At 36.7% G+C, this 57671-nt stretch carries 46 protein-coding genes and 1 riboswitch (1 of these 47 running past the window's edge); of the genes, 30 read left to right on the top strand and 16 right to left on the bottom strand.

The features are described 5' to 3' along the window. Positions 1-1254: the final stretch of a DEAD/DEAH box helicase gene (locus BLE01S_RS18290; RefSeq protein WP_066145841.1), read on the top strand. 1959 nt of this gene lie to the left of the window's left edge; only the last 1254 of its 3213 coding nucleotides appear in the window; its start codon lies beyond the left edge, outside the window; the stop codon is at positions 1252-1254. Positions 1255-1372: 118 nt separating this feature from the next. Then, positions 1373-1558: a hypothetical protein gene (locus BLE01S_RS18285; protein WP_066145797.1), complete on the top strand. Its 186-nt coding sequence runs from the start codon at positions 1373-1375 to the stop codon at positions 1556-1558. Positions 1559-1636: 78 nt separating this feature from the next. Here BLE01S_RS18285 and BLE01S_RS21005 read toward each other — a convergent pair whose 3' ends face one another. Beyond that, positions 1637-1804: a hypothetical protein gene (locus BLE01S_RS21005; protein WP_169800044.1), complete on the bottom strand. Its 168-nt coding sequence runs from the start codon at positions 1802-1804 to the stop codon at positions 1637-1639. A 480-nt stretch (positions 1805-2284) separates the two neighbouring features. Between BLE01S_RS21005 and hprK the strand changes: the two genes are divergently transcribed. Then, positions 2285-3208, top strand: a complete 924-nt coding sequence (gene hprK / locus BLE01S_RS18280; protein WP_066145794.1) for an HPr(Ser) kinase/phosphatase — start codon at positions 2285-2287, stop codon at positions 3206-3208. Between the two features lie 92 nt (positions 3209-3300). On the opposite strand, the gene BLE01S_RS18275 is transcribed toward hprK, so the two are convergent. Next, the gene (locus BLE01S_RS18275; protein WP_066145791.1) at positions 3301-3867 is read right to left on the bottom strand and encodes a YusW family protein; all 567 of its coding nucleotides are present in this window, start codon (positions 3865-3867) and stop codon (positions 3301-3303) included. A gap of 195 nt (positions 3868-4062) precedes the next feature. Between BLE01S_RS18275 and BLE01S_RS18270 the strand changes: the two genes are divergently transcribed. Continuing rightward, positions 4063-4806, top strand: a complete 744-nt coding sequence (locus BLE01S_RS18270) for a pirin family protein (protein ID WP_066145788.1) — start codon at positions 4063-4065, stop codon at positions 4804-4806. A 74-nt stretch (positions 4807-4880) separates the two neighbouring features. Then, entirely contained in the window at positions 4881-5249 is a 369-nt protein-coding gene (locus BLE01S_RS18265; RefSeq protein WP_066145785.1) for a DUF488 domain-containing protein, read from the top strand. A gap of 191 nt (positions 5250-5440) precedes the next feature. Here the strand turns inward: BLE01S_RS18265 and BLE01S_RS18260 are convergent, their stop codons facing one another. Beyond that, a complete protein-coding gene (locus tag BLE01S_RS18260) occupies positions 5441-6832 on the bottom strand; it encodes a purine-cytosine permease family protein (RefSeq protein WP_066145782.1) in 1392 nt (463 codons plus the stop codon). Between the two features lie 865 nt (positions 6833-7697). Here BLE01S_RS18260 and BLE01S_RS18255 point away from each other — a divergent pair. Continuing rightward, the gene (locus BLE01S_RS18255) at positions 7698-8930 is read left to right on the top strand and encodes a Zn-dependent hydrolase (protein WP_066145780.1); all 1233 of its coding nucleotides are present in this window, start codon (positions 7698-7700) and stop codon (positions 8928-8930) included. Positions 8931-9051: 121 nt separating this feature from the next. Further along, on the top strand, positions 9052-10050 hold the full coding sequence (locus tag BLE01S_RS18250; RefSeq protein ID WP_066145777.1) for a hypothetical protein: 999 nt from the start codon (positions 9052-9054) through the stop codon (positions 10048-10050). Positions 10051-10119: 69 nt separating this feature from the next. Here the strand turns inward: BLE01S_RS18250 and BLE01S_RS18245 are convergent, their stop codons facing one another. The 5 genes from BLE01S_RS18245 to BLE01S_RS18225 form a co-directional block, all read right to left on the bottom strand. After that, positions 10120-11046 (bottom strand): aldo/keto reductase, encoded by a 927-nt coding sequence (locus tag BLE01S_RS18245; RefSeq protein WP_066145774.1) that lies wholly within the window; start codon positions 11044-11046, stop codon positions 10120-10122. Positions 11047-11360: 314 nt separating this feature from the next. Continuing rightward, positions 11361-13013, bottom strand: coding sequence for a b(o/a)3-type cytochrome-c oxidase subunit 1 (locus tag BLE01S_RS18240; protein WP_066145771.1), 1653 nt, complete (start codon positions 13011-13013; stop codon positions 11361-11363). Continuing rightward, entirely contained in the window at positions 13010-13483 is a 474-nt protein-coding gene (locus BLE01S_RS18235) for a cytochrome c oxidase subunit II (protein WP_066145768.1), read from the bottom strand. The genes BLE01S_RS18240 and BLE01S_RS18235 overlap by 4 nt, the downstream gene beginning before the upstream one ends. A gap of 20 nt (positions 13484-13503) precedes the next feature. Further along, positions 13504-13626: a cytochrome C oxidase subunit II gene (locus BLE01S_RS18230; protein WP_066145765.1), complete on the bottom strand. Its 123-nt coding sequence runs from the start codon at positions 13624-13626 to the stop codon at positions 13504-13506. 211 nt (positions 13627-13837) lie between these two features. Then, complete coding sequence (locus BLE01S_RS18225; RefSeq protein WP_066145762.1) at positions 13838-14533, bottom strand: Crp/Fnr family transcriptional regulator; 696 nt, start codon at positions 14531-14533, stop codon at positions 13838-13840. Positions 14534-14735: 202 nt separating this feature from the next. Between BLE01S_RS18225 and BLE01S_RS18220 the strand changes: the two genes are divergently transcribed. After that, positions 14736-15269, top strand: coding sequence for a nitroreductase family protein (locus BLE01S_RS18220; protein ID WP_066145759.1), 534 nt, complete (start codon positions 14736-14738; stop codon positions 15267-15269). A 140-nt stretch (positions 15270-15409) separates the two neighbouring features. Here BLE01S_RS18220 and BLE01S_RS18215 read toward each other — a convergent pair whose 3' ends face one another. The 4 genes from BLE01S_RS18215 to BLE01S_RS18200 are packed head-to-tail and all read right to left on the bottom strand — an operon-like array spanning position 15410 to position 19202. Continuing rightward, positions 15410-16417 (bottom strand): FecCD family ABC transporter permease, encoded by a 1008-nt coding sequence (locus tag BLE01S_RS18215; RefSeq protein ID WP_066145756.1) that lies wholly within the window; start codon positions 16415-16417, stop codon positions 15410-15412. Then, on the bottom strand, positions 16414-17424 hold the full coding sequence (locus tag BLE01S_RS18210) for a FecCD family ABC transporter permease (protein ID WP_066145751.1): 1011 nt from the start codon (positions 17422-17424) through the stop codon (positions 16414-16416). Before BLE01S_RS18210 ends, BLE01S_RS18215 begins: the two co-directional genes overlap by 4 nt. 58 nt (positions 17425-17482) lie before the next feature. After that, on the bottom strand, positions 17483-18406 hold the full coding sequence (locus tag BLE01S_RS18205) for an iron-hydroxamate ABC transporter substrate-binding protein (protein ID WP_066145748.1): 924 nt from the start codon (positions 18404-18406) through the stop codon (positions 17483-17485). Beyond that, the gene (locus BLE01S_RS18200) at positions 18357-19202 is read right to left on the bottom strand and encodes an ABC transporter ATP-binding protein (protein ID WP_066145745.1); all 846 of its coding nucleotides are present in this window, start codon (positions 19200-19202) and stop codon (positions 18357-18359) included. Before BLE01S_RS18200 ends, BLE01S_RS18205 begins: the two co-directional genes overlap by 50 nt. 157 nt (positions 19203-19359) lie before the next feature. On the opposite strand from BLE01S_RS18200, the gene BLE01S_RS18195 reads away from it, so the two are divergent. The 3 genes from BLE01S_RS18195 (at position 19360) to BLE01S_RS18185 (ending at position 24656) form a co-directional block, all read left to right on the top strand. Beyond that, a complete protein-coding gene (locus tag BLE01S_RS18195; protein WP_066145742.1) occupies positions 19360-20409 on the top strand; it encodes an NAD(P)/FAD-dependent oxidoreductase in 1050 nt (349 codons plus the stop codon). A 445-nt stretch (positions 20410-20854) separates the two neighbouring features. Continuing rightward, positions 20855-22171, top strand: a complete 1317-nt coding sequence (locus BLE01S_RS18190) for a Gfo/Idh/MocA family oxidoreductase (protein WP_066145739.1) — start codon at positions 20855-20857, stop codon at positions 22169-22171. Positions 22172-22223: 52 nt separating this feature from the next. Beyond that, the gene (locus tag BLE01S_RS18185; protein WP_066145737.1) at positions 22224-24656 is read left to right on the top strand and encodes a glycosylhydrolase-like jelly roll fold domain-containing protein; all 2433 of its coding nucleotides are present in this window, start codon (positions 22224-22226) and stop codon (positions 24654-24656) included. Positions 24657-24714: 58 nt separating this feature from the next. Here BLE01S_RS18185 and BLE01S_RS18180 read toward each other — a convergent pair whose 3' ends face one another. Next, positions 24715-25824, bottom strand: coding sequence for a 5-methyltetrahydropteroyltriglutamate--homocysteine S-methyltransferase (locus BLE01S_RS18180; RefSeq protein WP_066145734.1), 1110 nt, complete (start codon positions 25822-25824; stop codon positions 24715-24717). Positions 25825-25918: 94 nt separating this feature from the next. Beyond that, a riboswitch (SAM riboswitch) is annotated at positions 25919-26019 on the bottom strand. Between the two features lie 105 nt (positions 26020-26124). On the opposite strand from BLE01S_RS18180, the gene BLE01S_RS18175 reads away from it, so the two are divergent. Continuing rightward, on the top strand, positions 26125-26322 hold the full coding sequence (locus BLE01S_RS18175; RefSeq protein WP_066145730.1) for a hypothetical protein: 198 nt from the start codon (positions 26125-26127) through the stop codon (positions 26320-26322). Positions 26323-26435: 113 nt separating this feature from the next. On the opposite strand, the gene BLE01S_RS18170 is transcribed toward BLE01S_RS18175, so the two are convergent. After that, complete coding sequence (locus tag BLE01S_RS18170) at positions 26436-26891, bottom strand: S-ribosylhomocysteine lyase (protein WP_066145727.1); 456 nt, start codon at positions 26889-26891, stop codon at positions 26436-26438. A 150-nt stretch (positions 26892-27041) separates the two neighbouring features. Between BLE01S_RS18170 and BLE01S_RS18165 the strand changes: the two genes are divergently transcribed. The 12 genes from BLE01S_RS18165 to BLE01S_RS18110 all read left to right on the top strand — a co-directional run bounded on the left by BLE01S_RS18165 (position 27042) and on the right by BLE01S_RS18110 (position 42483). After that, positions 27042-27611: a DoxX family membrane protein gene (locus BLE01S_RS18165; protein ID WP_111703578.1), complete on the top strand. Its 570-nt coding sequence runs from the start codon at positions 27042-27044 to the stop codon at positions 27609-27611. 95 nt (positions 27612-27706) lie between these two features. Beyond that, positions 27707-29002, top strand: a complete 1296-nt coding sequence (locus tag BLE01S_RS18160) for a Na+/H+ antiporter NhaC family protein (RefSeq protein ID WP_066145721.1) — start codon at positions 27707-27709, stop codon at positions 29000-29002. 776 nt (positions 29003-29778) lie between these two features. Next, complete coding sequence (locus BLE01S_RS18155; RefSeq protein ID WP_066145718.1) at positions 29779-30171, top strand: hypothetical protein; 393 nt, start codon at positions 29779-29781, stop codon at positions 30169-30171. Between the two features lie 426 nt (positions 30172-30597). Continuing rightward, positions 30598-32328: an ABC transporter ATP-binding protein gene (locus BLE01S_RS18150; protein ID WP_066145715.1), complete on the top strand. Its 1731-nt coding sequence runs from the start codon at positions 30598-30600 to the stop codon at positions 32326-32328. Then, positions 32321-34159 carry an ABC transporter ATP-binding protein gene (locus BLE01S_RS18145; RefSeq protein ID WP_066145712.1) on the top strand — a complete coding sequence of 613 codons (1839 nt, stop codon included), beginning with the start codon at positions 32321-32323 and terminating at the stop codon, positions 34157-34159. The genes BLE01S_RS18150 and BLE01S_RS18145 overlap by 8 nt, the downstream gene beginning before the upstream one ends. A 159-nt stretch (positions 34160-34318) precedes the next feature. Continuing rightward, positions 34319-35326 (top strand): aliphatic sulfonate ABC transporter substrate-binding protein, encoded by a 1008-nt coding sequence (locus BLE01S_RS18140; RefSeq protein ID WP_066145709.1) that lies wholly within the window; start codon positions 34319-34321, stop codon positions 35324-35326. A 9-nt stretch (positions 35327-35335) separates the two neighbouring features. Then, positions 35336-36118, top strand: a complete 783-nt coding sequence (ssuC, locus tag BLE01S_RS18135; RefSeq protein ID WP_066145706.1) for an aliphatic sulfonate ABC transporter permease SsuC — start codon at positions 35336-35338, stop codon at positions 36116-36118. A 21-nt stretch (positions 36119-36139) separates the two neighbouring features. After that, entirely contained in the window at positions 36140-36889 is a 750-nt protein-coding gene (locus BLE01S_RS18130) for an ABC transporter ATP-binding protein (RefSeq protein WP_066145702.1), read from the top strand. 494 nt (positions 36890-37383) lie between these two features. Further along, entirely contained in the window at positions 37384-38184 is an 801-nt protein-coding gene (locus BLE01S_RS18125) for an ABC transporter ATP-binding protein (protein WP_174521748.1), read from the top strand. Beyond that, a complete protein-coding gene (locus tag BLE01S_RS18120; RefSeq protein WP_066145699.1) occupies positions 38177-39805 on the top strand; it encodes a hypothetical protein in 1629 nt (542 codons plus the stop codon). The genes BLE01S_RS18125 and BLE01S_RS18120 overlap by 8 nt, the downstream gene beginning before the upstream one ends. Before the next feature lie 59 nt (positions 39806-39864). Further along, on the top strand, positions 39865-41160 hold the full coding sequence (locus BLE01S_RS18115; protein WP_066145696.1) for an alkaline phosphatase family protein: 1296 nt from the start codon (positions 39865-39867) through the stop codon (positions 41158-41160). A gap of 84 nt (positions 41161-41244) precedes the next feature. Then, positions 41245-42483 (top strand): MFS transporter, encoded by a 1239-nt coding sequence (locus tag BLE01S_RS18110; RefSeq protein ID WP_082788819.1) that lies wholly within the window; start codon positions 41245-41247, stop codon positions 42481-42483. A 55-nt stretch (positions 42484-42538) separates the two neighbouring features. Here the strand turns inward: BLE01S_RS18110 and BLE01S_RS18105 are convergent, their stop codons facing one another. After that, positions 42539-44032 (bottom strand): peptide MFS transporter, encoded by a 1494-nt coding sequence (locus BLE01S_RS18105; RefSeq protein ID WP_066145690.1) that lies wholly within the window; start codon positions 44030-44032, stop codon positions 42539-42541. 479 nt (positions 44033-44511) lie between these two features. Here BLE01S_RS18105 and BLE01S_RS18100 point away from each other — a divergent pair, with 479 nt between their 5' ends. From BLE01S_RS18100 to BLE01S_RS18075, 6 genes are all read left to right on the top strand, one after another. Beyond that, positions 44512-44868, top strand: coding sequence for an NUMOD3 domain-containing DNA-binding protein (locus tag BLE01S_RS18100; protein WP_066145687.1), 357 nt, complete (start codon positions 44512-44514; stop codon positions 44866-44868). A 727-nt stretch (positions 44869-45595) separates the two neighbouring features. Beyond that, positions 45596-46744 carry a histidine kinase gene (locus BLE01S_RS18095; protein WP_066145684.1) on the top strand — a complete coding sequence of 383 codons (1149 nt, stop codon included), beginning with the start codon at positions 45596-45598 and terminating at the stop codon, positions 46742-46744. Continuing rightward, positions 46725-47837: a response regulator gene (locus tag BLE01S_RS18090; protein WP_066145681.1), complete on the top strand. Its 1113-nt coding sequence runs from the start codon at positions 46725-46727 to the stop codon at positions 47835-47837. Before BLE01S_RS18095 ends, BLE01S_RS18090 begins: the two co-directional genes overlap by 20 nt. 430 nt (positions 47838-48267) lie before the next feature. After that, entirely contained in the window at positions 48268-55584 is a 7317-nt protein-coding gene (locus BLE01S_RS20905; protein ID WP_066145678.1) for a Cna B-type domain-containing protein, read from the top strand. 22 nt (positions 55585-55606) lie between these two features. Further along, entirely contained in the window at positions 55607-56203 is a 597-nt protein-coding gene (locus tag BLE01S_RS18080) for a class D sortase (RefSeq protein ID WP_066145675.1), read from the top strand. An 89-nt stretch (positions 56204-56292) separates the two neighbouring features. Next, positions 56293-56487, top strand: coding sequence for an anti-repressor SinI family protein (locus tag BLE01S_RS18075; protein WP_066145672.1), 195 nt, complete (start codon positions 56293-56295; stop codon positions 56485-56487). A 369-nt stretch (positions 56488-56856) separates the two neighbouring features. Here BLE01S_RS18075 and BLE01S_RS18070 read toward each other — a convergent pair whose 3' ends face one another. Then, a complete protein-coding gene (locus tag BLE01S_RS18070) occupies positions 56857-56982 on the bottom strand; it encodes a small acid-soluble spore protein P (RefSeq protein WP_066145669.1) in 126 nt (41 codons plus the stop codon). Between the last annotated feature and the right edge of the window lie 689 nt (positions 56983-57671).

The raw sequence follows: 57671 nt of genomic DNA, 5'->3' as shown, positions 1-57671 counted from the left end.
ATTACATTTATTTTATCCGAGTTACCGAATATACGTAAAAAGAAGCATCCTGTTCTTATCGTATGTCCATCTTCCCTAACATATAATTGGCTGAATGAATTCATGAAATTTACTCCAGACATACAGGCGATTGTAGTTGATGGTAATCAGAAAGAACGATCCATTATGCAGAAAGAAGCGAGAGATATGGACGTTCTCATTACCTCCTACCCGTTGTTACGCAGCGACATCATGTGGTACGAGAAACAGTTTTTTCATACTGTTTATTTTGATGAAGCACAGGCATTTAAGAATCCCGTCACACAAACAGCAAAAGCGGTGCAGAAGATCCAAGCGGATAATCGCTTCGCCCTCACTGGTACACCGATAGAGAATTCCTTGGAAGAGCTATGGTCTATTTATCGGGTTGTCTTTCCCGAATTATTTCAGGGGTTTAAAGAATACAGTAATCTTCCGAGGAAGACAATTGCTCGAAGGATTAACCCATTTTTACTCCGCAGATTGAAAAAGGATGTACTTTCAGAGCTTCCGAAAAAAGTGGAAGCATTGGAATCAACAGAGTTGCTTCCTGATCAGAAGAAGTTATATGCTGCCTATTTGGCTAAACTTAGACATGACACATTGAAACATCTCGATAAGGATACACTCCGGAAAAATCGGATCAAAATTTTGGCTGGTTTGACTCGGCTGCGACAGATTTGTTGTCACCCAGCCTTATTTGTTGATGGGTATAAAGGAAGCTCTGGTAAATTTGAACAGCTTCTACAGATTTTAGAGGAATCGAGGAATTCGGGGAGAAGGGTGTTGATATTCTCTCAGTTTACGAAAATGCTTGGCCTTATAGGAAGAGAGTTAGCGAGTCAAGGGCGACATTTCTTCTATCTTGATGGACAAACTCCATCAGAAGAACGATTGAAAATTTGTAGTCGATTCAATGCAGGGGAACGTGATCTTTTTCTCATTTCATTGAAAGCAGGCGGTACAGGTCTTAATCTAACAGGTGCAGATACAGTTATTTTATATGACATATGGTGGAACCCTGCAGTGGAGGAGCAAGCAGCTGATCGTGCGCATCGCATCGGTCAGACAAACGTTGTACAAGTCATCAAACTTGTTGCCCGCGGTACGATAGAAGAAAAGATCAATGAATTGCAAGAAAAAAAGAGGCATTTAGTGGAGGAAATTATCGATTCTGAAGAAAAAGCATCAACTACTTTTACTGAAGAAGATATTAAGGAAATATTGATGATATAGAAAAGTTAATTGGCTGGATGCTTTGCACTTTTGATTATAGAAGCGGGACGTATATCGTCAATAGTTATCTGTGTTATAGTTATAGGATTAGTTTAGTGATTGAAAGGAGCTGATTTCTTTGAAGTATGTGAAATCGCAAATGAAACAGCTGGTCAAGGATAATAAAGATTTACAAAAGCGTCTGAAGGATATGATGCAAGAACATGACCTTGAGAAAAACTTTGCCTTAAAAGCTTTGTACCATTCAGAAGTTGCTGAAGGTGGGAAATATCAATTAGCTTATCAAGAATTAGAGCGGCTTTAAAATATGACCGCGAAAGTAGTGGCCAATTTTGACAATGAAGCTTTGGGTAGCTCCATTGTCAAATTCGGCATTTATATTCTAGGGCATTTCATCTTTTTTTACTCGATTTTTAAAAGCTTCATGTGTAACAATGTCTTCAATTTGTTCAAACTGTCTACTATGCTCTTTCTCTGCACTGAGACTATCCTTTGGGAAGTTTCCAGGATGTCCTTTTTCTTTATGTTTAAAATTTTTACCACGGCCCATGCTCCATCTCTCCTTTCCGTGTTTATTCTTTAGTTTTCTCGATAGTAAGGAAATTATGACTGTTTTTTGTATGTTCATTTGCTTATTTGAAGGATAAGGCTGGCTACAGGTGTAAATTTTTAAAAGTTGGATTATGAGGTGTAATAACTTAGAATGAGGGAAAAAGGGTGCTATCATAGGTGAAAATGAGCGTAAAATCTTCAAGTTCTTTTTTGTGTTATTATGCTTAAAAATGCAAGGGTTTTCAATTGTTTAAGTCGAATATGACGATATGGTTAATTTTATGATAAATGGCGAACAAAATGATAGACTTATAGGAAGGTGAGATGTATCGGTCTTAAACTAATAATAATATGAGTTCATGGAAATTCAGCTTGGATACATCAATATAGATGTATTTTTAACATTTTATAGGCGACTATTCTTCTTTTTTAAAAGTATAAGCTACATTTAGAAAGTTATTTAAAGGTGGAGAGTGTCATGGATGGGAAATCAATAGCAGTTGAACAATTAGTTCGTAATTTTTCACTGGAAGTTTTAGCAGGGGAAGATCAATTAAATCGGGGCATTACAAGATCACGGACACATCGTCCGGGCTTAGAGTTCATTGGGTATTTTGACTTTTTTCCCATGAAACGTGTTCAAATTCTTGGTCAGAAGGAAATCAATTATTTACATAAGTTAACCCATGAAGAGCGTAAACTACGGATAGGAAATATAGTTAAATATCATCCACCTTGTTTTATCGTTACCACCCAGCAAGAAGGATTAAGATATTTAACTCAATATTGTTCAGAAGAGGGCATTCCATTATTACGTACACATGAAGCAACATCAGAGTTTATTCCAAAACTTGATGCTTATTTAACAAAAGCGCTAGCGGAGGAAACGGCTGTACATGGAGTTTGTCTAAATGTATTCGGAATGGGCATTTTATTAAGGGGACACTCGGGTATTGGTAAAAGTGAGACTGCGCATACACTGATTGGACGAGGGCACCGCTTAGTTGCTGATGATATTGTCGTCTTAAAAAAGCTTGGTCCTCAAACAATTCTTGGTACACATAATGAAAAGAATAAGGAATTTCTTGCATTGCGCAGTATAGGTCTATTGAATGTAGTTCGTGTATATGGAAATATGGCCTTCCAAGATGAAACGAGGATTGCATTGGATATAGAACTGACAAAATGGCAAAAAAATTCCTTGAATAATGAATTAGAACTAGCTTCAAAGTTTACAGAATATATGGGTGTGCAAATTCCTCATATTGAAATTCAGCTTCAACCAGGAAGAGATGTGGTTGGCTTAATTGAAGCGGCAGCAAATAACTGGAATCTTAAACAACAAGGATACAGCGCTGCAGAAGAGTTCATGAAGAGGCTAGCAACTAACTCAGAAGATTGATGTGCCTGTTTTCACATCCAATAGTATGTGAACAATAAAACAGGTCTAAAAAACGGGTAAACCAATGGGTGGCCCGTTTTTTCCCTCAGATGTTATTTTTTATCTTCATATTCAATCTTAGTACTGTCTTTAAATGTTATTTCCAGTTCAAATTTATTATAATTTGGTTCTAAGTTAAAGGATTCTAAGGTTTGGTTGATTGCATCATCCTTGGCTGTATGTTGGTCAATAGTTAATTTTTTTACTTTAGGATAAATTTCATTGAATGCTTCTTCTCCGTTCATATCCATACCATTAAGCTCGTCTTCCAAATCTGCTTTCATACTATTGTTACTTTTATTTATCTCTATCTCAGCCTCGTATTCCTTGTTCTTTCCATAGTCCACCTCTAGTTCAAAATCGGTATAATCTATATCGGCCCATTTTTGCTCCATATAACCAGCTGGCATGGAGGTATTTCCTTCTTCATTTTCAACATTTCCGTTATTCAGAGCAGTTTTATCTTGATCAATAGTGTGATTGTTCTTATCATCCTGGCTGTTTACTACGCCATTATTTTGAGTAAAGTTGCTATCATCTACTTGCTCACTTTGAGTGCCACAGGCAGCTACTGTTAAAGAAAGTATAGATGTTACTGAGAGTACTAACAGTCGCTTCATTATCAAATCCTCCAATCAATATATATGGGTAAAATTCCCTACATCTTTTTAATTAAACATGAAGGGTACAACGAAAAGATCACAAAGATCCCTCCTGCAATGGCAAATTTAATGTTATTTAGCTGTCAAATTGCTACACTGACTATATTGATAACTAATAATTACAGAAAATTGAATTTTAGAAGGAGGATAACTATGCTACGTAAACTTGCGGCAAAACAACATACTCAGCCAATAAGAGGCCCTTTTACTATTACAAGAATAAAGCCTAGTAATATTTTGGATGAAGATATAGGTGACTCCGCACTCGGCCCATTAAGTATTATTGATCATGCCGTAATGAAAAAGGGGTTAACAATTAAAATGCACGAACATGTGAATGATGAAATCTTCAGCTATGTTTGGGCAGGTACCTCTTACCATAAAGATTCAGCGGGATTTGAAGCGCCGATTGCTCCTGGAAAGCTAATGATAATGAATGCGGGCTTTAGCTTTTGGCATGAGGAAAAAGTAAAAGAAGATCATGTTGAAATGCTGCAAATCTTTATCCGCCCTGAGGAAACAGACCTTATTCCCAATATCCAATTTCATCATAAGCCAACGGATAATCGGGATTGGTACCTCATGGTAGGACCAGAATCAAGTGGTGCCCCACTTCATGTCAGACAAAATATTTATATTTTAGACGCACACCCAAATGAAGGAGATCAACTACAGGTACCAGTATATAAAAGATTCACTCCATTTTTATATGTGTTGAATGGCAAACTCCAAGTGAATGACCTAACAATTGGAAGGCAAGAGGCCGTAACTGACTTAGATAGTCCACTTCCACCAATTACTGCGCTCAAAGACTCCACGATTGTGTTATTTTATATTGATAGGTATGCAACTGTATCAATGGAGGGGACTATTAGTGGAATAAAGAAACATAAGTAATACATCAGTATGTTTAAAAAGGCATAGCATAAGGGAAATGATGGGGCATTTTATAAGTCGAAAGGAAGTGTATTATGCCTATAAAATTGAAGCGTGCCTATGAAGCTCCTTCAAGTTCTGATGGTGTCCGGGTACTAGTAGATAGAATTTGGCCAAGAGGTGTTTCAAAGGAGTCATTGAAAATGGACCATTGGATGAAAGAAGTAGCCCCTTCAGAAAAGCTGCGTAAATGGTTCGGCCATGATCCTAAGAAATACGAGCAGTTCAAAGATATGTACAAAGGTGAGTTACAATCAAATGAAGAAATGAAAAAGCAATTGGAACAATTAAAACAAGTTGTGATTAATCATAAAAAGTATGTAACGCTGGTGTACGGGGCAAAAGATGAAAAGCATAACCAAGCTGCAGCGCTCAAGGAGATATTAGACAGACAACGAGTATGAATAAGAACAAAAAAAGACGAGAGGAGAATCTCTCATCTTTTCAACATAATAAAAAACTAATTTGGTTCCATTATCCATTGGAAAACGCGAAAAAGAGTGCATGAAGACCGAGAAAGGTTGATTGAAGTGGATTGATATATTGCAAGCAGACTGAGTGACAAAGATGTAACTATCTGCCGAAATCAACCTGCTTAAGCAATATAATCTTCCTCAGGAACGTCATTAGGCGTATTCTTCATGTAATACTTACCTTTTGTATATATTGCTAAAATGACTGTAAGTAGAGCAGCTAGTACAGCGGCGAAAAATGCAGCTGTGCTCTGTAAGAATGATCCCATATATCCCAAAGCAGCAATTGTACCTAAACCACTTGCAATGATTAAGGATACTACTCCAACAGGATTCCATTTATACAAGTATTCTTGCCTAGCTTCATAATAACGAGGGCCGATCTTCAATGCTTTTTTTACAATTAAAGCATCACTAACTAAAATTGCTGCCCAGGCCAATAAAAATACCCCTTGGAAAGTCATAGCTGTGTCTAAATGATCAACGATGCCACCTAGCATTAAAACCATTGCAGATACGCCCGTTACGACAACCCAGAAACGTCTGCTTGGTTTAAAGTTGAAAACATTTTCAAAGAAGCTTGCAAGGGATAAAGAACCACTGTAAATATTGGTCACATTGATTCTGATTTGAGTTAGCATAGTGAATAATGCTCCTCCAAGACCAAGAAGCAGAACGATGTAAATACCCGGATTAGATTCCCCGAGACGAACACCAAACCATATTCCAAGACCACCCATAACCCCATAGCAGAAAAACTGTGGGATAAATCCAATTGCGATCGATCCTTTTCTGATATCCTTTGGCTTTAGGAATCTGGCATAATCTGAAGCAAGTAGAGCCGTTAAACCCATAATTCCATGGTGCATCCCCATACAAAGTAGTAAAGCTTGGCCACCTACTTGAACGCCTTCTGGCATATAGGTCCAAAAATGCCCTTCATAGATCGAAGGTGTGTAGATAGATACAACAATTGCAATAATTAAAAAAACAGCAAATATTGGTAAAGACCATTTTTGTAATTTATCTAGTTGTTTTATACCAAACCAATTTAAAGGTATAACAAGTGTTCCAAAGAAAATAATTAAAGTCCAAGCAGGTATGCTTGGGAAAAATGTATGAACAGCATAGACTAATATTAAGCCTTCAAAAGCACAATACATGATGAAGTTTGTAGCATAAATGAATGAGGTTAATGAGGCGCCTATATACCCAAATCCTCCGCCTCTGGACATTAGGTTCACGTTCATACCTGATTTTGCTGAAAAATAAGCAATGAACGTCCCTAGTATTCCAGCAACAATGATTGCGTATATGGATGAAATGATAGCATTAATTGCTCCGAATTGAAGTGCCATTACGCTTCCCATTTGAAAATAGAAAATGGCTGTTGCAATCCCAAAGGTAATATTTGTAATACTTAACCAACTCATATTTCTTTTTGAACGAGGTACCCTATCTAATGAATAATCATCTTCTTTAGCATTTTGATCTGTAACTTGGACAGACCCCATAATTATCAACTCCTATATTTTGTGTAAATATTCACAATCTATTTCCGCGTTTTATAAACTAAAGTCATTGTCTCGCTTCGGCCACTTTATATTGTAACAATAGAAATTAGATGCAATCAAATAGCGTAATAAGGCTTCTCTTGGTTTTATACAAAGAAAAACCAGCCTTTTCTGCGGATTTCTGCGTATATCATATAAATAATGGCATATTTCATACTATTTTATTCATTGTGATTCTTTCTTAAGCTTTTTATTCTAAAGGTATTATTCCCTGAGAATGAATAAAAACACAGCAACATGAAAATAAATGGTGAATAAAAAGATTAGCAAAGAACAGCCCAATCCTTTTATAACTATCCGAGTAAGATTTATGAATTTGGGGTACAGGACGAAGGCTAGAGTCGCCACATCGTGTGGCAAGGGTTTCGTGGCCAACATCTTTAAGAAAAACAACACCTAGTTGATTGAAGTGTAAGGTGGCGACTCCGAGGGGGTGAGACCCTGCAAGGAGCAAAGCGACTGAAGCGGCTGTCTGGAGTTGAAATCAACAGTATTCTAATATTCCGCATTAAGAAAATTTTTTCAGTGGTTACACGGAAGGAAAATCGTTGCTTGTACCATAAGAATTCTCAAAAGATCATACATATTATCCAAAAGAATGGCTAAATAATTGTATGCTTTGTCTAATGACAGCTTTATATATTAGTATATAATTATTATGAGGCTGAATATTGGGAATGTTTACAACTAGAGCTCTTGGAAATTAGAATGGATTTATGTTTATACGTATATATTATTAATAGAGAAACATTCATTATTAAAAACCTACCAATTTTAATTAGTTTTTAAAAAGGGAGTGTTATTCATGCAAAAACAAAAGTTAATGATCAATAGGGAAAGATTAAAGGATGAGCTTGAACGCTTCGCAAATTTTGGACGAACAGAAAAAAATGGTGTGACCCGTTTGGCATTATCTGAAGAAGATCGCTTAGTCAGAGATTACTTTTGTTCTTGCTGTGAAGAATTAGGTTTGGAAATCAAGATAGATGATATGGGATGCATATATGCAACACTTAAAGGGACAGAAAATAAAGCACCAATTGTAATAGGTTCCCATCTTGACTCAGTAAAAAGAGGCGGACGTTTTGATGGAGTCTTGGGTGTCATAGCAGGTTTAGAAATAGTGAGAACGTTAGTGGACAATGGGATTAAACCAAACATTCCAATTACGATCGTTAATTTTACAAATGAAGAAGGCGCTAGGTTTGAACCTTCGATGATGGCATCTGGGGTGATATCGGGAAAATTTGATAAGAAGACTATGTTAAATAAAGTAGATCTAGAGGGAAAAACGTTTGAACAAGCATTGAATGCTAGTAGATATGCAGGAGATGAAGCGAATCGTTTAAAAGAAGGTTCAGCCTTACTAGAGCTGCATATAGAACAAGGCCCAATACTTGAAAAGGAATCGCTTTCTATTGGTATCGTTGAATGCGTAGTTGGGATGGCTTGTTATGAGTTTGAAATATTAGGCGAATCTAACCATGCTGGTACGACGCCAATGAATATGAGAAGGGATGCTTTATTTGCTGCTAATCATCTCATCACTGAAATTCGACATAGGTTAGGTGGACTTGATAGTGATTTAGTATACACAATTGGTAGGATAAATGCCTTTCCAAATATTCATACTGTTATTCCTAATAAAGTTATCTTTTCTTTGGAGGCGCGACATAAAAATCCCGAGGTTATTGCCGCAGTAGAAGAAATTATTCAAGGTCTTCCGCAATTTTCATTAAATGAAGACTGCGAAATAAAAACAACAAAACTATGGGACAGGGATACTGTTTGGTTCGACAAAGATATTTGTCATCGATTGGAACAATCAGCGCAGTCTCTAGGATATTCCAATAAAAGAATGGTTAGTGGAGCGGGACATGACGCTCAATTTATGGCAAGTGTGTTACCAACAGCAATGGTCTTTGTTCCAAGCATAAATGGAAAAAGTCATTGTGAAGAAGAAAAAACAACATGGGAAGATTGTGAAAAAGGTGTAAATGTTTTATTGGATACGGTTTTAACCATGCTATCCGAATAATGACTGCTGAATCTAGTCCTTTGCTTATCGCAAAGGGCTTTTATATTTTTCTGGATTATGGTATGACTTATGTATTGATTGTTATATTCGACTCGAAAAGGTAGAAGGAGAGATTAATTGAATGATAAAGCAATATAAAATGATTGTTTTTTTACTAGGATTATCATTAGCTCTTATCGGTTGTTCCAATAATAAGGTATATGAACAAATGATGGCGAAAGGTTTAGAGCGTATCGAAAAAGAAGAATTTGCTAAAGCGGAAAGTTTTTTTGAAATGGCGTTGGAAGAAAAGCCAGAAGATGAACATGCAAAGATATTATCACAACAAACCAAACTAATACAGCAGGCACTAGAGGGGTTTTCCGATGGTAATTTAGATAAAGTAGAAGAAGTTATCGGTAAAATAATGGATGGGGAAGAAGGATCTGAACTATTAGTGAAGAAGGCAAAAGCAATGCAGAAAGAAATCAAAGTATTAAAAACGAGTGAAAAAGAGTATTTGCTCAGCTTTGAAAATGCAAAGAAGCAGTTAAATGAGCAAGCATTTGATGCGTCTATACAGACACTTGAAGCTCTCTTGCAGCAAGACTTAACCCATCCCTTCTATAAGGATGTAAAACAAAAGATAACATCATTTATAGAGGAAGTGAAAATAGCTAAAGATAAGGCGGCTGCTGAAGCAAGGGCAGAAGAAGAAAGACAAGCTGCTTTAGCGAAAAAAGCAGAAGAGGAGAGGATGGCAGCAGAATTAAAAGCTAAAGAAGAAGAAGAGAGAAAAGCCGCAAAACTGAAGGCAGAAGCAGAGAAGAAAGCAAAGGAAGCAGCTTCAAAAGATATTGGTACACTTGGCGGCTATTGGCTAAACGATACAATGGCCTGTCATATTACATCTGAATATGTTGCGTGTGCCCTAGCTTACTCAGATTTTATCACTTTCGATAAAATAAAAAGTATTAAACATGTAAGTGATACAGAGATTGAACTGATTTACGAAGAAGGGTCCGTAAAATATGATATATCTAATAAGGATAAAATAAAATTTGCTGATGGAGAGTTTTATCAGCGGGTATCTAAAGAAGAGGCAAATGCTATTTATGATGGATATTATAAGTTGCCATAAAGTTCTATAATGAATAAACGCCTCTAGATCATTGTTGACCTAGAGGCGTTTATTGCATGTTCTAACATATTAAGGGACTATATTTCCAGCCGCTTTATAAATTTGATACCATTCTTCTCTTGTCAATGCGATTTCAGATCCCTTGCAAGCATCTTTCAGTCGCTGCGCATTGGTTGTCCCAAGTACGACTTGAATATTGGCGGGATGGCGGGTAATCCAGGCAGTAGCGATGGCAGTGTTGGTGACTGCATAATTCTCGGCAATACCATCTATTACTTCATTTAATTCAGGGAAGTTATCGACATCGCCAAGAAATGGGCCTTTAAAGAAACCGTTTTGGTATGGTGACCAAGCTTGAATAGTAATATCGTTCAGCCGGCAATATTCTAAAATGCTACTATCGCGATTAATAGATTGGTCAGTATTCATATTTAAAGCAATACCAGAATCAATCATTGGCGTATGTGCGATGCTAAATTGCAATTGATTAACTACCAATTTGTGAGCATTATATTTTTGAAGTAGCTCAATTTGTGCTGGGTTTTGATTGGATACGCCAAAATATCTTACTTTACCACTATTATGTAATTCATCAAATGCTTCAGCGACCTCTTCTGGCTCCATTAATGGGTCAGGACGATGAAGTAGGAGGATATCTAGATAATCGGTCTTTAAACGCTTCAAGATGCCATCAACAGATGATAAAATATGTTTCTTTGAAAAATCAAAGTAATTCCCTTTACTATTAATTCCGCATTTACTTTGCAATATCATTTTTTCTCTGATACTTGTATTCATTTGGATGGCTTCGGCAAATAACTCTTCACTCTTTCCACCGCCATAAATATCAGCATGATCAAAGAAATTAATGCCTTCCTCCATTGCAGTACGGATTAAATGCTCAATTTCAGATACAGAAAGCTGTGGTAACCGCATATTCCCCATGATAATGTTGGAAACGCTTAAATCAGTATTTTTGATTTGATTATATTTCATGCGAAAAAGCCTCCCTCAATTTTATCTACACTAATACAATAACCTATATTGAATAGAAATGGTGAATGAAATGATTTGAGAATCGATACATTATCGGAACACTCTATACTTTGGCACTATAATTAATAGGAAACTAATTACCAGCAAGCTAGCTGCTTAATAGAAAAATAGGAAGTCGGCCCTCAAATATTTGAAGACCGACTTCCTATTTATTTTCCATCATAATCAAGGGTATTAATTTCAACTGTAATCACAATCATTACCGTAATCACTATTAACATCGCTAATATAGCTAAGAACATATTCATCATCTCCTACCAAGTGATAAATCCCCGAGAGCCGGGAGGCGAATGTTGGATCATATCGCTTAATGGAATTGCATATGCCATGCCTATAAGAGCGACTGCAAGCCCAATCCAAAGCCACCAATTTTCCAAAAACTTCGGTGTGTGTGTTGTATCGCTATCCGCAACTGGAAATTCCTCTGCTTCCGTTGGTACATTTGCTTTAGGAGCAAAAAACATTAGGTTTGCTACGATATAAACTAAGAGCATTGCTGATAGAAATAAAATGGTGCCCCCGACAGCCATTGTGACGTGGTTTGATAAAATTCCATCAAACCATTCGAGTGCGGAAGGATGACTATTATATCCAGCAAAGGCTGTTCTTCTTGGTGCCCCTAGCAGTCCCAGTATATGCTGTGCAGTTGACATCAATAACATGCCAATGGACCAAGTTATAATTTGTATGAACGCAAGTTTTTGCAATGATTTTGTAAATTTCCGGCCTGACAAATAAGGAATGAGCCAAAAGGAAATCCCCATGAAGGTCATTGCAACCGGAGTTCCAACAGTAATGTGAAAATGGCCGACAACCCACATCGTATTATGCACAAGCTCATTTAGCTGAAAGCTTGCATTAATGATCCCACCAGCTCCTCCAGGAATAAAGAACAACATGGCGAGGAAAATAGATGTAAATCTGACATCATTCCACGGTAGTTTTATAAACCAGCCGACCAACCCAATTCCACCTTTTCTTCTTCCGGAAATTTCAAATGTCGCAAACATCGAGAATGCAGTCATAAGTGATGGAACGATAACCATAAATGTTAATACAACTTGGAGAAACTTCCAGAAGCTTGAAATTCCTGGCTCTGTCAATTGATGATGGAAGCCAACTGGAATAGAAAATAGAATGAAAAGCACAAAGGAGAAACGTGCTAAAGCATCGCTAAACACTTTCGTACCAATAATTTTTGGCACGACAACATACCAAGCTATATAAGCAGGTAGTAACCAAAAATAGACGAGAGGATGGCCGAAATACCAGAATAATGATCGACTTAATTCCACATTGATCGTATCAACCCATCCGAATGCCCAAGGGATATAAAGGAAGAGTACGGATACGACCACTCCTAGACAGGCAATGATCCACAGGATGAGTGTAGATATTGTCATGAATGCGAATAGCGGACTAAATTGACCTTTATTTCGCTTTTTCCAAGCGATATAATGACCGATCAAGGCAAAACTGCTTAACCACGTCCCAACGATGACGAGAGCAAGCCCGATATAATACCAGCCACTTGCTTTTAAAGGGGCATAGAATGTATATAGTACGGATGCTTTTCCTGAGATAATCATTATTGTTGCCAATATTGTTCCGATTAGCGTAACAATGAATCCAAGCCAAGCAAATAAATGTACTTTAGTCCCAAAACTACCTAATGTTTTACTCATACCGGCGATTAAAAATGCGAAAATGAAGAATGTCGTATAAATGAGAGCAAGTAGAACACCGTGTGCCGTTAGAATTTGATAATAATCAAGCCATTTAGGTAGTTCAAGAGCATCATTACGGATAAACACTTGAAGTAACCCACAAAACGTTCCTATAATAAAAGCGATATAAGCGACATTAATATTCCATAAAACTAGTTTACGTTCTTGTATTACCTTCATGGTTCATACACCTCAATCTCTGTCTGCATTAAATGATGTCCTGCCCCGCAATACTCATTACAAAGTACTAAATATTTTCCAGGATTATTGAAGGTGTAGCTTTTATGCGTGATCCTCCCGGGAACAGCCATCATGTTTACCTTTGTATCATCTATTGTGAAGCTGTGTACAACATCTGTACTTGTTACTGTAAAAATAATTTCTTTTCCAGCGGGAACTTTTATTTGCGCAGGGTTGTAGCCAAAAGCCATCCCAATAATAACTACTTCATACGTATCCTCATCGATTTTATGGACGCCAGGTTTGTTAAATGGAGCCGTTTCATGCACCTTTTCTGGATCGATGATGTCCATCCCACCTGCGGGTGTATGCCCGTGTGAAAAAGCGGTAACGCCAACAATACTTAAAAATATAACCAATGATAAAATACCAAAAACCAACCAAATTTTTTCGAATTTATGAAAATGCATACTCTCACCCACTTATCCTTTTATCTAGCAACATAAAGGCCATAAACCGCAAACCACATGACAACAATAATGATTCCTACTCCCAAAACACTTATTAACGTCCCTTTCAAATTTGGGTCTGAATCATGTTTCTTTTTATTCATCTCACTACACCCTCCAACATGACTGTCATGAATAAATCGTACTTCTTTATCCATGTTTACTCAGTGATAAAAGTCACACATCTTACTGTGATCATCATGATTTCAAAATTTGGACATAAAAAAATAACCTGCCTTGTGGCGAGGTTACTAAAATAGTTGTCTTAATATAGGGGGGATATCCTTCTTAAGGAAAGCACCTTTTGTAAAACTTTTATTCAATGTTACAAATTTCCACGGGGCAATTCTCACAATGTATTTCATTCCTAAGAAACTGCAGATCGTGGATGACTATTTTCCCCTCTTGCATGGAGACTTTCCCGTCCTTTTTTAACAGTCCTAGCATCCGATTTACTACCTCACGACTCATGCCACAAAAGTTGGCGAGTTCTTGATTTGTAAGAGGCAGATCGATAAGGATTCCATCTTTTATACTCACACCATAGCTATTCGTCATACGAATGAGCGTTGAGTATAAAGCACCTTTTTTTCCATGTAAAATAAGATCACGGAATTTCAATTGTGCCTTTTGATGGTGAATACCCATCATTTTCATAAACTCTATATTAAGATTGGGATTAAGCAACAGATTTTCCTCAAGATCCTCTTTTCTAATTTTTGCACATATACCATCTTCAAGAACCTTTGCATGAACCGTGTATTTGGATGGTGCACAATAAAGTGTCATTTCGCCGATGAAATCTTCTTTCCCACAAATCCGAAATGTGAGCTCACGTCCATCAGGTGTGATTTTTCCAATCCGTACTTTTCCAGAACGTATAAAATAAATGGCATCTGCTTGATCGCCCTCCTGGAATAAGTAGGTGCCTTTTTTCAATCCTCTTTCACTATGGATAATCGATAGAAGATCTTTCAAATCAGGGGAATAATCATCTATTTTCTCATTCATATTTATCCCACCTTATTAGGAGCAGTAGTTAAACTATTTTCTATCATTGACCTGAATAGTCCATCTGATAAAGCTATACGTTCTATTATATATCATTAAAGTTTGTTCTAATGTTTTTTTAATGTTATGGATTAATTTTATTTGGAGGTAATTTAATTCTGGGTATTCAGGTATAATTCATTACAATGAAGGAGGGGTTCATTTGTCTGTTTTAGATATTATTCAATCAAGACGCGAGATTACGAGCTTTCTGGAGAAGAAGATCCCTAAAGAGGTATTGAAACAAATTGCTGAGGCCGCTTATTATGCACCTTCTGGGAATAATCTACTTTCAAGAGAATTTATTATGATAGAGAATCGTGAGATGCTAGATCATTTGGAAAAGACTACTCCGTTTATGAAGTGGATGTCCACGGCGCAAGCTGCAATTGTTGTCACAGGCCGACCGAATACTAGCAAATATTGGCTACAAGACGCATCAATTGCTACTGCTTTCATTTGGTTAGCCGCATCTGATCTGAATATAGGTGTAGGATTCGGGGCAGTGTACCATGCAGAGGATGAAGAAGAATCAAGTGTTCGTGAAACACATGTAAGGAAAGCTTTAAACATTCCAGCAGATCGACGGATTGTAGCCATACTAGGTTTAGGCTTTCCAGCAGAAAATCCCAAGAAGAAAAAAATGTTAAATAGGCAAGATACCGTGTTTTATGAGACATTTTCTGTAGACCACTAATTAGTTATATTTCTAGGAATCCCAGCCTCTCTTATGCCTAGATGGAAGAGGGGACTCACATCTAAGCATAAGAGAGGCTAGGATTCTATGGATTTGGTCATTTAGTAGGACACGGGATGGTATTCTGTCCCATTAAATAATTACTTTTTCAATAATAAATACATGAAATATGGAGCACCGATTAATGCAACCATTATCCCGGCAGGAATGCCATCAGGGTCAATTAGGTTACGCCCAATTGTATCAGCAAATAATAATAACCAACCGCCAATTAGAATAGCTACCGGAATAAATAATTGATTTCTAGGTCCTACCAAAGCTTTGGCAATATGAGGCGCCATTAATCCGATAAAAGCAATTCCTCCTGTAACAGAGACGGCGGAGGCGGCAAGCGCTACAGCTATTAAAAGTAATACGATTCGCTCCTTTTCAATCGATACACCCACTCCAATTGCCACAGGTTCGCTAAGTCCAAGTAGATTTAATCGGTTCGCTTTGTATAAAGTAAATGGGATAAGTATCAGTAACCATGGAAGAATGGCCCAAATAAACGGCCAATCGGACCCCCAAATATTTCCTGCCAACCATTTTGCAATAAAATCAACTTTTGTACGTTCGGCAGATGAAATAAGTATAATCATGGCTCCAGAAAGCGCCATTGAAAAGCCGATCCCAACGAACACTAACCTTACTGGTTGAAGACCTATATTTCTGTTGTAAGAGAATAGATATATAAGACAAGCAGTAATCAAAGCACCAATAAAGGCAACAAGTGGAAGCAAATACACAAATGTGCCAGCTTTGATCGGGAAAAACAAAAAGAAAATAGCAATTGCCACACCCGCTCCAGAGTTAATTCCAATAATTCCGGGATCGGCTAAATCATTTCTTGTTATTCCCTGTAAAATAGCACCAGATAAAGCAAGAGCCATACCGGCTAATAGTGTAACTATCATACGCGGTAATCGCACAGAAAATAAAACAAATTCTTCTTTAAATGTACCTTGACCGAGAAGAGTAGGAATTAACCTGTCATAAGCTAGGGAGGAGTATCCAATCCCCATACCAACAATAATGGTAGCCAAAATTAAAATGGATAAAATACATAAGATCAGTCGCTGCTTCTTTATTAAAGCTGATTGAATCATAAGAATGCTTTGCCTCCCTTCCGAATGATTAAAAGGAAGAAAGGCAATCCCATCATAGCCACAATTGCTGCCACAGGTGTTTCATATGGGGCATTGATTATACGACCTAGCGTATCAGCCAAAAGCATAAATGCTGCTCCTAAAATGGCTGACATTGGAATGATAAAACGATAATCTGTACCAACGATAGCGCGAACAATGTGAGGGACCATTAAACCGATAAATGCCATATTGCCGACAAGTGCTACAGAAGCACCAGCAAGCAGCGTAATAAGGATAAAAAGAATGACTTTTATTCTTGTTGTCTTCTGACCTAATCCAACAGCGACTTCTTCACTTAAACTAAGAATAGTAAGCTGTTTGGAGAGGAAAAGGGAAATAAGTAATCCGATTAAAATAAATGGCATAATGACCTGAAGCTGTTTCCATGAAGTTCCGATCAATCCTCCAGCAGTCCACATAGATACATCTTTAGAGATTTTAAAATATATACCTATACCTTCTGCGATCGCAAAAAGGAATGCCGAAACCGCAGCACCGGCTAATACCATGCGTAATGGCGAAAATCCACCTTTTTTCATAGCTCCCATTCCGAAAACCATCATGGCTCCAATAGCAGCTCCGATAAAACAAGCGATCATCATTCCAAAGTAATTTGTTGTTGGAATAAATGCAATCGTAATGGCAAGGGCTGCATTTGCACCAGCTGTTAATCCAAGCAATCCCGGATCGGCGAGTGGGTTTCTTGTCATTCCTTGCATCATGGCACCGGAAACCGCTAATGCCGCTCCAACTAAACATCCCGCTAATTCACGGGGGAGACGAATTTCACGGATCATAGAAATTTTATCTGCTGATGTATGAGAGGTAAGGGATAACCATACTTCTTTAAATGTTGTATCTGCTGCCCCAAGTGTCATAGCAATAAAAAACATAATAATTAAAGTAAGAATTCCTGCAATAAGTTTGTAAATAAATGGGGTGAAGCGTTGATTAACTTTCGTCATATGTCTCTCATCTTTTCCTTATTAGAATAAAAGAAGGGAGAAGCCCCCTTCTAGTAGCTTAATTCCCAAGAAAGTTGTCAATAAAGAAGTCTAATTGTAGATCTAATGTGATTGGATCATTAAAATAGAATTCTTTCGCATTTACCTCGAAAACTTGTTTGTTTTTAACTGCGGGAATGTTATTATACGTATCTGTTTCTTGAAATGAATTATCTGTATCAGGATTTTTACTAAAGATGACATAATCGCCGGCATATTCAGGTAGCACTTCGACTGATAAGGCATAGTAACCATCTTTTAAAGCCATTTCTTTTACTTTTTCAGGCATCGCTAATTTCATTTCTTGATAAAGGATTTCTGTGCCGCGTCCCCAATTATCGCCGAAAACGTAAAGTTGTTTATCAAAATTTTCGATGACAGAAACAGTTGTATCTGCTCCGATTTTCTCTTTGATATCTTCGCCAGCAACATGAGCCCGTTCTTTGAAGTCATCAATCCAAGCTTGCGCTTCTTTTTCTTTATTTAAAAGTTTTCCTATTTCTAGGTGTTGTGTTAAATAATCAACTTTTCCATATGTATAGGTTACTGTAGGAGCAATTTCCTTTAATTTATCTACATTATTAATAGTCGATAACCCAATAATTAAATCTGGTTCTAATTCAATTATTTTTTCTAAGCTTTCATCGGTTACTTCTTCTATATCCTTTAAATTTTCTTCAAAGCGTGGGTTCATTTTAGACCATTCATCTACACCAACAAGATTAACGTCTAAAGCCATCACATTACCAGCAAAAGTTGATAGGACAACAACACGTTGTGGATTGGCAGGAACCTCAATCGGTCCGTTTTCAGATTCATAAGTGATGGTTTCCGACTTTTTCTCGTTAGTATTCTTGTTGTTTTCTTTTTCTGTTGAAGTGTTATTACAACCACTAACTAATAGCGCTAGCAGCAATAGAAATGGGATTGCTAATTTCTTCATTTTTTTGTTCTCCTTTGATTAAGTTGTAAGTGACGCACATTGGTTTATTGGTTCGAGGATCTCGGCCAATTTCTGCATCAATCTGGAAGACTTCTTTTAGTACGGAGTGAGTCATTATTTCTTCACAGCTTCCTGCCTTCACAATTTCCCCATCTTTTAGAGCAATAATGTAGTCAGCAAAACGGGCAGCTTGATTTAGATCATGGAGAACCATGACTATCGTACGTTCCTGTTCTAAATGTAGATTTTGTAAAAGCTCTAAAACTTCTAGTTGATGAGCCATGTCTAAGTAAGTAGTAGGTTCATCAAGGAAGATAATTTCTGTTTCTTGTGCGAGTGCCATAGCAATCCACACACGTTGACGCTGCCCACCTGATAACGCATCGACGGGACGAAACTTAAAATCTATTGTTCCTGTAACATCGAGAGCCCAGTCTATGACTTCATAATCCTTTTTCGTTAACCGTCCGAATCCATTTTGATAAGGAAAGCGACCATAGGATACTAACTCCCCGACTGTTAACCCACTTGCACTTTCGGGTGTTTGTGGAAGAATGGCCATTTTTTTAGCAAGGATTTTCGTATTCTCCTTTGCTATATTTTCCCCGTCTAGGACGACTGTTCCGGATTGATGTGAAATAATTCGAGTAATTGCTTTCAATAATGTTGATTTTCCGCAACCGTTTGGGCCAATGATAGCAGTGACTTTTTTATCTGGAATTTCTATACTAAGATCTTTTATTATTAAACGCTCACCATAGCTGATGCACAGATCATTTGTATATAGACGAGCCATACTTCCACCTCCATTTATAAAACAATTAGGAAATTGATTGAGAATGATTATCAATTTCGATATAATGATAACTATAATAGCGTATTTATCTGTTGTCAACAGTTTCGATAATGAGAATGAGAAGCAATTTTAATTGATTAACGAGGAGTGTGTGGGAATGGGAGAGCAAGAATTATTTGATGTAACTGTCATTGGAGGAGGGCCAGCAGGGCTTTACTCAAGTTTTTATAGTGGATTAAGAGAAATGAAAACAAAACTGATCGAATACCAACCTAAATTAGGTGGGAAAATACATGTATATCCAGAAAAAATGATTTGGGATGTTGGTGGACAAAAGCCTCTACCAGGAGAGAAACTAATAGAGCAGCTTGTCGAGCAGGGATTAACGTTTGACCCAGAAGTCGTTTTGAATGAGAAAATAGAGTCAATCACACGTAATGAAGAAGGTATTTTTTTATTAAAGGCTAATTCAGGACGGATTCATTTTTCTAAAACAGTTATTGTGGCTGTTGGTGGTGGCATTTTAAATCCTCAAAAGCTAGAAATAGAAGGTGCAGAGAGATATGAAGTGTCTAACTTAAATTATACAGTGACATCTTTAAAGCGCTTTAAAGATAAAACAGTGATTATTTCTGGGGGAGGTAATGCTGCCATAGATTGGGCAAATGAATTAGAGCCAATTGCAAAAAAAGTTTATATAACATATAGAAAAGAAACTTTAGCAGGTCATGAAGCACAAGTAACACAACTAATGAATAGTTCAGCAACATGTCTTTTAAATACGACGATTACAAAATTAATTGCTAGTGTGAATCACGAAGTAATTGAACAAGTCGAACTGACGAATGCTAAAACAAATGCAGTTTCCTATTTACCGGTAGATGAAGTAATTATTAATCATGGTTATGAACGTGATACGACATTGCTTCAAAATAGTGAAGTGGATATTGAGATGGTGGATAATTATTATATTTCAGGAAACGCTTCGAGCGAATCTTCGATAGAGGGGATCTACGCTGCAGGCGATATTCTGAAGCACGAAGGAAAACTACATTTAATAGCTGGTGCTTTTCAAGATGCAGCTAATGCGGTCAACAAAGCAAAACAATATATCCAACCAGATGCATGGCAATATGGAATGGTTTCCTCACATAATGATCTCTTTAAACAGCGTAATAAGGAACTGATAAAACAGCTGGTGGAATAATTAAAGCAGTACGAGTACGGGGGCAGTGGTTGAGTTTACTGGAAAAACCCACTTCCCTTTTGTGCAGATGGTTGCTAATTAGCTCGCAGCGAATATACTTCGCTTTCCGCGGAAAACGTCCGCCTGGAGCGGAAATCAACTATGTCCAGATTACCATATGGTTTTTTCTATTATGAAATTAATTTTATTATTTAAGGGTTAATGACAGCGGTATTCCAGTATTTTGGAATATCGCTGTCTATTTGGTTGAGTAAAAAGCTTAGTTTAGAGAAAGGAGTTTGAGGTTGTATCTATCCACGTACTCGTATTTATGATTTATCAAAAAAGTATTACTTCGGCAAAAAAGTGTTAGAAAGATTTAACTAAGTATTCGATTAATTAAAAATATACAATTGCAGGAAAGGGATAGAAGATGTACGCTTTAGTTATTGAGAGGAGTGATTGTATGAGTCGAGAGAAAAATCAATCGAAGAAGAGGTATGTATTAGTTGGAACAGGTGGGAGAGCGGAATTTTTCTATAAACATCTAGTTACAGATTTTAAAGAGACGAGCGAATTAGTTGGATTTTGTGATATTAATCAGACGCGATTAGCATATGCCAATGAGTTATTACAAAATAGGTATGGGTACAAAGCTGTTCCATTATATCTTTCCAATCAATTTGATGAAATGATTGCGACGGAAAAACCCGATGTAGTAATTGTGACAACAGTTGATAGGACGCATCACCACTATATCATCCGTGCTTTAGAGTTAGGTTGCGATGTAATCACAGAAAAACCAATGACTACTGATGCTGAGAAGTGCCAAGAAATTATTGATGCAGTAAATACGACAGGTAAAAATGTACGCGTTGCTTTTAACTATCGCTATGCTCCGCATAATACAAAGATCCGTGAATTGATTATGAATGATACGATTGGTGAAGTGTATTCGGTACATTTTGAATGGGCGCTTGATACGCAGCATGGTGCAGATTACTTTCGAAGATGGCACCGTGATAAAGCGAATAGTGGAGGACTTCTTGTTCATAAATCGACGCATCACTTTGATTTAGTCAATTTTTGGCTTGGGACTGCTCCTAAGACCGTTTATGCAGCTGGTGGATTGCGCTTTTATGGCAGAGAGAATGCGGAATCTAGAGGAGTAACGGAATTTTACCAAAGAGCACATGGGAGTGAGTTAGCAAAAGCAGATCCATTCGCGATCCAGTTAGAGGAGAATGGTCATTTAAAAGCCTTGTATTTAGATGCGGAAAAAGACGATGGTTACCAGAGAGATCAAAGTGTGTTTGGTGATGGAATCAACATCGAGGATACTCTTGCGGTGACGGTCACTTATCAAAACAAAGCGGTATTAACGTATTCTTTAAACGCATATTTACCATGGGAAGGCTATATTGTTTCCTTTAATGGAAGTAAGGGAAGGATTGAAGTTCGGATTAGGGAGCAATCGTATATTAACTCTGGTGGGGATAAAGCCGACGAGGGAGCGATTCAGGAAAGATCGATTACCGTTTTGCCGATGTTCGGAAGTCCATATGAAGTGGAAGTAACAGAAGGAGAAGGTGGCCATGGTGGAGGAGATCCCTTGTTATTGCGCGATTTATTTGATAAACCACGAGAGGATGAATTTCAACGAGCCGCATCCCATGTAGATGGGGCGATGTCAATTCTAACAGGGATTGCTGGAAATATGTCATTACAGACAGGACAAGCCGTTCAAGTGGATGGGTTAATTGATTTTCAAAGAAGAGATTGATAGAGACGATGAAGCTGAAAATGGTAAATGGATTATGTGAAAGGATGACACGATGGCCAAGTTAACGGATGCGTTTTTAAAACCATCGGATGAATTCACCCCGATTCCTTTTTGGTTTTGGAATGATAGGCTTACTCATGAAGAAATTAAGCGGCAAATTCATGAGTTCTATAAAAAAGGGGTCATGGGATTTGTATTACATCCTAGGTTAGGAATTCCAAAAGATATAGAATACTTATCTGATGCATTTATGGAATTTGTATTAACTGCTGTCAAAGAGGCAGCAAGGCTTGGTATGAGAGTTATCTTATATGATGAAGCGATGTATCCTTCAGGCTCAGCAAAAGGTATGGTTGTGAGTGGGCATCCCGAGTATGCCAGCCGTGGTTTGAAGATGCTTGAGTTTCATTGTCAAGGCTCGACAAACATTACTATTCCATTAGATGAGGGAGAAAAGCTTATATCTGTTCAAGCGGTTGAAAAGAGGTCCAAATATCAAATTAATAACAAAAATATAAAGCGTTTACAACGGAGCGGTGAAGAAATTCAATTTTGTCCGCCGAGCAAGGGTAATTGGTCTATCATCTGCTTGATTGAAACATTTTCGAAAGGGACAATTCGAGGAATTCATGATGGTGAGGATGATGGAGAAGAAAATGCTCCAGCTTCCGCAGATCTACTTAATCCATTAGCGGTCCAGAGGTTTATTGAATTAACACATGAGCGTTATTATTCGATATTGGCTGTTCACTTTGGATCGACCATTCAGGCCTTCTTTACGGATGAACCTGATATTCTTGGACGAGGTGCATCCAAAGGATTAATACCATGGACAAATGACCTTTTAGCTTATTATCTTGAACAAGGAAATCGTGAAATAGATTTACTAGCCTTATGGTTTGATGTGGGTGGTGAAACACCTATTCTGCAAAAAAATTACCAAAAAGTTATAAATAAACGTCTGTCGGAAGCCTATTATAAGCCTTTAAGCAGATGGTGTGAGCAACATCAAATTGCGCTAACCGGGCATCCAGCTGCAAGTGATGACATTGGTTTACTCGATTACTTTCAAATACCGGGACAAGATGTCGTTTGGCGTTGGGTTGCACCAGAGGATGAAAAGGGACTAGTAGGAACTCACTCAACCGCTGGAAAATGCTCGGCAGATGCTGCGAGACATCGAGGCAGACGACGTAATTTAAACGAGATTCTTGGAGTTTGTGGGCAAGGAAATAGCTGGCATTTATCTGGCGGCGATATGAAATGGTACTTCGATTGGCTCTTTGTTCGGGGCGTCAACTTAATTTCGCCTCATGCTTTCTACTACTCTATTGAAGGAAGAACGAGGAGTCATGAGCGCCCACCAGATGTAGGTGTGAATAATATTTGGTGGCCATATTACGAACAGTTTTCTACATATATTAAACGCCTAAGCTGGTTAATGACTGATAGTGTGAATCTAGCACAGATAGCTGTTTTATGTGAGGAAGCCTTTTTACCATGGAAAATCGTCAAACCTTTATACGAAAATCAAATAGAGTTTAATTATTTAGAGGAATCCCTTTTGGATCAATGTGTAATAAATGAAGGAATAATAGGCATAGAGAAACAGGTATATAGAGTTATTTTAGTAGAAGATACTACGAGATTAAGTAGTAAAACAATCATGTTTTTAGAACAATTTATAAAAAATGGTGGTACAGTCTTTGTTCTAGGTGAGTTGGAAAATAAAATTGTGGGAGCTGTATCTACCTCCATTAAAGGTGTATGTGGGGATTTGGAAGATGTCGTCAGAAGAGAGATAAATCTAGTTCCCGCTTGTGATGACATTCGAATCAGTCAAGTTGACAAGGAGGGGCAATTCTATTATTTATTAGTGAATGAGGGAGAAACAAACTATGAAGGGGCATTGCGAATAAATCGTCAAGGATCCGTTCAGAAATGGGATCCTTGGAAGGGAACCATTGAAGATGTCCCAATACAGACCCGCAAATCTAATAGTAGAGTTCCTTTGCAGCTACAGCGACGAGAAAGTATCATATTCTACATTAATCCAAATGAAAAGCCGGTATATCAAGAGACTTTACCAATAAATAATAAGCAAGCTGTCCCGGTCAAAGAAGAATGGAAAATTAGTCTCAACAATTTAATTAGGGAAGAAGTAACTTTAGGTTCATGGACAGAATGGGAAGGCATGGAGCACTTCTCAGGAACATTAGTATATGAACAAACGATTAAATGCCAAACATCCAATATGACTTATGCTACTTTAGATTTAGGTGAAGTCCAAGAAATAGCTCATGTTTGGATAAATGGTCAAGAAATTGGAGTGAAAATGTGGGCACCCTATACATTTGAATTAGGTAACGTCTTAAGAAAAGGTGACAATTCTATTAGAGTAAAAGTAACAAATACAAAGGCAAATGATATGGATAAAGTGAGTTTACCATCAGGATTGATCGGACCTGTAACAATAACATACTAATAGATTTTAAAAAGAGGTCGGGAAGTATTCATTCCCGAGCTCTTTTGATAGTAGTTAATTATCCCCAAATTTCTTTTGCAATATCGACTATAAACTTCAATTTCTCCCATTGTTGCTCTTCTGTTAGCTTGTTGCCATGGTGTGTGGAAGCAAATCCACATTGTGGGCTTAAACATAATTGCTCTAATGGTACAAATTGCGAAGCTTCTTTTATTCGCGCTTTAATCGTTTCTTTATCTTCTAATTTTCCATCTTTAGATGTGACAACACCTAAAACAACTTGTGCTCCACCATTTGGAATATGGTCTAATGGTTTAAAGTCACCTGAGCGCTCATCATCATATTCCAGGAAAAAGCCATTTACTTTTTCTTTTGCAAATAAAGTAGGGGCGATCAGTCCATAGCTACCTTGAAATGCCCAGTTGGAGCGATAGTTTCCACGGCATAGATGTGTTGTGACCACTAAATCTTCTGGTTTTCCTTCCAATACACTGTTTGCTACTTTGAGCGCTAATTCAATTAAGTATTCTCTTGTATATTTGCCATCATTGAAAGGAATATCCGGAGAGGAAAGTCCAGCAATATAAACATCATCTAATTGTAGATAACGGACGCCTGCTGCGTAGAATGCTTGAATGGCATCACGATAGGTCCGAATAATATCATTTGCATATTCTTCAATGTCAGGATAGATGTTTTCATCCCTTATGCCTACATTAAATAATTGGTTAGGGCTTGGAATGGTTTGTTTGGCAACGGCACGACCAGCAACAATTTTGTTGAATTCAATAAAATCCTTAACATGAGGGTGATCAGGATTGAATGAAATTTTTCCAACGTTTCGGACATTGTATCTTTCTGTTTCTTCATCTCCATTAAAAACATAACCTACTTCAGGAACATAACCTTCTATTCCATTTAAGTGCTCTAGAAAGTCAGTATGCCAAAATCGGCGTCTAAACTCACCATCTGTTACAAGTTCTAAGCCAACTTCTATTTGCTTATCAACGATCCGTTTAATTTCTTGTGTTTCGACTTCACGTAATTGTTCAGCAGTAATGGCACCATCTTTAAAGTCTTTTCTTGCTTTGTGCAAATTATCTGGACGTAATAAACTTCCGACGTGATCCGCTCTGAATGGTGCCTTCGTTAATGTTGTAGTTGTCATTGTTACATTCCTTCTCTCTTTTTTAATTTTTTTTTGATATAAAAAAACCTCTTCTTGGAAAATAGAAGAGGTTTTGGCGTTATGCTATCGGCTCTTCTTATCTTCAAGCATTACGCTTCTGGAATTAGCACAGTACTTAAAAAGTCTGTTGCTGAGGTATCAAAGGGCCAGTCCCTCCACCTCTCTGGATAAGAAATAAAATATATGTAGTTTTTAATTGACTCTTACTTTACAGCTCCTATTCCTTTTTGTCAAGGGTAATAACAAAATAATGTAAAAATTTAAAATAGGCAATGAATAATGACAACAGCCAGTAAAGTAGGGGTGACGGCCAGTAAAAATTGCGCCATGGCCAGTAATTTTGTGATGACGGACAATAAAGGGTTAGCGACGGCCAGTAAAAGCCGGATGACAGCCAGTAATATGCTAATGCCTTATCAAATTAGACAGAAAAGCATCGTTTTTTCTACATGGGAATTGGAAAGAACAAAGATTTAATAACTTGATAGAAAAAAACACCTCCAACAAGAATTTCAGGTATCTATTCCTAAATCCTTGTTAAAGGTGTTTTTTATTTGTCACACTCTATTCTCTATCTGTATTTTAGCTAGTTAAGCGCGAAATGGATCGTCACTTAATCCTGCTTCCACAACTATCTTTGCATATTCCTGTGCAGCAAATAGTGAATGGTCTCTATAATTTCCACATTCGAGTGCAGAAACAGCTGGAATATGCTCGGTTGTAATAACTTTTTCGAGTACTTTCGTTAAAGCAGCAGCAATATCCTTAGGATCATGCTCATCCCAGATAATCATGTAAAACCCTGTTCTACAACCCATTGGTGAAATATCAACAATTCCTGTTAACTCATCCCGTAAATATGTTGCAAGTAAATGCTCTAACGTATGAACAGCAGCAGTTGGCATTGCATCATAATTCGGTTGCAAAAACCGCAAATCATACTTTTGTAGCGAGCTACCTTTCTCATGTGATTCCGTACCAGCTAAGCGAACATATGGTGCTTTAACTTTTGTATGATCAAGTTGAAAACTTTCTACTTCTGCCACAGTAATCTCCCCTTCACTTTTGATTATTAAACTATCATATCTCATACATGTAAGTAAATACCTTAATTAAAAGTAAGGGGTGGGTTTATCGAATCTTCGTAAGGATATACAAACAATACAAACGGAATTTTCTAAATCCAATAAGGAGGAATGATGATGAAGGAAAAAGGAAATATTATAATACCTGAAAATCCTGTATCTAGATTTTTATTTAGCAGCCCAAATTCTGCAATTATTTGGTTAATCGTTCGTTTATATGTAGGTTACGCTTGGATAACGGCAGGTTGGGGGAAAGTTACAAGTGATGCTTGGACTGGTAAAAATGCTGGAGCGGCCCTTCAAGGTTTTGTAGGTGGTGCATTAGCAAAATCTCAAGAAGGGGGGGATGTAGCTGGGTGGTATGCTACTTTCCTTGAGAATACGGTTCTTCCGAATGCAAAGGTATTTTCATATATGGTAGCTTATGGGGAGTTACTCGTTGGACTAGGATTAATATTAGGGTTGTTAACAGGAATTGCTGCATTTTTTGGTGCTTTAATGAATGTTACCTTCTTATTCGCAGGTACATTAAGCGCAAATCCTTTATTGTTTATCCTTGCTACATGGCTTGTTTTAGCTTGGAAAGTTGCAGGCTGGTACGGATTAGATCGTTGGGCGCTGCCGTTATTAGGCACTCCTTGGTCAAGAAATTCTAAATATACATTAAGCAATAATATTTGAATGAATAACAAAGTATGGTATAAACTATTAGAATGCCTCTTCTTATTGCTAAAAAGAAGGGGTCTTTTTATGCGAAAAATAGTGGGGTGTCCATCGTGAATTCAACCGAGAAAAGAAACCCGGCTGCATTATTGCCGTTTCTTGTTTTTTTAATATTATTTATTGGTTCCGGTCTGATTACAAAAGACTTTTATGCTTTTCCTGTTATCGTTGCAATCTCTATTGCTGGAGCGTTCGCGATAGCAATGAATCGAAAAGAATCTCTGAATCAAAAAGTAGAGAGTTTTTGCAAGGGGGCAGGAAATTCTAATGTCATCTTAATGGTTTTAATTTTCCTTTTGGCTGGTGCCTTCTCTGAAGTGGCCAAAGGAATGGGGGCAGTAGACTCAACGGTGAATCTGGCTTTGACCGCTGTACCTCCCAATTTATTATTAGTCGGTATTTTTATTATTGCTTGTTTTATTTCTCTCTCAATGGGAACATCTGTAGGGACGATTGTTGCCCTTGCTCCGATCGGAGTGGGGATTAGTGAACAAACGGATATTTCTCTTGCTCTTGCGATGGCATCTGTGATTGGTGGCTCCATGTTTGGTGACAATTTATCCTTTATATCAGATACGACCATTGCAGCCGTACGCACACAACATACACAAATGAAAGACAAGTTTAAAGTGAACTTTTTCATCGTATTACCTGCAGCGGTTATTACATGTATTATCCTCGGGGTTTTAACAATGAATGAGCACGCAGCTATAGCAACCGAGTCATTTAACTGGTTTAAAATAATTCCGTATATATTCGTTCTTATTACCGCTTTAATGGGAGTCAATGTGTTTCTCGTGCTAACAATAGGTATTGTTTTTGCGGGAGTGATTGGGCTAATGGATGGAAGTTATCATGTAATGGATATATTTCAACATATCGGTGAGGGAATGGCAGGAATGTATGAAATGTCCTTTTTAGCGATTCTTATTGCTGGTACGGTGGAAGTTGTCCGGTATAATGGTGGAATTAATTATTTTCTTTATACAATTACTAAAAATATAAAGTCAAAAAAAGGAGCGGAATTCGGTATTGCGAGTTTAATTAGCTTAACGAATGTATCTACAGCTAATAATACTATTTCAATTATCATTGCCGGTCCTTTAGCTAAAAATATTGCGGATAAATATCAAATTGATCCGCGTAAATCTGCCAGTTTACTTGATATTTTTTCCTGTACCATTCAAGGAATGCTACCGTATGGTGCACAAATGTTAGTTGCAGCTGGGATTGCGGGGATATCACCTGTTAATATTTTGCAGTATTCTTTCTATCCAGTTCTTATCGGAATCTGTGGTATCATAGCAATTTTGATTGGTTTTCCGAGATTTTCTCAACAAAAAAACTAGATACAAATTTAAGTCCTTTATATCTTTGTAAAGGGCTTTTTTTTATCTATCTATTCATTAGTATTTCCCTGTTAAAGACAGTATGTTTTGATCACATGCTTTTTTCAAAACACGTTCTTTTTATATACTATAGTATGCAGGCGCTGGACGATATCTTAATAGTTAAGTGTTATTATTTTTCTTTTTTAATTCTACATATACTAAGTAATAACAAATACTCCTATTTCTGGAATGTCAGAATAAGAATGAGTAACTTCTAGAGCAAAATTGAACATATCTTCACTTCTTCCCATGATAGCGGCAATGATTAAATGAGGAACATACCTAAAGATAAACAATGTAACTGAAACAATTCATTAAGGAGATTCCTGGATCTTGTTTATTCATAAAGTCACCTTCCATATTTTATTATCCAGTTGTTATTTAGGTAGCATCTTGACGGGACAGATCCCATCGGGCAATCCTGCATTCCCTTTTTTAGCAATATATAAATTTTCCTCTCATTAACCCATTAAAATTCCATCGCTTTAGATACATAGTTCCATAGAATATTTTCCTTAAATCACTTCAATATTTGGAGGAAATAATGCCAGTTAATACATAACGATTACGAAGTATCTTTGCAAATGGGGTCACTAAATTATTTTCAGATTTACCAGTCACTCCTTCCTTTTTTACAAACATTATGAAACCAGATTGACAACTTGTATGCATTTGTATACAATTGGCAACATAATAATGTGTATACAATTGTATGCGAGGGAGGGGGATTTATAATGAGAAATGAAAAAAAGAAGGACTGTAAGAAAGAGGGACATCATCATGGTGAACGTCACAAAGGTAAAGAAGGTTCACATCAACGCGGACCAAAAACCTTCCGTCGCGGGAGAGCAATTGCCTTTTTAGAAATGATGAAACTTAAGCGTTCAACCATTAAGCAACAGTTAAATGAACCCGAGTTTCAATCAATTAATCAAATTTTAGTCGGTGAATTAAAAGCTATCGATATGGTAATCAACGAGTTAATTCAATTATTTGAAATACATGAAAGTGAAGCAGTGGAAATATCCCATACTCAAAGTGAAGCAAGCGAAACAGTTGCATTGGAAGGTGAAAAGTCAGTAGAGGATCATAGTGAGGAAGGAATTGAAATTAGCGAAACAAATTGATATTTATAATGAATGCTTGTTTCATAACTAAGAAACTCTTTTGAAGGAAATCATTTTGTTTTTATTAGAGAGCGGACATTGGTATTTCGCTCTTAAATGGGAGAAATGCAAAGTTAAATGTGGGAATCAAGTACCATATATAACTGGGCGAGCTCTGTAAAGGTTAAAAAACTACCTGAGAATAATAAGTGATCGAATTTTTCTTAATTAATATAGGAGAAAATTATCGGAATTATCTGATAGGTATTATAAGACTGGCGCTGTGAAGTGCTTTAGTTCGAGAAATATGATTTCCTGTCTCGAGTAATAGATTATGACTTCCTTATCGTTTCAAAACTGTATTTTTCTGCTGTGCCCCTAGTGATATATAAACAACGGCTTATCAACAAATATATTTATAAGGATAGGTTTATGGAGGGATAATTATTGAGGAAATTGATTCGCTATTTAAAACCGCATTGGTTGTTTGTCCTATTTGCTCCCCTTTTAATGGTACTTGAGGTGGCGATGGATTTATTACAGCCTAGGTTGATGGCAAGCATCATTGATGAAGGTGTTATGAAGGGTAACTTATCGCTAGTGCAGTCGACGGGTTCTTGGATGCTGCTCGTTGCATTTATTGGGTTGCTAGGCGGTATTGGATGCACAATTTTTGCGAGTTATGCTTCTGTTTATTTTGCAGCAGACTTACGTGAAGATTTATATAAACGTGTGCAAAGCTTTGCGTTTAAGCAGCTTGATCGCTTTTCTGGCGGTCAGCTTGTTACGAGACTAACAAATGATGTTACGCAGTTACAGCTTTTTGTGGAGATGATATTGAAAATTTTCGTTCGCTCTCCTTTACTTACAATTGGAAGTATTATTATGGCAATTATGATCAGCCCGAAGCTGGCAATCATTTTAATTGCTTCAGTTCCACTGCTTTTCATTGTGTTATTTTTGCTTATTCGTTATGCTTTCCCTTTATTTTCAAAGGTGCAGGAAAAGCTAGATGGTGTAAATAATGTGTTACAGGAGAATTTACGCGGTATGCGCTTAGTGAAGGCGTTCGTCCGTGGTGATTTTGAACAGAAGAAATTTCGTGAGCAAAATACGAATTATACAGAGTTTGCAGTAAAGGCATTTCGGATTATGGCGTTGAATATGCCAGTAATGATGTTGATTATGAATATAACAATTGTTGCTGTCCTTTGGTTTGGCGCCGGCCAAACATGGACGGGAAATTTACCAGTCGGCGAACTTGTAGCCTTTATTAACTATGTTACCCAAGTGCTATTTTCTCTTTTAATGGCTGGCATGCTTATGATGGCTGTTTCAAGAGCAAAAGCTTCAGCTGATCGTGTTAATGAAGTATTGATAATCGAGCCCGAGAGGCAATCGTCAGTAGTGCAACCAATCGATCATGTGCGAGGACATATCGAATTTAACAATGTTTCCTTTGCATATGACAAAGATCAAGATTTGATATTGGATGCAGTTAGCTTTGAAGCAAAGCCTGGGCAAACATTGGCGATTTTAGGAGCAGCTGGGGCTGGAAAGTCAACACTTATTCAATTAATACCAGGGCTTTATGAAGCGACAGAGGGGACTGTGTTGCTCGATGGAAAAAACGTATTAGACTTACCGCTTGATGAACTGCGGAAACATATTGGCTACGTCCTACAAGAAACTATTTTATTTAGTGGTACCATCTATGAAAATATCAGTTTTGGAAAATCAGACGCTACCCAGGAAGAAGTGGACGCTGCTGCGAAAGCGGCTCAAGCCCATGAATTCATTAGTAGAATGCCGAATGGATATGAGACAAATCTTGGTCAACGTGGCGTTAATTTATCTGGCGGACAAAAACAAAGAATTGCGATCGCGCGTGCGTTGTTGCTCAATCCCGCAATTCTAATACTTGATGATAGTACAAGTGCTGTTGATGTAAAAACAGAAACTGCTATTCAGAAGGCCTTGAAAACGGAATGGCGGCATACGACATGTATTTTTATCGCGCAAAGGATTTCATCTGTTGTGGAAGCGGATCATATTATCGTGATGGAAAATGGAAAAATTGCTGCGGAAGGTAAACATAAACAATTACTTGAGGAAAGTGCACTATATCAAGATATTTTTGCCTCCCAGCAGAGAAAGGAGGAGATAGTACATGGTTAAGAGTGATAAAAAAAACCAATCCAACGATCCCACTTCTGGTATTCGTCCAGGCCGTCATATACCTACAGGCCCTGTTGTAAAAGCAAAGAATACAAAGGAGACTTTGCACAGGCTTTGGCATTATTTACGTAAACAAAAGCTAGGATTAATTGCAGTCACTATTTTTACAGCTATTAGTGCAGTACTTATGTTAACGGGGCCATACTTAATTGGTATGTCGATTGATCGCTACATTGTTCCCCGGGATTATGATGGTCTAGTTACTCTGTGTCTTGTTTTGCTTGGCGTATATATTGCTAGTTCTGCCTTTTCATGGCTGCAAATGCATGTGATGGCCGCAATTTCTCAACACACAATTCGCGACATGCGCAGTGAATTATTTGATAAAGTACAGAAGTTGCCCATTTCTTACTTTGATAAAACACCACATGGTGAGCTCATGAGTCGAACGACGAACGATATGGAAACAGTCTCGAATACGCTTAATCAAAGTATGGCGCAATTTATTAACAGTATTTTGACATTAGTTGGTGTCATTATTTTTATGCTCGTTATGGATATAAAGTTGACACTCGTTAGCATGGTGATTATACCAATCGTTATTTTAACAACGAAAAAGATCGCTACTTATACGCGTAAGTTTTTTAGTAATCAACAAAAAGAACTGGGATCTTTAAATGGATTTATTGAAGAAACTGTTTCGGGGCAAAAGGTGATAAAAGTATATCGCAGGGAAGCGAAAACGCTTGGTCAGTTTCAAGCGAAAAATCGAGCTCTACGCGATGTGGCGAAAAAGGCGCAAATCTTTGCAGGGGTCATGGGTCCATCCATGAACTTTATTAATAACTTGAGTTTTGCGCTCATTGCAGGAATTGGTGGCTGGATGGCTTTACGGGAGATTGTTACGATTGGGGTCGTTGTGGCCTTTCTAAATTATTCTAAACAATTCAGCCGGCCGATAAACGAATTAGCGAGTCAGTTTAATTTACTTCAATCAGCCATTGCTGGTGCAGAACGAATATTTGAAGTAATGGATGAAGTAGAAGAAGACGATGAGGGTGAAAGGAAGCCAAAAATTCCAAGTGTTCAGCGTAGTATTGAATTTAAAAATGTAACTTTCTCTTATATAAAAGAAGATGGACCTGTTTTAAAAGATGTTTCTTTCACAGTAGAAAAGGGACAGAATATCGCTCTTGTAGGGCCAACTGGGGCCGGGAAAACGACAATTATTAATTTGTTGACACGGTTTTATGATATTGAAGAAGGTAGTATTAGAATAGATGATAGGGATATTAAAGAATGGGATCGCAATAGTTTGCGCCGACGGATAGGGATTGTACTGCAGGATGCCTTTTTATTTAGTGGTTCTGTTATGGAAAATATTCGTTATGGACGTTTAGATGCGACTGATGATGAAGTGCTTGAAGCGGCACAAATGGCGAATGCAGATAGTTTTATCTGTAAATTGCCGAATGGTTATGCTTCGGTATTATCCGCAGATGGAGGAAATTTAAGTCAAGGTCAGCGCCAACTGATCACGATTGCCCGAGCGATATTAGCAAATCCTGATATTTTAATTCTCGATGAAGCAACGAGTAGTATAGATACGCGAACGGAAAGTCAAATTCAACAAGCAATGAAAACACTAATGGTAGGACGTACAAGTTTTGTTATTGCACATAGATTGAGCACGATTCGTGAGGCGGATGTCATTCTAGTCATTAAAGATGGCGAAATATATGAACGGGGAAATCATGATGCCTTAATGGAGCAAAAGGGATTTTATTACGAGATGCAAATGAATGTAACAAATGCACAGCAAGCAATGTAGATAATGGAAAGACGCAAATCCTCTTGTTAAATCTAGCAAGGGGATTATTTGGAATGCCTGTTTTTAAAACACTTTAGTCAATTAAAACATTAAAACGTAGTATTCCTATTAGGATTGTGGTACTATGATCCTATTAATTATTTCAAGGGGGAAAAGGGAATGAAAAAGGCATGGTTGTCCCTATTTATTGGGATCTCGTTCATCATTGTCCTGGCCGGATGTAATAGTGATCCAAAAGGAACATCATCAGAGGCCAAATCTGCTACATCAGGTTCTGCGGACAAAGTAAAGATTGGCTTTCAGAAAGGGAATACATTACATATTCTAAAATCGTTAGGATATTTAGAGGAAAAATTGAAAAAGGATAATATCTCCATTGAATGGGTTGAGCTTGCAACAGGTGGCGCATTGCTTGAGGCATTAAATACAAATAATATTGATTTTGGTCATGCGGCAGATGCGAATGCTGTATTTGCGCAAGCAGCTGGCATGCCACTAGTCTATATTGCATCTGAGCATCCTAATCCGGAAGGCCTTGCGATTATTGTTCATGGAGATTCAGATATAAAAACAGCTGCCGATTTAAAAGGAAAGAAGATTTCCATCGGAAAAGGCTGGAATTCTCATTATCTATTAATGAAGGCGTTGCAAAAAGAAGGACTCACTTCAGAAGATGTTGATTTTGCATATGTAAAAGATGCTTCAGAGGGAAGAGCAGCATTCGAATCAGAACGAGTCGATGCGCTAGGATTTTGGGATCCGTTTCTTGCTGTATTAGAAAATGATATTAGTCCAAGAATTTTACTTGATGGCGAAGGATTCACAAATAATCGTACGTATTATTTTGCATCGGACTCATTTTCAAAGGAAAATAGCGAAGTAATCAAGACAATTCTTGAAGAATTAGATAAAGCTGATCAATGGGCCAATGAAAATAAATCAGACCTTGCTAAAATGCTGGCCGATTCTTTAGGTATTCCGTTGGAGGCAATTGAAAAAACAGTAGAACGCAGAACATATGGCGTTGAAAAAATCACGGAATCAGTTGTGGCTGAACAACAAGATATAGCGGACATATTTTTACAAGAAAAATTAATTGAAGCTGAAATTTCAGTATCTGACATGGTTACGGAAGATCCGGCTTGGTTTCCAGATACTCTAGAATAGGTGAATGAAATGAAGAATACTAAGGTTTTTAAATTTGAAGGCATCATACCGTGGCTTGTTCCAGTATTGCTTTTACTGATATGGCAAATATGTTCTGTTAATGAAATTATTTCATCACGGTTATTTCCACCACCAACAGCTATCATTTTGACAGCAATTGATTTATTTAAATCAGGTGAACTTTATTATCATATGGGCATAAGTACGTATCGTGCGCTTGTTGGCTTGTTGATCGGCGGAGGGATTGGCTTTATTTTAGGATTAATAAATGGGTTATTTCCATTTGCGGGAAGGTTCTTTGATTCGACGATTCAGATGGTTCGAAATGTTCCCCACTTAGCATTAATTCCATTAGTCATTATTTGGTTTGGTATTGGAGAAACGGCCAAAATATTCCTCGTATCTTTAGGTGTATTTTTCCCTATTTATGTGAATACATATCATGGCATTCGAACAGTGGATAGAGGATTAATAGAAATGGGCAGAGTATATGGTTTAAGCGCATGGGAACTTTTCAGAAAAATCATTTTACCGGGAGCATTGCCATCTATTTTTGTTGGATTACGCTATTCCTTAGGTTTAATGTGGTTAACGCTCATAGTCGCAGAAACGATTGCATCCGATTCCGGTATCGGTTATATGGCAATGAATGCTCGTGAGTTTATGAAAACAGATGTGATTATTTTAAGTATTATTATCTACGCGCTGTTAGGAAAATTAGCCGATATCTTGGCCAAACTGATTGAGGAAAAAACACTAAAATGGCATCCAAGCTATGCTAAAAAGAAATAAGGGTATGATGAGGTGAAACACATGGAAACACAAGGGGCTGGTCTCCATGTAGCAGGGATTTCAAAGTCGTTTGGCGATGTAAATGTGCTTAAACAACTGGATCTGTCTGTACAAAAAGGAGAATTCCTATCAATTGTTGGCAGAAGTGGTTGTGGGAAAAGTACATTTCTACGTTTGTTGGCGGGATTGGATAAACCAACAACAGGTGAAATTGAATTAGAACAGCAAATAATTCGAGGAATTAATCCTCAAGTACGAGTTATGTTCCAAGATTCAAGACTTTTACCGTGGTTAACAGTAATTGAAAATGTTGAGTTGGGATTAGATAAGGTAGATGAGGCTAAAGGCAAAACTGAAATGAGAAAACAAGCGGCTGATATGCTCGAACAAGTAGGATTAAAGGGAAGAGAGAATGAATGGCCTCACGTTTTATCTGGAGGACAGAAGCAAAGGGTTTCTTTAGCAAGGGCGTTAATCAGTAAGCCAAAACTACTATTACTAGATGAACCATTAGGGGCGCTCGATGCATTTACAAGACTCGAAATGCATCAGTTGATTTTAAATTTATGGGAGGAACATAAGTTTACAGCCTTTTTGGTGACACATGATGTAGCAGAAGCGATATCACTTGCTGATCGAGTTCTTTTGCTAGAGGAAGGCAATATTGCGATGGACTTAAATGTGGCCATTAAGAGGCCGAGAGAAAGAGATAATCATGAAGTGACGGAATTGGAAAAGAAGGTAATTCATCGAGTGATGAACATTAAATAATAGTGGCCCATCGTCTATAAGAGACTGTGGGCTTTTGCTCAGGCTGTCGTGAATACGGGGGTCTTTTTTTCATTGGGTAAAAGTGAATATCAAATCCCGTGACCTATTTAAAAATCGTGGCGGCCAGTATTTCAGCTACAACGGCCTTTAAGTTTTCCGCGATGGTTAGTAAAAACATTCTAATAGCCAGTATCTTCCACATGACGGCTAGTAAGTGGATGTTGACCGCCAGTAAGAGAAAAAGCGCATCTATTTAACTTTAGAATCTATTTTTTTATAGCAGAATGTCTAGGGAATATATAAATAAGCAAATCCGATATCCGTTAAAGCTAAAGTACTGGCAATTAGTAGGCTATGAAAACCGGTAAGTTCGTAATGAGCATTAATCTAATCATAAAGATAATTTTAAAAGGATAGTGAGGGTAAAAGAATGAACACCATATGACTATATATAATGTTAGAATAATAACAATATTACATTTAGAGGTGACCACATGAATATTATAGGAGAAAAGATTTTATCTCTCACCGATTTAACGATGAGTTATGGCGGAAAACAAGTATTGAATGGTATAAACTTAGAGGTTTTTCAAGGACAAATCATTGGTTATATTGGTCCAAATGGTGCAGGAAAAAGTACGACCGTGAAAATAATGCTTGGTCTAGTAGATGGATATGGCGGTAAAGTGGAAATATTCGGGGAAAATATCGCAGATGCGGATCATACATATAAAAGGAAAATCGGATATGTTCCAGAGAATGCTGAGGCTTATGACAACCTAACAGCTAGTGAATACTTAATCTTCGTTGGTGAGTTGTATGGAATGGATCGAGATAGAGCGGAGCAAAAGGCACTGAATTTAGCGAGGGAATTTGGATTGGAGGAAGTTTTTCATGCGAGACTTTCTTCCTTTTCTAAAGGAATGAAGCAAAAGACATTGATAGTTTCGAGCTTATTACATGATCCTGATTTGTTATTTTTAGATGAACCATTAAGTGGTTTGGATGCAAATAGCGTGATGATCATTAAAGAGATCCTAGCACAACTTGCTTCCCAAGGAAAAACCATTTTTTACTCTTCGCACATTATGGATGTTGTTGAAAAGATTAGTAGTCGCATTATTTTATTAGTAGAAGGTAAGGTAGTTGCTGATGGTAGTTTTGAAGAATTAAAAGAACAGAGTAAAGAAGGGACGCTTGAGGAGATCTTTAATCAGTTGACAGGTTTTGATGAACATAAAAAAATTGCTAGAAATATTGTTGCGACTGTCAGAGGGGAATCGAATAATGAGTGATTTTCGGACATTAAAATTCTTGGACTTATTTAAAGGTATATTCAGGAAGTTTGGCATTGATTATGGTGTGATGAGGAAAATACTGCAAGTGAAGCTCATGATGGATCAAAGAAGGGTACCTACCATCTTCAATGGAGCGGGGAAAAAGAAGGAAGGGAATCATTTTTTGAAATCACTTGGATTATATGCCTTTTATGGACTGATATTAATTCCTTTTATCCTTTTAGGAGATAATTATATATTCCAAATGAGTCTTGTATTTGGATTGGTTATGTTTATCCTGATGACTTCGATGATTTCGGATTTTTCGACAGTACTATTAGATGTACGTGATAAGAATATATTAGATACAAAACCAATTAGCAAACGGACAATCAGTGCGGCTAAATTCTTTCATGTATTGATATATATGTTTCTACTGACAGGTGCATTTGTTGCGATCCCATTAATAGTTAGCCTATTTAGCAAAGGGATCTTATTTTCGTTTTTGTTTTTAGTAGAATTGATTTTAATTGGTCTTTTTACTGTAGTTCTGACAGCTTTGATTTACTTATTTATCTTGCGTTTTTTCAGTGGGGAACGCTTGAAGGATATTATTAATTATGTGCAAATCTTATTATCTATTAGCATTCTAATCGGTTATCAAGTGTTAGCGAGATCCTTTGAGTTGGTAGACTTACAGTTCACCTATAGCTTTCATTGGTGGCATGTATTTATACCTGCTTTCTGGTACGGTGCACCATTCGATTTATTGATGAATCAGCATACATCTATTTATAATATTGCTCTAACGTTACTGGGATTATTTGTTCCTATTATTTCTATTCTGATTTATGCTCGATTAATGCCTTCTTTTGAACAGAATTTGCAAAAGTTATTAAGTGATATGAACCCAAGGAAAAGGAGTACAGTTCGACTTGATAATTTGTGGGCAAAATTAACCTGTAGAAGAGAAGAAGAGCGAGCATTTTTTCGCTTTGCCTCTCTGATGATGAAACGAGAAAGAGAGTTTAAATTGAAGGTTTACCCGACATTAGGATTTGCCGTTATTTTTCCGTTTATTTTTTTATTTAATGAGGTGCGAACAAGTTCCTTTGCTGCACTTTCTGATAGTAAAATGTTCCTCGTCATTTATTTTTGTAATCTGATGATCCCAGCGATTGTCCATATGCTTAAATTCTCAGGAAATTATAAAGGAAATTGGATTTATCGAGCAACACCAATCAAGGAGGTATCTTCTATTTACAGTGGTACGTTAAAAGCATTTCTTGTAAAAATGTATGCTCCTATTTACTTTCTTCTTAGTATTTTGTTCATTTTTATTTTTTCTGTGGAAATTCTTCCAGATCTTTTCGCTGTCTTACTAGCGGGATTGTCTCAGGTTTTAATTACTTATCGGTTGACGAATAATGAAACATATCCATTTTCCAGATCATTTGAATTTGCGCAAGATTCAAATACAGCTAATATGATCGTTCTTATGATAATAACAGTTCTATTTGCGGGAATTCATTTACTAGCCACATTTATTAATTATGGTCTTTATGTATATATCGTTATTTTGTTTGTAGCAACGATAATTGGATGGCGTTACACATTTCCAAGGTTATCAAAATATTAAAAGGGGATCTAAGCCCTTTTGTCGAAAAGCTACGTAATACAAATAATGGGGAGGTTGCAATGACTAAACATACGGATCATTTAATTGTCATCTCATTTGATTGTCTGTCTTCATTGGATTTTCCTATATTGGAGGAGCTTCCTCATTTTCAGCAGTTTTTGCGTAAAGCATCTATTTGTAAAAATGTGGAGACAATTTATCCATCTGTGACATATCCATGTCACGCAACAATTGTGACGGGTAATTATCCGAAACGTCATGGTGTAATTAATAATACCCTTTTACAACCTGGGAGGCCTTCTCCTGATTGGTATTGGCATCGCCGTTATGTGAAGGGGACGACATTATACGATGAAGCGAAAAAGGCTGGCATGACAACAGCTGGATTATTATGGCCGGTAACAGCAAAAGGGAAAATTGATTATCATATGCCTGAAATATTTGCCAATCGTCCTTGGCAGAATCAAATTCCTGTCTCCTTACTAAATGGAAGTTTTCTCTATCAATTAGATATGAATCGTCGTTTCGGTCATATACGAAAGGGATTAAATCAGCCGGAACTAGACGACTTTGTATTAGAATCTACCGTTTATACAATCAAGGCGAAGCGACCAAACTTAATGCTTATACATTTTACTGATCTAGATACCCATCGTCATTTACATGGATTTTCATCAATAGAAGCCCATGCAGCTATCCAGCGTCATGATATTCGACTTGGGCGAATTATTCAGGCATTAAAAGAGGCTAACATATATGAACGTTCAACGATTATCGCACTAGGGGATCATAGTGCAATGGATGAAGAGAAAGCAATCAAAATAAATGTATTGTTTCGGGAACGAGGACTAATAGATGTATCGAAGCGTGGAAAGGTAAGAAATTGGCAGGCGTATTGCAATAGCTGTGATGGTTCCGCATATATATATGTAAAAGATGAAAAAGCAAAAGAAATTGTTCAAACATTACTAAATGAACTCTTAAAAGAGGAGAGCAATGGAATTGAAAGAGTGTTAACTAGTAAGGAGGCGGCGGATAAAGGAGCAGATGATCATGCAGCTTTTATGATTGAGGCCAGTAAAGGATATTATTTTACAGAGGGTTTAGAAGGATCATTTATCGATAGGATTACAGCGGAAGATGTGAAGGAGAGGCGCTACACACGCGCTTGCCACGGATATTCACCTGAAAAGGCAGATTATACAACGGTTTTCATGGCATCTGGAAAAGGAATTCGGGAAAATGTGATCATCCCAACAATGCAACTAATCGACGAAGGTCCAACTTTTGCTCACTTGCTTGGGCTTCATCTTGGTGAAACCGACGGAAAGGTTATAGAAGAGCTATTATTGTGATTATTATTCTGAATTTTGTAATTATTATTAAAGGGCAAGGGAGGGAATGGAGTGAAACATTATACTAAAGGGGAAAATAGTTGGATGTTATATGATTGGGCAAACTCTGCTTATTCTATAATTATTACGACGGCAGTATTTCCAATCTTTTATAAAGCGGCTGCTACAAATGCTGGCATTAGTGCTGCAGATTCTACTGCTTATCTCGGTTATACAATCGCTATCGCCACATTTATTTTAGCGATGTTAAGCCCTATATTAGGGACGATCGCGGATTATCAAGGATTAAAGAAAAAGTTTTTTATCTTCTTTTTTGCAATCGGTGTACTTGCTACTACCTTACTTGCATTTGTACCAAGTGAAAATTGGTTGCTTTTATTAGTATGCTATACATTTTCCGCAGTAGGGTTTTGGGGGGCCAATGTATTTTACGATGCATTTATCGTGGATGTGACGACAGAGGGAAGGATGAATCGGGTTTCGGCACGAGGGTATGGTCTTGGCTATATTGGTAGCACGATCCCATTTATTGTTAGTATCGCAATTATCATCTTGGCGCAAAACGAAATGATTCGAGTTTCTGCTACGAGAGCTAGCCAACTTGCTTTCCTTATTACAGCGATTTGGTGGGGATTGTTCACGATCCCTATGTTGAAAAACATCCATCAACGTTATTATATAGAACGCGAACCAAAATTGGTTATTAGTAGTTTTAGAAGGCTTGGTCAAACCTTTAAGGATATTCGAAAATATCGGGCATTGTTTTTATTCTTACTAGCATACTTCTTTTATATTGATGGGGTTGGGACGATTATTTCTATGTCTACTGCATATGGCACTGATTTAGGAATTAGTTCCACAAGCCTTTTACTTATCTTGTTCGTCACTCAATTAGTCGCTGCACCATGTGCGATTATATATGGAAAATTCGCAGAAAAATTCACGGGGAAAAAGATGATATACGTCGGCATATTTGTTTATATTATCGTTTGTATCTACGCTTTCTTTTTAAAAACTACACTAGACTTCTGGATCTTAGCTATGCTTGTAGGGACATCTCAAGGTGGTATCCAAGCATTAAGTAGGTCTTATTTCGCAAAATTAGTACCTAAAGAAAAATCAAATGAGTTTTTCGGTTTTTATAATATTTTTGGAAAGTTTGCTGCGATTATGGGACCATTATTATTAGGTGTAACTGCGCAAATTACTGGCCATTCATCTTATGGAGTATTTAGTTTAGTCATTCTGTTTATTATTGGAATTATTATTCTTGCTTTCGTGCCGGAACCCAAGGTCGATGAGGTAGTGAATAAACCTGCTTAGGGATAATATAAAGACGAGAGAACAGTTATGTCTCTCGTCTTGATCATCAATTGATTTAATGTACACCTTTCATATATCGCTGTATGATAGGTGTGAATAAAAATAGAATGATACTCAGCAGAATAGCTGCTCCGCCAATAATGCCAAAATAGAGCATTTCAGTTTCTGGTTTATAAAAGTTAACAAGCTGTGCATTCAAACCTTGGGCAGCAGCGTTAGATAAGAACCATAGACTCATTGTTTGTGCCGAAAAAGCAGCAGGTGCTAATTTTGTCGTTGCTGATAATCCAACCGGTGATAGGCATAACTCACCAATAACAACGATGAAATAACTAAGCACAAGCCATAACGGATTTACCAATGAATTTTCTCCACCAAAGTATGCTGGTAAAAGAATAACTAGGAACGATAGGCCGGCAAACAATAATCCCAAAGAAAACTTATGTGGAATAGAAGGTTGACGATTTCCTAACTTCATCCATAACCACGCAAATACTGGAGCCAATGTAATGATAAAGAGCGGGTTTAAAGATTGGAACCAGGCTGGTGAAATATGGAATCCTAAAAATTCTAGTTGTGTACGTTTGTCCGCATAATTGGCAAGAATGGTTGATCCTTGTTCTTGGATGGACCAAAACATAACCGAAGCTAGAAATAATGGGATGAAAGCGATAATTCGCGAACGCTCTACATCACTCGTTTTAGGACTGCGATACATAATAACGAAATAAATCGTTGGAATAAGGAAACCGAGAATTCCTACCAAAGCAATAAATGATTTGATAGTAAGTAGACCTAATGGGATGCTTACTGCCACTATAATAGCTATAAAAGCAAAAGCAAGACCAATAATTGTAAATACCTTTTTCTTTTCAGTTGGTGATAATGGGTTTGCTATATATGTCCCAGCGAGACCAAGGTTTTTTTTCTTTGTAAATAGAAAAACTAGTAAACCGAAAAACATACCGATTGCAGCAATACCAAAACCTAAATGAAAGTCGTATTTCAATCCGACTTCTCCGACAATTAAAGGAGAAATGAATCCGCCAAGGTTAATACCCATATAGAAAATACTAAATCCAGAATCACGGCGATTATCTGATTCACTGTAAATATCTCCAACCATACTAGAAACATTAGGTTTCAGCAGGCCTGTACCAAGAACAATCAGTACCATAGAAACAAAGAACAGCGATATGCTCCCAGGTATTGCTAGAGCAATACCTGGGAGCATAATCAGAATTCCACCATAAAATACAGCTCGCGATGTTCCGAATATTCTATCAGCTAACCATCCGCCGATAATTCCAGACATGTAAACGAGAGATCCATAGATGGACATTATAGCAAGGGCTGTATGTTCCTCGAGTCCCAATCCACCTTTTGATACTTCATAATACATATAGAAAACAAGGATGGCCCTCATTCCATAATAAGAGAATCTCTCCCAAAATTCAGTGAAGAAAAGTGTAAACAATCCCTTAGGGTGGCCAAAAAATCCCTTTTGAGGAACACTTTCTACAATTTTCTGTTTATTTATTTCAGACATAAAAAAAGTCTCCTTTGCTATTCTTGTATAATATTTTATATTGTTGAAATAATTTTAGTTATTAAGAGTATAACCTTTTTAAGGACGTATGCTAAGACAAAATAAAATAAAAGTTTCTTTAGAATAGTAAATGAATTGAGAATAATACTTAAGTAACGTAAACAATGCGGTATTGATGATCGTTCAAAATATGTATAACTAAATAAATGCCAAATTTACCAAAAACTTTTAAAGCATTTTAAAAAGGAACACTAGTTTACCCGTGATTTTTGTTTCTTCCTATGTTCAGAATTAGTTCAGAAAGTTGATACATAATAGATAAGTAATATTTTTTTATTAAATATGTACAATTAAAATATTTAGTCGATAAAAATTTTAGGGTTATTATCCAAATGGATTAATTAGATTTGTTGGTGCACCAATACATTTGCTAATAGTGTGGTGTATTTACCTACCATGTGAGAAAGGAAAATTACTATATGGAAAAGAAGCTCACAAAAAATGAAAAAATAAGCCGAGCCATGAAAGGGAGAACTCTTTCTGATGAGCATAAACTTAAATTATCTAAAGCTAAAAAGGGCATAAAAAGATCAAATGAGACAAAAGCAAAAATTAAACAAACGTTACTAGGGGATAAAATAAAAGACTTGAAAAAAGACCATCCTGAAATCCCGAAAACAAACATGAGCCGCACACATTTAACAGCAGCAGATGTAAAGCAAATTAGAGACCGTTATAGTAATGAAGAAGCGCTATCTATACGCCAACTTGCGAAGGAATATAATGTGAGTAGGCATACGATTCATAGTGTAGTTACTTACAAGCTTTGGAGATAATACTTTTGTTAGGAAATGTAGCTATGAGCTGTCTTACGGGGTATCTATGAAAAGAATCATTGGAATCATCCTATCGATAGGTATTTTTTAAATTACACTACTTGCCTCATTCTATTCCGTAGGCGTATTAGAAATGGATGGGACAAAGACGAATGTTCTTGTTGCTAATTATTACTATCTTAATGGCAGATTTATTCATTTTTTTGAAATTGGAACATCTAAACATTATGAAGCAAAGAGATTGAAATAGGGCGTTAGATACTTTGCGGATTTCCGGGTCATTTACTGTTCGGCGTTTATTACCTTCTGGTCCTTTTTTAGCGGAGAAGCGATGTATATCAATTACATTTTAGCTTATTCTGTATATTTCAGTCGGTATATTTAGTGACTTCAAATGAACGAATTCAATTTAATTTACCCGAACATTCAAATTGCCCCTTGTCTACGTAGATGAACATCAGCTGAAACAAATTGTATTCGATTTATGCACAATGACTTAAATTTACAAAATTTCGAGAGGTTATTATCTCAACGGAAGTTCACGATGAAGAGATGAATATTCATTTTCTGATACAGGGGTTGGTATAGAAGAAGGAGCTAGCTCTCATATTTACTTCGTTTTATCAATTGGAAAGCGATTTCATTGTAAGGATCAAAAGGCTTTGGGTTAGGTCTGTTGATTGCAAAATAACTAGCTGAAGCTTTAGGCGGGAGGATTTAGATAACTTTGGAATATGGAAAAGGCTCTTGTTTTACTTTTGCGATACGATTAGCGAATGAGTGTCAGGTGCCAGAAGTGAAAGTAGAAGAAAAAGGAGACATATGTTTAAAAGGTGTCCTTCGTATGAATAGACCTATGAAGCTTGAAGAAGACTACAAATACACTATTTTAGTAGTCAATGATGAACATACGAACTTAAAAAAACAGATGGATTTAGTTGCATCCCTTAATTATACAGTCATTACAGTAGATAATGGGGAGGAAGCAATAGAAGCATTGAATAATGAAGCGATTGATATGATGATAATAGATGTGGCGATGTCTAAAATGTCGGGATATGAATTATGTAAAATTGTACGAAAAGATTATCACTCAGTCGAATTACCGATTATTATTTTAACAGCAGATCAATTAACAGATTTATCACTATACTATGATGTAGGAGCAAATGATTTCTTACATAAGCCTATACAAACGGAACAACTAATAGTAAGAATGAAGTCGTTATTAGCCATAAGAAAGTCTGCACAAGATGCTGTTCATGATGAATTGAGTTACTTCCATGCACAAATTACTCCACATTTTTTATACAATACACTTAACACAATTATTGGATTAAGTTATGGAGATGTAGATAAAGCGCGAGAAGCATTAGAACATCTTTCAATCTATCTAAGAGCCAAGTTGGATTTTTATAATCGTAATTCTCTTATTTCAATAGCGAAAGAAATGGAATTAGTGAAGTCCTATTTATCTATTGAACAAATGCGGTATCGGGAAAGATTAAAGGTTCATTATAATATTGATGAAAGTGCACATGCCATGCTACCATCCATGATAATTCAACCACTTGTAGAAAATGCTGTTCAACATGGAATTGCTAAGAAAACTCCAGGTGGTTCATTATGGATTTCCATTCAAAGGGATGTCGCAGGAGTTAAGATAGTTGTTGAAGATGATGGAATGGGTATAACCGAATATAAAAAAGCAGAACTACTAAACGAGGGAAATGATGAAATTGGTTTCTCGAATATTTTCAAAAGATTAAAATTAATGAAAAGAGTAAAGTTTTCATTAGAGAGTGTGGAAGGCGCAGGGACGAAGGTAACGATCATCTTGCAGGGGGTGCAAAATAATGAGGGTTATATTAATTGATGATGAGCAATTGGCGTTAGAAGTACTTGAAATACAATTAAAGAAAATAAATGGTATTGAAATAGTTGGTAAATATACTAATCCCCAAAAGGCGTTTGAAGAACTGGAAAGATTTGATATTGACATTGTATTTTTAGATATGGAGATGGGATCCATTCATGGGCTTGAATTCGCAGAAAGATTAATGACTAATTTCAATAATTTACAAATAATTTTTGTTACTGCACACCCGCAATTTGCATTAGAAGCTTTTGAAGTAAACGCGATTGATTATTTGCTGAAACCAGTAAGGCTGGAAAGGTTAGAAAAGTCAATTACAAAACTACGAGAAAAAATGCAGTTATACCGTAAAGGAAAAGAATTGAAAGTCGCTAAAGAAACGTGTTTATTCGCTAAGTCGATGGGGGATTTTCAGTTATATGATTCTGAAAAGAACATAGTAAAATGGCGCACAAAGAAGGTAAAAGAATTATTCGTTTATTTATGGCTTTCTAAAGAAGGTGTGCATAAACATCGACTAATAGAGGATTTGTGGTCAGGGATACCTATTGAAAAAGCAAATACCCTAATCCATACTACAGTGTATCAATTAAGGAAGGTTTTAAAAGATATTGGGATTTCGAACCCTATTTCTTTCACAAATGAGCAATATACGTTGAATATGACGCTGAAGAGTGATCTTTCTGAATTAGAAAACATCATAAAACTTATTGAAATAACAGGACCCAATATAGAAAGGATACTTCAATTATATACAGGTGACTTTTTGGAAGTTGAAAGTTATAGTTGGGCTTTACATGAACAACATAGTATTAAAAAATCCTTTTCGAAGTGCTTAGAGAATTATGTATTAAGTGCAAAAGATGATATAGAGCAATCTTATTTTGTTGAAATCTGTTTAGAAAAAATGATTGAGCTGGAATCTTATGAAGAAAGGTATATTTACTTATTAATGGATCATTATGGGAAAACAAAAAGTGTCAAAAAAATGATCGCTTTATTTCATGTTTTCAAAAAGCAGTGGTTGGATGATTTAGGGCTCGATGTACCCCAAGAGATGAAAGAACTTTATTATAAACATTTAAATAACTAGTATTTTCGATTATTAGTTACCTGGATAAATTATGTTTCCGAGATCTAGCATTCGCTTTCAGGCGTGCGGTGGGTTTCCTCATCGTTGTGCCCCTGTTATATCTTTACTTGTCACAGGCTGTAGAAAAAACCAATTTATTCTTAATTTCCCGACAGTCGTTTTATTCCATATTGTGTACATTTTAATAGTAAATCTTTTGTCTTTAAATGGAGCCACCTAATAAATGTAGGTGGCTTTTTTTATTTATATCTAACCCTCGTCATAAAACAAAAGATTAAATGTGTTCAGATTTTGTTCAGAGTTGTTTTGTTAATATTTACAAGGTAATTGGCTTATCTAAACCACATATCCGAGTACATAAATAGAAGGGGAATTACACTATATCTACTAGTTTTAAAAGGGTTTAAGCCAAAAAGGGAGGAAAAAAGGAATGGGGAAAAAGGTTAGTATTATTGCTTTTATCTTTGTGCTAATATCCAATACTATTTTTACCAGTATTGGGCTACCGGTACAAGTGCAGGCGATAAGTAATCCAGAAAAGGACGTTTTCGCTAATATATCTTTAATAGATGAAGCGGGTGAAGTAATCAATGCTGAAAAGCAGATCAGTCCAGAATCAGCTGTGCGTATACAGTTAGATTGGAAACTGACAGATGCAAATGTAAGGGCGGGGGATGTTCATTCAATAAAACTTCCACCTGCATTAAAGATCATAAAGCAGGAAAGTGGTAAATTGATAGCGAAGGATGGACTGGAAGTAGCTTCATATGAAGTTGCTACTGGTGGTATGGTTTCAGTAACTGTAAATGATGAAATAGAAATCCCTGTTAATGAGACTGGAACCATCACTATTCCGGTTATTTTTGATAAAGAAGTAATAAAGGATAGTGAAACAACAGCACTTACATTTATTAACAATGGTAAAGCACAGGTTATTGATGTTGCTTTTGAAATAAAGGCGAAGGATGAAACAACCGAGGAAGCAACGGGAGAATCAAAAGAGACTGAAGAGGAAACGATTGCGGAGGATACGGAAGTTGTTGATCAAGAGGGCGGAGAAATAGAAGATGAGAAAACAGAAGCGCCTGAGGAAACAATAGTAGAAGATACAGGCGAAAAGGAAGAGCAAGCAGCTGATATTAAGGAAGATTTATCAGCATTAAAATCTAAAAAGGAACTGAAAAGCACGGAAATAAAGGGAAATATTTTAACTAGTACTAAATTAATTATTCAAGACGAAAAGGGAAATGTAATAGAAAGTGCTGGGCCTGACTCAATCATTTCAGTGTATTATGATTGGGCGCTTGAAAATGGTCATGGATATGCAGCTGGATCAACGTTCACATTTCAACTTCCAGCAGAATTGGAAGTGTATGAATTTGTTATTGCTTCACCTATGAAAGCTCCGAATGGTGATATCTTTGGTCACTTTTCAGTCGCGAAGGATGGCACAGCGACTGTTGAATTTACAGAGTATATTGAGCATCATTCTAATATTAAAGGGACGCTCGAAGTGTTAACAGAATTAAGTAAAGATATTATCATTACAGAAGACAAAGAAATTATCGTTACACCAATTGAGGGTGGCGATTCAATAAAAGTACCGATTACGTATAATCCTGGCGGGCCAGCAATTGAGAAAAAGGGTGTACCCAATAAAGGATATAACGCTGAAACAATTGAGTGGACAGTGGATTTTAATAAAACATTAGAAAAAATTGAAAACGCAGTTTTAAATGACCCAATTCAAGCGGGGCAAAAATTACAAAAAGATAGTCTCAAGCTATATCACTTGATTACTAAAATGGATGGAACCGTTACTCTAGGTGAACTAGTAGATCAAAGCAAATATATTGTCGGGAATACTACAGATGGAAAAGATTTTTCCCTTGATTTTCGTGGCGATATTAATACTGCTTATCGAGTAGTGTATACAACGGATATTACTGATGGGGATCAAAAGGACTTTAAAAATACAGCAGAATTGCTATCAAATGGCACTAAGGTTGCTGATGCAAGTGCATCTGTAGGTGTACAAAGAGGCCATCCAATCGCGAAAAAAGCAGCTCATTATGATTCTAAGAATCAAACGATTACATGGCAAATTCGATATAATTACGATGAAAAGAACATTGCGCAAGTAGATGCGTACTTGAGGGATGCGTTTATAAAAAATGATAGCCAAGAACTAATGAGGGAATCAATTGTAGTTAAGGACGTAACTATTGACAGTAATGGCAAGGAAATGATTGGTGAAGTAGTAGAAAAGGGAGATTATACAGTAACCTATAATGTTGATGGGACAGTAGAGGAAGCTGGAAACCCAATAAATAGAAAATTCAATTTTAACCTTCAATTCAATAAAGATATAGATTCTGCGTATATAATCGAGTATAAAACAAAAGCTACGGATCGTGTTTTTGATGGAATAGATATTGAAAATAGAATTTATCTTGCGGATGATAGATACTCTACTGGGAAGCAACTTGTTGGTCAACAGATTCTATTTAAAAATCATGGAACACCAAATTATAAAGATAAAATAATTGAATGGACGATTTCCTTTAATCATGATCATCAAGAAATGAAGAATGTCCTATTAACTGATGTATTTACAAACGGGGGGCTTACGTTAGATCCTGAAAGCATTGTGATTACAAATAATGATGGAAAGTTAGCGAGTCCTGGGGATTATGAAATAGTTAAGGATGAGCAAAATGAGTTTGTTATTCAGTTTAATAAAACGATTAATTCAGCACATACAATCAAATACAAAACAGATTTTGATTATGAGCAGCGAAAAGACAAATCATTAAACTACTTGCAAAATAAAGCAACTCTTGCTTGGACTGACAAAGATGGTGCGGAGAAGACAAAAGAGGCGCAGTCTAATTTCATACCAAATGACTATACACAGTTTAATGGTTTTAAAAATAGTTCATATAATGCCATTACACAAGAAATCACTTGGAGTATTGTTTTTAATTATAATTTACAAAAACTTACTAGTGCTTCTATTGAGGATTTTATTACACAAAGTGAAAATCTTAAAGTCGACCTAACTTCCATAGAAGTTCACAAAGTAATTCCTAAACAGGGAGAAAATGCGGTAGAGGTAGGAGAATTAGTTTCTCCAGATCTTTATACGAAGACAGAGATTGAAAAGGATGGAAAAAAAGGATTTAAAGTTGAATTTAGAGATGAAATAAACGAAGCATACCAAATAACGTATAAAACAAGCTTAAAGAATTTAAGCTTCGTTGAAAAAATATATGATAATAAGGTAACTGTTTTTGATGGTACGAAAAAACAAGCAGATCTCACCGCATCTGTATCTATTCCACACGGTGGAGCGTACACGACTAAATCAGCCGAGCAAAATGGTAAAATCATAGACTGGAAGGTCAATATCAATTTTGCCCAAGCAAAAGTTAATAATGCAACAGTAATTGATACACCTAGCGATAACCAATCAGTTTTAGAGCAGTCATTTCACTTATACGCTACTAAGGTGGCTGAAAATGGAACTGTAACAAAAGGTGATGAGTTAAAGCTCGGTGAAGATTACACGCTTAAGTTTACAGAGGATCCATATTCTTTTGAACTTAAATTCAATAATGAAATTAGCAAACCGTATACTTTAGAATATCAATCACTTATTCTTGCGAAGACTGGTGATAAAATTAACAATGATATTTCATTTAAAGGTGACAAGACTACAGAGGGTCCAGTAAGCGAGTCAAAAAGTGAAATTGTAGTAAAGCATACTACAGGTATGGGGACCGGAAGTGGGGAAGTAGGTAGTTTAACATTAACGAAGACGGATGCAAATGATGGAAAGTTACTTCCAGATGCAACGTTTACCTTGAAAGATGCAGATAGTGGCGTTGTTATTAAAACAGCAACTACTAATAGTAATGGAGAAATTGTATTCGATAAATTACTTTTCGGGGATTACCTTTTAATTGAAGATAAAGCCCCAGAAGGATATCTCGAGAACAGCGAGGCAATTACTATTACAATTGGTGGAGATAATGGAAGTGCAAGCAACAGTAAAACTATTAAAAATATGAAAATTATTCGTGCTGTTGAATTAGAGAAGTTAGATAGTGAAAATCCAAATAAAAAGCTCGGAGATGCCGAGTTTGAGCTTCAACAAAAAGATGAAGATAAATGGGTGACGCTTGCAACTCTAACGACTAATGATCAAGGGATTATTTACAAGGATGAATTGAAGCCAGGAGAGTATCAATTCGTGGAAACAAAACCACGACTTGGTTATGAATTAGATAAAACGCCAATTCCTTTCACAATAAAAGAAAAGCAAACAGAGAAGATAAAGGTTACTAAAAAGAATACGAAAACAAAGAGAGAAATAGAAGGTACGAAAGATTGGAAGGATGGGGATTCCAAGGAACGTCCACAGTCAATTGTTGTAGAATTACTTCGAAATGATGAAATTATTAAAGAAGTCGAGGTAACAGCTGCAAGGAATTGGACCTTTAGCTTTGTTGGGTTAGATGAATATAACGATGAAAGTAAAAAGTATACCTATACTGTAAGAGAAAAAGAAGTAGAAGGGTATAAATCGTCTGTTGATGGTTTTAATATTACCAATGTTCGGGCTGGCATAACATCAGTAGAGGGAATGAAAATATGGAAAGATGATAATGCTGCAGATCGTCCAGAAGTAATAAAGGTAAATCTATTACAAAATGACATCGTAGTAGAAACGAAAGAGGTTACGAAAGAAAGTAACTGGTCATATAGCTTTAAAGATTTGGCTAAATATGATGAAAACGGTGTGGTGTACAAATACACAGTTAAGGAGCAAGGTGTTCCAGGGTATAAATCAGAAGTTGATGGATTTAATATTACCAATATCAAATCTGAGCAAATATCAGTGCCTGTTACAAAAGGTTGGAAGGACGATAATGCAACAGATCGTCCAGATTCCATTCAAGTAAATCTTTTAAGAGATGGTGAACCATTCAAAGAAGCAATGGTAACAGCTGAAAATGAGTGGAAACATGAGTTTACAGAACTAGAGGCATATGATGACGAAGGCGTTGCGTATGAATACACAATCGAAGAAGTAGAAGTAGTTGGTTATGAAACAAAAATTGATGGTTTTGATATTACCAATCTACGAGTTGGCAAAACATCAGTAGAAGGCACTAAAACTTGGAAAGACGACAACTCAGCAGATCGTCCGGAAAAGATCAAGGTAGACCTATTACAAAATAGTAGAGTAATTGATACTCAAGAAGTCACGGCTGAAACAGATTGGAAGTTCTTATTTTTAGACTTGCAAAAGTATGATGATGAAGGTGTGGTCTTCAAGTACGCAGTGAAAGAACATGAAGTTGATGGATATAATTCGACTGTCGACAATTACGATATTACCAATGTTCGTACTGGTACGACATCAGTAGAGGGCAAGAAAATATGGAAGGACGATAATGCGACAGATCGTCCAGAAAAGATCAAAGTGGACCTTTTGCAAAATGGTAAAGTGGTGGATGCTCAAGAAGTCACGTCGGATGCAAATTGGAAGTACCTTTTCCCGGAATTGCAGAAGTATGATGACGAAGGTGTCGCATACCAATATACTGTGAAAGAACACGCGGTTGATGGATATGATTCAACTGTCGATGATTTTAATATTACCAACGTCCGTGTAGGTAAAACATCAGTGGAAGGTACGAAAACCTGGAAAGATGATAATGCCACAGATCGTCCAGAAAAGATCAAAGTAGATCTATTGCGAAATGGTAAAGTAGTTGACACTCGAGAAATTACAGCGGAAGCAGATTGGAAATATTACTTCACAGATTTGCAGAAATATGATGATGAAGGTGTAGCCTACAATTACGCAGTGAAAGAACAAATGGTTGATGGGTATGATTCAACTGTTAATGGTTTTAATATTACAAACGTTCGCGTAGGTGTAACATCAGTAGAAGGCACGAAAACATGGAAAGACAATAACTCCGCAGATCGTCCGGAAAAGATCAAAGTAGACCTATTGCGAAATGGTGATGTAGTTGACACGAAAGAAGTCACCAATGAAACAAACTGGGATTACCTATTTACAGACTTGCAGAAATATGATGATGAAGGTGTAGTCTACAATTACGCAGTGAAAGAACATGCAGTTAATGGATATAATTCGACTGTAGATGGTTTCAATATTACCAATGTTCGTGTAGGTACAACATCAGTAGAAGGTACGAAAACCTGGAAAGATGCTAACGCAACAGATCGACCAGAAAAGATCAAAGTAGACCTTTTACAAAATGGAGAAGTAATTGATACAAAAGAAGTTACAGTGGAAACAAACTGGAAGTACCTATTCACGGACTTGCAGAAATATGATGATGAGGGTATCGCCTACAAATATGAAGTCAAAGAACGTGCAGTTGATGGTTACGCCTCAGCGGTAGAAGGTTTCGACATTACGAACGTTCGTGTAGGTACCTCATTGATAGAAGGAACGAAAACTTGGAAAGACGATAACGCGGCAGACCGTCCGGAAAAAATCAAGGTGAATCTTTTACAAAATGGAAAAGTGGTTTACACGAAAGAAGTTGCAGCCGAAACGGACTGGAAGTATCTGTTCGCGGACTTACAGAAATACGATGAAGAGGGTGTCGCCTACCATTACGAAGTGCAAGAACACGCGGTTGATGGCTACGATTCGATAGTAGAAGGTTTCGATATTACGAACGTTCGCGTAGGTATAACATCTGTAGAAGGCACGAAAACCTGGAAAGATGACAACTCAGCTGATCGTCCAGAAATGATCAAAGTCAATCTACTCAAAAATGGTGTGGTAGAAGCGACGCAAGAGGTAACAAAAACAAGTAATTGGTCGTATAGCTTTAAAGACCTAGCCAAATATGACGAAAACGGTGCAGAGTACGAATATGCCGTTAAAGAGCAAGGTGTCCCAGGCTATAAATCAGAGGTAAATGGATTTAATATTACCAATATCAAATCTGAACAAACATCAGTGGATGTAACAAAGGGATGGAAAGATGATAATGCAAAAGATCGTCCGGATTCCATCAAAGTAAATCTGTTGAGAAATGGAGAACCAATCAAAGAAGCAATAGTAACAGCTAAAAATGAATGGACACATGATTTTACAGATCTAGAAGCATATGATGACGAAGGTATAGCGTATGAATACACAATTGAAGAAGCGGAAGTAGCAGGTTATAAGACGAAAATGGATGGTTATGATATTACGAACATTCGTGTCGGTATAACATCTGTAGAAGGCACGAAAACTTGGAAAGGTGATCATGCAACAAATCGCCCAGATTCCATCCAGGTAGACTTATTACAAAACGGCAAAGTAATTAATACAGTTGAAGTGACGGATAAAGCGGGGTGGATGTACAGCTTTAAGGATTTAGCGGAGTTTGATGAGAATGGTGTAGCATACATGTACACAGTCAAAGAACAACGAGTAGATGGTTATACATCTATTATAGACGGCTATGATATTACCAACATCTTAGATCCAGAGCCTGTTAAACCAACAGAACCAACGGAACCTGGTGAGCAAGTTAATAAACCGGGTGGTGAGGTGAAACCTGTCAGTGGAAATAAGCCTGGCAATTACGGAGGAAAACTCCCGCAAACAGGGGAAGAGCAATTTATGTACATGATGATTGCGGGATTCTTGTTGTTGGCTATGGGGGGAGTATTAATCTTCCGTCGGAAAAAGAAGGCGTAATAAGGAGGGAGGGGAAGACTCTATGAAAAATACAAAATTCATGATTGGTATTGTGTTTTCGCTTGCGGGCCTGACCTTCATCTTGTTTCCCCTCTATCAAGAATGGCAGCAAGGAAAAGAGTTAAGGGCATTAGAAGATGCCCTTTCTCTTATTTCAGAGTCAAACGGTGCAGATGTAGATCTTTCCGCGATAGAAGATCTCTCTCTTACTGAAGATCAGTTAAAGGGAGTGCTAGAGCTTGAGATTCCAACGATTGGGTTAAAGCAAAAAGTTCTCGAGGAGACAACGGAAGATAATTTAAATATTGCTTTAACACAAATTAAGAGAGAGCAAGTTCCAGGATTTGGGAATTTTACAATTGCAGGACATAGAGGATATAGAGATAAAAGACATTTTAGCCGTTTACCTAAAGTGAAAGTTGGTGAAAAAGTATATTTGTATGTGGGTAATAAAACATTTGTTTATGAAGTCACAAGCTCTTCAAAAATTGAACCCACTGCGGTTGAAACCCTAGATGATCGAGAAGATAAAAATGAAATCACACTGATTACATGCACGGTAACCGGTTCAGACCGCATTGCTGTTAAAGGTGAGTTAATCGAAACCATCGAGGATTAAGAAATGCAAAGTAAGCCCCTGAAATACTTAGAATACAATTAAACAAATAATATGAGGGGTATTTTTTATTTTCATTCACAGGTGTATGAATGGGGGATGGACTTTTAATGAAGCCGATTGAACAACAGCAAACTAATAGTTTAGATAAAGAATGGATAGCATTAATGATTGCTGCAAGAAACCTTGGATTTACTCTAGAAGAGGTAAGAGAGTTTATTAGAAAAGGAGACTTTTCCGAGTTCAACAGTCCACAATCCATTCATAACCAAAGACGGGAAAGTTAGATTATCATTATACAAAATTCAAGTTTATTATTTTCTATAATGAACTTTTATATTTGACGCCATCAAAAATAACCGAGTATCGCGATTTTGTTAATCGAATATGCGGTTTATTTTAATTTTGCTATATATTTCTAAAAATTTTTCTATGTTTATTCTGAGACAAATGCTTAAAATACCTCTTCAGTTAATATAACTCACTGCAATACTGTAAACACTTGTTGTTCGTTTCTCGTCATGGTAATTTTCCGTTATTCGAGGGTAACGGAACATGGATAGCCATGGTTGAGGCTTAGTGTAGCTGGGCAGATTTATATTACTTCGAGAGCAAAGGTACATCTGCTCTCGAAGTATATATTCCTACAGATGACATTACATATCGTGATTACTACCCTTTTTTTGTCTAGTATGATTTTGATTTTTAACCTTATGAGAACCACTTAAAGGTTCTGGTTGGCTAGATTGCTTGTCCTTCGCTTTATCTGGCTTTTTATTCATGTAATTACGCCCTTTCGAAATGTAGTTGACAAAACAAAATTCTTTGTCGGTGTTATCTTACTCAAAACTTGTAATAATATGAAGAAGATATAAAACAATAAAAAACAATTTACATTTAATGTTTGACTTGAGTTCAATGGTATTAGCAACTTCGATAAACCGTTGGGAAATATTCAAGACCATTTAAATGTAAAGTATCCTGTACATCTATCGAGATGAAAAAGTTTTTAGAAATGGAACTGATTATTTTTCTGGAAAAGACAGGACTGTTTATCAGAATTCCGATTTTTATCCTATTTAAATTAAATTTCATTTTTAAGCGTCGGCTAACTTTATTGTGTTAGTTGAACTTTTTCTGGGATTATAGCGACAATTTTTCTTGATTTAACTCATCATACTTAACAAGTTTTGCTCTGTTACTTCCTATATAAATGTAATTAAATTTCTGGGGAGGATATCAAATCATATAAAAAGTGTTAATAGGGCCAAAGAAATAAATCGACATTTATTTGTGATAGGTGTTGACTTATACTATTTAATAGTTTAATATTAATAACTGTCGCTGATGAGCGGAAAAATATTTTTCGAAAAAAGATTTTTTAAAAAGTGTTTGACACAATAGACAATGAATGTTATGATAATTCTTGTCGCAAAAAACATAGTTCTTTGAAAACTAAACAAAACAGAAA

The sequence above is a fragment of the Lederbergia lenta NBRC 16444 genome, from assembly GCF_001591545.1.
Classification (GTDB): Bacteria; Bacillota; Bacilli; order Bacillales; family Bacillaceae_C; genus Lederbergia; species Lederbergia lenta.
The sequence above is the reverse complement of the archived record's forward strand: the minus strand, read 5'-3'. Positions and strand labels throughout refer to the sequence as shown.

What these genes read in the sequence shown, in the direction of transcription:
- BLE01S_RS21005 (WP_169800044.1), bottom strand. Translation starts at nt 1,804, where the DNA reads ATGGGCCGTGGTAAAAATTTTAAACATAAAGAAAAAGGACATCCTGGA.
- hprK (WP_066145794.1), top strand. Translation starts at nt 2,285, where the DNA reads ATGGATGGGAAATCAATAGCAGTTGAACAATTAGTTCGTAATTTTTCA.
- BLE01S_RS18275 (WP_066145791.1), bottom strand. Translation starts at nt 3,867, where the DNA reads ATGAAGCGACTGTTAGTACTCTCAGTAACATCTATACTTTCTTTAACA.
- BLE01S_RS18270 (WP_066145788.1), top strand. Translation starts at nt 4,063, where the DNA reads ATGCTACGTAAACTTGCGGCAAAACAACATACTCAGCCAATAAGAGGC.
- BLE01S_RS18265 (WP_066145785.1), top strand. Translation starts at nt 4,881, where the DNA reads ATGCCTATAAAATTGAAGCGTGCCTATGAAGCTCCTTCAAGTTCTGAT.
- BLE01S_RS18260 (WP_066145782.1), bottom strand. Translation starts at nt 6,832, where the DNA reads ATGGGGTCTGTCCAAGTTACAGATCAAAATGCTAAAGAAGATGATTAT.
- BLE01S_RS18255 (WP_066145780.1), top strand. Translation starts at nt 7,698, where the DNA reads ATGCAAAAACAAAAGTTAATGATCAATAGGGAAAGATTAAAGGATGAG.
- BLE01S_RS18250 (WP_066145777.1), top strand. Translation starts at nt 9,052, where the DNA reads ATGATAAAGCAATATAAAATGATTGTTTTTTTACTAGGATTATCATTA.
- BLE01S_RS18245 (WP_066145774.1), bottom strand. Translation starts at nt 11,046, where the DNA reads ATGAAATATAATCAAATCAAAAATACTGATTTAAGCGTTTCCAACATT.
- BLE01S_RS18240 (WP_066145771.1), bottom strand. Translation starts at nt 13,013, where the DNA reads ATGAAGGTAATACAAGAACGTAAACTAGTTTTATGGAATATTAATGTC.
- BLE01S_RS18235 (WP_066145768.1), bottom strand. Translation starts at nt 13,483, where the DNA reads ATGCATTTTCATAAATTCGAAAAAATTTGGTTGGTTTTTGGTATTTTA.
- BLE01S_RS18230 (WP_066145765.1), bottom strand. Translation starts at nt 13,626, where the DNA reads ATGAATAAAAAGAAACATGATTCAGACCCAAATTTGAAAGGGACGTTA.
- BLE01S_RS18225 (WP_066145762.1), bottom strand. Translation starts at nt 14,533, where the DNA reads ATGAATGAGAAAATAGATGATTATTCCCCTGATTTGAAAGATCTTCTA.
- BLE01S_RS18215 (WP_066145756.1), bottom strand. Translation starts at nt 16,417, where the DNA reads ATGATTCAATCAGCTTTAATAAAGAAGCAGCGACTGATCTTATGTATT.
- BLE01S_RS18210 (WP_066145751.1), bottom strand. Translation starts at nt 17,424, where the DNA reads ATGACGAAAGTTAATCAACGCTTCACCCCATTTATTTACAAACTTATT.
- BLE01S_RS18205 (WP_066145748.1), bottom strand. Translation starts at nt 18,406, where the DNA reads ATGAAGAAATTAGCAATCCCATTTCTATTGCTGCTAGCGCTATTAGTT.
- BLE01S_RS18200 (WP_066145745.1), bottom strand. Translation starts at nt 19,202, where the DNA reads ATGGCTCGTCTATATACAAATGATCTGTGCATCAGCTATGGTGAGCGT.
- BLE01S_RS18195 (WP_066145742.1), top strand. Translation starts at nt 19,360, where the DNA reads ATGGGAGAGCAAGAATTATTTGATGTAACTGTCATTGGAGGAGGGCCA.
- BLE01S_RS18190 (WP_066145739.1), top strand. Translation starts at nt 20,855, where the DNA reads ATGAGTCGAGAGAAAAATCAATCGAAGAAGAGGTATGTATTAGTTGGA.
- BLE01S_RS18185 (WP_066145737.1), top strand. Translation starts at nt 22,224, where the DNA reads ATGGCCAAGTTAACGGATGCGTTTTTAAAACCATCGGATGAATTCACC.
- BLE01S_RS18180 (WP_066145734.1), bottom strand. Translation starts at nt 25,824, where the DNA reads ATGACAACTACAACATTAACGAAGGCACCATTCAGAGCGGATCACGTC.
- BLE01S_RS18175 (WP_066145730.1), top strand. Translation starts at nt 26,125, where the DNA reads ATGACAACAGCCAGTAAAGTAGGGGTGACGGCCAGTAAAAATTGCGCC.
- BLE01S_RS18165 (WP_111703578.1), top strand. Translation starts at nt 27,042, where the DNA reads ATGATGATGAAGGAAAAAGGAAATATTATAATACCTGAAAATCCTGTA.
- BLE01S_RS18155 (WP_066145718.1), top strand. Translation starts at nt 29,779, where the DNA reads ATGAGAAATGAAAAAAAGAAGGACTGTAAGAAAGAGGGACATCATCAT.
- BLE01S_RS18145 (WP_066145712.1), top strand. Translation starts at nt 32,321, where the DNA reads ATGGTTAAGAGTGATAAAAAAAACCAATCCAACGATCCCACTTCTGGT.
- BLE01S_RS18140 (WP_066145709.1), top strand. Translation starts at nt 34,319, where the DNA reads ATGAAAAAGGCATGGTTGTCCCTATTTATTGGGATCTCGTTCATCATT.
- ssuC (WP_066145706.1), top strand. Translation starts at nt 35,336, where the DNA reads ATGAAGAATACTAAGGTTTTTAAATTTGAAGGCATCATACCGTGGCTT.
- BLE01S_RS18130 (WP_066145702.1), top strand. Translation starts at nt 36,140, where the DNA reads ATGGAAACACAAGGGGCTGGTCTCCATGTAGCAGGGATTTCAAAGTCG.
- BLE01S_RS18125 (WP_174521748.1), top strand. Translation starts at nt 37,384, where the DNA reads ATGAATATTATAGGAGAAAAGATTTTATCTCTCACCGATTTAACGATG.
- BLE01S_RS18120 (WP_066145699.1), top strand. Translation starts at nt 38,177, where the DNA reads ATGAGTGATTTTCGGACATTAAAATTCTTGGACTTATTTAAAGGTATA.
- BLE01S_RS18115 (WP_066145696.1), top strand. Translation starts at nt 39,865, where the DNA reads ATGACTAAACATACGGATCATTTAATTGTCATCTCATTTGATTGTCTG.
- BLE01S_RS18110 (WP_082788819.1), top strand. Translation starts at nt 41,245, where the DNA reads ATGTTATATGATTGGGCAAACTCTGCTTATTCTATAATTATTACGACG.
- BLE01S_RS18105 (WP_066145690.1), bottom strand. Translation starts at nt 44,032, where the DNA reads ATGTCTGAAATAAATAAACAGAAAATTGTAGAAAGTGTTCCTCAAAAG.
- BLE01S_RS18100 (WP_066145687.1), top strand. Translation starts at nt 44,512, where the DNA reads ATGGAAAAGAAGCTCACAAAAAATGAAAAAATAAGCCGAGCCATGAAA.
- BLE01S_RS18090 (WP_066145681.1), top strand. Translation starts at nt 46,725, where the DNA reads ATGAGGGTTATATTAATTGATGATGAGCAATTGGCGTTAGAAGTACTT.
- BLE01S_RS20905 (WP_066145678.1), top strand. Translation starts at nt 48,268, where the DNA reads ATGGGGAAAAAGGTTAGTATTATTGCTTTTATCTTTGTGCTAATATCC.
- BLE01S_RS18080 (WP_066145675.1), top strand. Translation starts at nt 55,607, where the DNA reads ATGAAAAATACAAAATTCATGATTGGTATTGTGTTTTCGCTTGCGGGC.
- BLE01S_RS18075 (WP_066145672.1), top strand. Translation starts at nt 56,293, where the DNA reads ATGGGGGATGGACTTTTAATGAAGCCGATTGAACAACAGCAAACTAAT.
- BLE01S_RS18070 (WP_066145669.1), bottom strand. Translation starts at nt 56,982, where the DNA reads ATGAATAAAAAGCCAGATAAAGCGAAGGACAAGCAATCTAGCCAACCA.